The following is a 54,209-nucleotide window of genomic DNA, read 5'->3' on the forward strand; positions in this document are numbered from 1 at the left end:
CCCACGGGTCAGGTGTTGAGCAAATCAAAGATTTGCGAAAGCCGAAAACGGACGTTTTCGGAAACCCGTGGTACTCTGCCTCGAAACCGTATAGATCCGCCGGGAACAAAATAGTATATAACCGTTTCCACCCGGCCAACCGCAGAGATCGCCCGATAGCTATACGATCGGAATGGGCCTGGTGCCACAACGCCTATATATGATGAGCCGCTTACCTTCGGATATGTCTCGGTCCGCTCTCGTCGGAAACATCGCCGCCATGCTCGACGACGCAGGCTTTCTCGTGAGCGATCGGTGTGCGCTCCGGCCGAAGAGCTTCGACCTCGCGGCTCGCCGCGGCGAGGACCTGGTGTTGCTGAAGATCCTCGGTAACATCGACGCGCTGGACGCCGAAACCGGTGCTGAGCTGCGCCGGCTCGGAGAGTATCTTTCGGCGACGCCGATGGTGATCGGTCTGCGCACTCGTGACGAGGACCTCAATCCCGGTGTCGTCTACTTCCGCCACGGCGTCCCGGTGTTTCACCCCGACACCGCGTTCGACCTGTTCGTCGAAGCGGTTCCGCCGCTCATCTACGCGGCCCCTGGCGGACTGTACGTGAGCATTGACGGCGACCTGCTGGCTGATGAACGCGAAGAACGCGGGTGGAGTCTCGGCCGGCTCGCAAGCGAGCTTGGCGTCTCCCGTCGGACGGTTTCGAAGTACGAAGACGGTATGAACGCCTCGATCGACGTGGCGATTCAGCTCGAAGAACTCTTCAACAAGCCGTTTTCGAACCCGGTGTCAGTGCTCGATGGCACCGACGAGATCCGCGAGGCCGATCCGACCCCTGAGGATCCAGCAGTCGACCCTGACGACGAACATGTCCTCACCGTCCTCACACGGGCGGGATTCGAGGTTCACCCGACCGTTCGATCGCCGTTCAAAGCCGTCAGCGAGGACAGCGACAGCCGCGAGCGAAACGTCCTCACCGGTCACTCGACGTTCACAAAGACGGCCGAAAAGCGCGCGAAGCTCATGTCGTCGATCGGCTCGGTCACGCAGACGCGGTCGGTGTACTTCACCAAAGAGCAATCGAAGCACGAGTCCGTCGATGGGACTGCGATCGTCTCCTGTGAGGAGTTGGCAGCGATCGACGATCCCGACCGAATCCGTGAGTTGATTCGCGAGCGAGCAGCCGAGCCCGATCGCTGAGGTCGGCCCGTCTCAACGCGGGTAAAAAAGATTACGCGGCGCTGCCATACGTCTCTTCGAGATACTCGACGATATCGCCGCTTTCGGGCATGCCGTCGATTCCGTTGGCCTCGTCGATGAGCACCGGTACACCGGTTTGGCCGCTGACATCCTTGACTTCGGTTCGTTCGCCGTGCGATCGGGGCACCATCCGTGATTCGTAGTCAAGTCCAAGCGCTTCGAGTTTGCTTACGACTTTCGCACAGTACGGACAGCCTTCGAGTTCGTACAGAATGAGGTCTGACATCAACAGCAAGTACGCGCCGGACCAACCTTAATGTCGTGGGGACGTGTTCGTCGAGTGCACACCCCCAGCGCCATTTATCACGCAGCCCGTAAACGGATTGGGTGTGCTTCCTGTCGGATCGACGATGGCGATCGCCGTCGTCCTCTTGGGGGTTGCAGGGCTCGTCACCGGGATCGCGGGATTCGGCTTCGCGCTCGTCGGCACGATGGGGCTCGCAACGGTCATCGGCCCGCGAGCGGCGGTCCCGTTCATGTTGCTGCCGATCGTCGCGGCAAACGCGTCGCTGCTTCGCGAACTCGATGCCGGCGAGCTACCCACCTGTGCTCGACGATTTGGGCCGTACGTTCTCGCGACGCTCGTGGGGACGATCGCCGGCATGGTCCTTCTCGATCGACTGCCGGCGCGGCCGCTCACGATCGGGCTTGGAGTGTTGACCCTCGGGTACGTCCTCGCGAGTCAGGACGCGATCGAGGTACCCGGCCTCGAAGCGCTCACCGAGCGGTGTTTCGTGTCGAGCCGGCGAGGAACGATCGCGCTCGGAGCCGTCTCAGGGATCGTCTTCGGGGCGACGAACGTCGGCGTCCAGATCATCGCGTACCTGCAGAGCCGCGATCTCTCACACTCGGTGTTTGTCGGCGTCATCGGCATGACGTTTCTCGGCATCAACGGCGTTCGCGCCTTTGCGGCCGGCGTACTCGGGCTGTACCCCTCACTCGAATTTGTGGGGCTCTCGCTTGCGGCGATCGTGCCGGGGCTCGCTGGCGTCGCAGTTGGCAAACGGATCCGAGTGGCGATTCCCGCCGAACGCCGAGAACTGCTCGTCTTGGGACTGTTGACCGTAATCGGAATCAGGCTCCTTGTCGGCTAAGAGTCCGCGCGTCCCGCAGCTACCAGTGTTTGCTCACGCGAGCGTGCCGAACCGGATCGCGAAGTACGCGACACACGCAAGCGCCATGACCCACTGGAACGGGTGGACCTGATCGGTTCGACCCGCAGCCACGGAGACGATCGGATAGCTGAGCAGTCCAGCCGCGATCCCGTAGGCGATGCTCGAGGTCAGCGGCATAATCATGATAGTCAGTCCTGCCGGAATTGCGTGGGTGATGTCGTCCCAGGCGATCTCGACAACATTTCGGAGCATCATCACGGCCACGACGACGAGCGCCACGTACGGTGCAAACGAGGGGATCGCCCCCAGAAGTGGCACGAACGGCAGCGCGAGGAGGAAGAGTCCGGCGACGACGAGCGCGGTCAGGCCGGTCCGGCCGCCCTCACCGATGCCTGCGGCCGATTCGATATACGTAGTCACCGTCGAGGTCCCCAAGATACCGCCGACGGTCGTCCCCACAGCATCGGCCATGAGCGGTTTGTCGATGTCCGGGAGGTCCCCAGAGTCGTCGGTCATTCCCGCGGCCTGGCCCAGCCCCGTCAGGGTACCAGCAGTGTCGAAGAAGTCGACAAAGAAGAACGTGAACACGACGAGCGCGAAGGTGAGCGCCTCAACGTTGGCAAAGCCTGTGATAAACGCACCCGCGAGCGGCGCGATATTGAACGCCTCCGCACCGTAGGTGATCGAATCGAATCCGGGCGCGAACGTCGCGGTCTCGACGAGGCCGAGATCGCCACCGCCGGACTGCGGGGTGACGCCGATCGTCGAGCCGAGATACGCGACGGCACTCGTCACGAGGATGCCGATCACGATTGCCCCACGAACACCGCGGGCCCACAGCGCAAACGTCAGCAAGATTCCGATAACCGCAAGCACCGCGACCGGATCGGTCGCAATAATCGGATTGATACTGACCTCCGCGGTGATGATCCGCATCTGTTCGAGCCCGATCAGCGCCAGAAACAGCCCGATCCCGGCGGCAACCGAGAGCTTCACCGGCTCTGGGAACAGCCGGATCACGTACTCGCGTGCACCGATCGCCGTCAGAACGATGAACAACACACCTTCGAGGAAGACGGCGGCCAGTGCCGTCTCCCACGGGATCCCCAGTTCGAGAACGACCACAACAAAGAATGCGTTCAGCCCCATCCCCGGCGCTAATCCAAAGGGCAGATCCGCGTAGAAGGCCATAACGAGCATCGCGGCGACCGACGCAAGGATCGTCACGACAGCTAAGAGTTGGAAAGTGTTCTCACCGGCGTCGATCGCCGCTGAGAGGATCGCCGGGTTCACCACGATGATATACGACATCGTGAGGAACGTTGTCAGGCCAGCGATTGCCTCGGTTGCAACGGTACTGTCTCGCTCGGTTACGTTGAAATATGCTGATAGGCTATCTGTGAGCCCCATGTTACACGTATGGGCATAACTTCGAAATTTTACTTAAGCGTTCCCATAAACGTGCGTAAAATTGTGCATCAAATAGCAATTTATACCGATTATATACACATATGTGCTTATTCTCGGTGGTGAAGCGGCGGGTTGGCGGCGAGGTGTCCAATCACTCGAATCGCGACAACGCGCCGACCGGCGCGTCGGTCATCTCTTTCGCCCGATCGATTCCTTCGTCGCCGACCGCAATGAGTGCGAACACGCCGGCGACCTCGGTGTCGGCCTGTTCGGCGATATCCAAAAGCAGCTCTTGGGTTTCGCCCGATCGAATCAGGTCGTCGACAACTAACACCGTGTCGTTCGCCGACAGTGCTCGTGCGGGGAGGTAGTACGTGAGCTCAATCCCCGAAGCGAGCCGCTGGCGGGCCTCAATAAAGTCCTCGACCGCCGTCTCTTTCGACTTTTTTCCGTACGCGAGATTGGCATCGAAGTAACTCGCCATCGCTGCGCCAAGTGTGATGCCGTCGGTCGCCGCGGTGAGAACCACGTCGGGGCGATCGAACGCGAAGCTATCGGCGGCGACCGGTGCAACCAGATCGAGAAACGACTGATCGAAGACGACGCCGGAGTTGTCGACGTACCCCTCGTCGTCGACGGTGATCCGCGATTCGAGCTCATCAGCAAGGGCGTCGCGACCGATTCCGTCAACCACTTCCCGGGCACGGTCAGCCCCTGGTAAGACATGGCCATTGACATAGCGGTTCAGATCACCCGCAGGGAGCCCTGTAACCGCCGAGAGCTCGTCGTACGTTCGCGTCTGTTTCAACATTCGCAGGACGGCGACCGCTTGCAGTTGGAGGGCGGCCTTCTCTGCTCTGTTCATACCATGGGTTGACGAATTACGCAAATATGAACACTTCGATATCTACTATGGGGTGAGATACGCATAAACGTGGTAACTCATGTACACCGCAGATGAGTGCTCAAGGGAGAGTCAGCGCTCACGGACGACGACAAACTCCGCAAGATCGCGGAGGTATCCGCGTGCTTCAGTGTCGGGAATGCCAGTTGATTCCAGCGCTTCGAGCGCGCGATCGGACTCCCTACGGGCCCGTTCGTTCGCTTCCTCGGGGGTCAGATTCGTGACCTGCACGAGTGAGGGGCGTTCCATCGCTTCGTCTTGGCCGGCGGGTTTGCCGAGTTCGACAGCGGTCGCGGTCGCATCAAGCACGTCGTCGCGGATCTGAAAGGCGATCCCGACTCGCTCAGCGTACTCACCGAACCCTTCAATGACGTACGGATCAGCGCTACCAGCGACCGCACCGAGCTCCGCGGCGGCTCGAAACAGCGCGCCAGTCTTCCGGCGGGCGAGTGTCATGTACTCCTCCTCGTTAGTCGGCCTCGCGACGAGTTCAGTGGCCTCGCCTTCGCCTAACTCGATCATCGACTCCGCAACGATCTGCATGGCCTGTTCGTTCTCCGAAAACAGCGAGAACGCCTCACCGAGAAGCCCGTCACTCGCGATGATTGCCGGGCCGTAGCCGTATTGGTTCCAGGCGCTTGGTGTGCCACGACGGACATCCGATCGATCGATGATATCGTCGATAACGAGTGAGGCGTTGTGGACGAGTTCGATACCGGCCGCAAAATCCACTGCGTCCGCCGACCGGCCGCCAACGGCCTCACACGCCAGAATTGTCACCGCTGGCCGGACTCGCTTGCCGCCCGCGAGCACGACGTGTTCGAGCTCCTCGGAGAGCTCGTCGGGGTCGACGGCGTCGATGACCGCTCGGAGGCGATCGTTCACCATCGCGACCCGCGACTCCAAATACTCCATTACCCCTTGATACGGCTGTGAGCCAGAAGTAGGTGACGAATCCCCGATCGACCACCGCGGGCCGACAGACGAGCGTTCCTACTCGTCGAACTCCGCAATCAGTGCCGGCACCACGTCGAAGAGGTCGCCGATGATCCCGTAGTCGGCGATATCGAAAATCGGTGCGTCGGGATCGGTGTTGATCGCCACGATCGTCTCGGAGCCTTTCATGCCAGCAACGTGCTGGACAGCCCCCGAGATGCCGATCGCAATGTAGACATCAGGGGTGACGACCTTCCCAGACTGGCCGACCTGACGGTTCTTCGGCAGCCAGCCGTTGTCGACAATCGGTCGTGAGGACGACAGCGTCGCCCCGAGCGCATCGGCCAGCCGCTCGACGAGCTCAATGTTCTCTTCCTCCTCAATCCCACGGCCCACCGACACAAGCACGTCTGCGTCAGTGATATCCACGTCGCCGCCGCCGACCTCCTCGAAGCCGGTGACAGTCGATCGCATCGCCGATTCGTCGACCGAGACCTCGAACGGCTCGATCGTTGCACCGCCGGTCCCCTCGGCTTTGGCCCATTCGCTGCCGCGGACAGTTACTGCGAACGGCTCTTCGGAGACGGTGACAGTCGTTTCGACCTTCGAGCCGTACATCTCACGGGTGACCGTGAGTGTCTCGTCGTAGGAGAGTTCGATCGCGTCAGTCACGAGCGGCATGCCGAGGCGTTCGGCGATCGCCGGCGCATAGTCGAGCCCGTTGACGCTGTTTGGCATGAGGAGCGCGGTCGGGGCCAGTTCGTCGTACAGTGCCTCGATCGACTGGACGTACACGTCGTGGTTGAACTCCTCACCGTGATCGACAGTGTAGATCGTGTCGATCCCGTCGCGATCGAGCGTCTCGGCGAACTGATCGACATCCCCAGAGATGACCGCGAGTGCAAGCGTGCCACCCATCGCATCGGCCAGGTCGGCGCCGGCAGTGATGAGCTCGTAGCTGACGTCCCGTAGTTGACCGCGTCGATGGTCGATGACCGCGAGCACGTCGCTCATTCTGCGCCCACCCCCTTCTCGCGGAGAAGCGTCGCAAGGTTTCCAGCAGCCGCATCGGCGTCGCCGTCGAACAACTCGACATTGGATTCGCTTTCTGGCTCGTACATAGCGGTGAGTTCGATCGGGCTGTCAACGATAGCTGCGTCAAGTCCGAGATCTTCGAGCGTCTGTACGTCGATCTCTTTTCGCTGAGCCATGCGAATCCCCCTGAGGCTCGCGTATCGTGGCTCGTTGATCCCCGTCTGGATCGTCAACACAGCCGGCAGCTCCACGTCAGTGAGTTCCTCGACGCCGCCTTCGAGTTCTCGGCGAACGTGTGCAGTCCCCGCGTCAGCGTCGAGATCCAGCGCGTTAACCACCGCTGCGTGGCCGAAGCCGGCGGCCTCGGCGACCGCAACACCGGTTGCGCCAAAGGAGTCATCGTGGGCCTGCACGCCGGTCAACACCATATCGGGCGCTTCAGCCTCGATGACGGCTTCGAATAGCTCGGCTTTCGTTCGGACATCGAGTAGTTCGGCCTCAGCCAGGGTGTCGTCCCACACCCGGATCGCCCGATCGACGCCCTTCGCTAGCGCCATCCGAATCGTCTCTTCTGCGCGTTCGGGCCCGATCGAGACAGACACGACCTCAATGTCGTCGTCGGCCTCCGCGAGTTGAACGCCGGTCTCGATCGCGTAGTCGTCCCACTCGTTAAGGTCGTACTCGAGATATCGATCGTCAATCGTCGTGCCGTCGAGTTCGAAGCCCTCCTCGACCGTCGCGACCTCTTTGACCGCTACGAGAACTTTCATTATTATCTGGGTACCTCTCCGCCGATGTAAACAGTTTCGAAAACCGCACCCCCGTGGTCGGCGGTTTCTGTCGACGAAGTGGCGATCATCGTGTACCGTGCTGGCGGCAATCCAAAGAGCGCCTCCTATCGGCTCCCAGGCCCGTTTTCATCGCCCTCGGTTCCGTTCGCAGCGTCTGCATCGGGTTCGTCGCCGGGGTCCGCCGGCGAGGTCTCCGGCAAGGAAATCAAGTTCTCTCGGCCCAGCCGAAGCTTCTCAACCCGATCGTCGGCCGCCATTGCCGACAGCAACTGAGAGACTTTTGCATCGGACCACTCGGTTTCGGCGACGATCGCTGCCTGTTTCATCCGCCCGCCGTTCCGTTCGAGCAGCCGCTCGACGCGCTCCTCGTCGGAGAGCAACGAGAGGTCTTCTGCAGTGTCAGCTTCGGATTCTGCATCTATGTTCTGTGCCGGAGTGGACTCATTCCCTGGCTGGCTTCCCTCACGATCGGCAGTGGTTGTTGCCGTACCGCCAGCAGCAGTGGTGGCCGAGTCGGTTCGTCGCCGCCACAAAAACACCCCGATCGCTAGTGCACCGACGACCACCGCAGCACCAGCAATAACAGCGAGTAACCTACCCAAGTCCCCGTTGGTATCACCGGGAATGCCTGAATCCACGTCATCCGGTGTTGACGGTTGGGATTCCTCGAATGTCATCGAGATGTGTTCTTCGGTGTCAAATCGATGGGGTCCGCGCTGGACGACAGTGTTCTCTTCAAACGAGACAGTAGAGCTTTCGATCGAGTATCCATCAGGGGCGCGGATTCGAAGCACCTGTGACTCTGACAACGATCGGAGCCATCGCTCGTCTTCACCGACGACGAACACGTCACCGAGTGAGAGTCGCCCCTCCTCCCGAGAGAGAAATTGCGACCACGTAAACGACAAGCGCAACTCACCGGCTGTCTCGTTAACTGTTGCCTCCCGAGAGACACCGGTGAGCTCCATTTCGCGATCTGTCGTTTCACTCGCCTGCACTGCGATGTTTTCGAACGGCTCAATCCGTGGACCAGCCGCGCTATCTCCGGCTTCATACTCCTGGGCGGTTGTTTCAAACGCCTCGCGCTGTTCGGCGTCTGCAAACTCATACGACGTTGTGACCGTCCATTCAGCGCTTTGGTCCGGCTGGAGTTCGATGATCATTTCAGTCTGATACGCCTGCTCGGGCGCTTGGATCTGCCCAACCGGTCCAGCGGGTTGGTCTGTCCCCATATGGATGGCAGTTTGATCGGTAACCGATGCAGTCGCAACACCCCCGATGAGACCGAGGGTTACCGCGGCCGCGAGGAGGCACAAACCGATAGAGAGGGCAACGAAACCGGAGACATACCGCATGTTTCCACCGTCTCATCCGCTTGGCAAAACGCTTTCCATCTCCCTTTTCTTGTTGGTTCGTTGAAGCCCGATACAATCGAGTCGATGCGTTTTTTGTGGCTGCTCTGTGAGCAGACGGATAGATGAAATCCCTCCCGCTTGTCGTTGCTGTCTTCCTCCTCACAGCATCCGTCGGGATCGGTGCGATCTCGCCGGCAGACATGTCGACTGAGACACCGACCGAACGGCCTCCCGACACGTTGACCGAGACCACCGACCCCAACACCGAGTTCATATCGCCTGATTGGGACGTGTTTAGCGCTGCGGGGTCCGAGCGACCGCCTCACCAGTTACAAACGGACGGTCCAGAACTCCGGCCGCCATCAGAGACACAAACACGGACGCTGGCGAACAACGCGAACGCCGTTGAGCGTTACGACCTCGATCGTGAACACGTCGATCTCGGCCCAGCAGTCTCAGTTGATACGGAGCGAACCGCTGGGACCCTAGAGACCGGTGCGGTCGAACGCCGGATCGAAAAAGCCGGCTCGGATGGGGAAACCCAACGACAGGTATTGGACGAACTCAATACGATTGAACAGGCGATCGTCACACTTGAAGAACGGCAACAGCAAGCCATCGAGCAGTACAATGCAGAAGAGATCGACAGTCACGAGTTAGTCATCACGCTCGTCACAATCCAAGAAGACGCGTTGCTGCTCGAAACACGCCTCGACACGATTACCTCGGGTGCTGAGGAGGGTGGATACACGGTAAATGCAAACCGACAACAGGAGATTCGATCAAGTCTTCAGCTGTTCTCGGGGCCCGTTCGAGGCTACGCCGCGTCGCTTCTCTACGGTGACAGCGACCCCGATCGGATCTACGTCGAAACGACCGAACGGGGGATCGTCCTAAGTGCGATCGACGGGACGACGTATCAACGCGAGGTTCTTCGCCCAGATCGACGAGAGCCAAGCGGCGGGACGGTCTCGCTTGAGGACGCCGAGTCGATCGTCGAAGCGAACTATCCCGAGATATTCAATCAGAGCACGACAGTCCGAGTCAGCGGATCTGAGTCAATCGTCCGCGTCACAATTGTTTACGACGGGGGCGAGCTGATCGCGTTCGTCGACGGCGGCTCCGAACAGGTTTTCAAAGAGCACCGCTCGGCCAGACTCAGTGGAGTAGTCGCATCGAATGAACGCTCGCGCACGCAAAGCGGCCTCGATGTCCGCGTCAGACAGACGTACGGGGGTGGACCGTTCGAGGTAGCGGTCGTCGATTCAGACGATGGTTCGCCCGTGTCGAACGCGACCGTCACTGTCGGACAGGGAAGCGAAGAGAGCGATGTCATTGGAACAACCAACGAGAACGGCATCGTCCACGGAATCGAGCCGCGTGGCTCGTACACGGTTTCGGTGCTACGCGGGACGAATACCGCGTTCCTTGAACTCGAGGCTACTGAACCGTCCCCACTTGCGGAGCCTGCGGAGTGACTTCTCCCACGACTAGCGTCGTGGGCTTTCTCATCGAATCTCTGTAATCGATACCGCGTACCGCCAGAGTTTTTATCCAATAACGCGGCCACAGCCTCGCATGTTGGATCGCGGAGCGGTTCCGATCGTCGCACACGTCCTCCTCGTGGGCCTTGTCGTCATTACCGCCGCGTCGGTCGGGGGGATGATGTTCATAACGGCAGATACTGTTCCGTCCGCACCGACGTTCGAACCGGATCGTCCCGCAGAGTCGGCACAGATCGACCTCGAAGCCGATCGGGCTGAATTCACTCTCACACACCAGGGGTCCGAACCGATCGACCTCGACGCAACGGCGGTGGAGATTACCGTCGAGGACGAGCCGTTGCGATTTCAGCCGACCGTGCCGTACTTTTCGATCGTCGGCTTTCGGCCGGGGCCGAAAGGTGCGTTCAATGTCGCCGGAGACGACCAGTGGAAGCCGAACGAGACGACGACGATCGAGGTCGTGCCGCCGAACGCTCCGATTCCACAGGCCGGTGCGGAGGTTACTGTGACTGTACACGTCAACGGCGATCGGTACGCAACAGCTAGCGATACCGCCTGATCGATCGGACTGTCCTGCGTGTAGCCAGTAAGCTACTCTGGGGCACGCGCGATCGTCGTAATCGCCTTCGGACTTCCGGGATACGCCTGCTGAATGTGGTGTTCGATGTCAACGAAGCCGGCCTCCTCGAACATCCGATCGGCCTCCTCGGCGTCATAAAACAGCATGATCGAATCCGCGACGGCCTGCATCGCCGACGATCGCGGATAATCGGGACCAACAACGAGCACCTTGTTGCCCGGTTTGACGACCCGTCGGAACTCCTCGAGGGCGTCGACGGGGTTCGGCCAGTATTCGATCGATCCCGAAGACCACACCACGTCGAAGCTGTTGTCTTGGAACGGGAGCCGCTCGGCGTCGCCGCGATAAAACCGGACGCGATCGTGTTTGCCGAACTTCTCGAACGCCTTCTGCATCTGGTGGATGCTCTGGTCGAGTCCGTGGACATCGTCGGTGTAGCGAAGCAACCCTTCGGTCGCAAAGCCAGTGCCACATCCCACGTCGAGAACCCGAGCACCCTCTGGGATATCGAGCAGCGATAGCGCCTCATCGCGCATCTCGTCGTTCCAGATGAACGGGTTGATCGTGTCGTACACCTTCGAGAGATATTTGTAAAAGAGCCGGGCCCGGGCTTTGTTCTCTAACACACCCATTGGTACTGATAGTAACGGGTCCGCGGACATAATCCTGCGGTTTCGTTCCGGTCGAAGGCAGACCAGACCGAAAGATCTCCAGTCGATCGGTGCGTTCCGCAAACACCTTATACAGCGGTCGTACAATGTTGGAATGATCAACGAGTATGGCGAGACCAGAGGTTCTCGAACGGATACAATCGGCCGAGTCGGAGGCCGAAGAGGTAATCGCGGCGGCAGAGGCCGACCGCGAGGAACGCATCGCCGAGGCCCGCCAGGAGGCCGACGAGATACGCGAATCGGCCCAACAGGAGGCCGATGAGCTCGAGGCCGATCGGCTTGAAATCGCCCGCGAAGAGATCGACGCCCGGCGCGAGGAGATCCTCGAGGAAGGAGAAGCCAAACGAGAGGCCTTGGAGGCCGAAGCCGAGGATCGAATCGACGACGCCGTCGACGTCGCGATCGAGCGGTTCAAAGCCGAAATCACAGGCAACTGAGAAATGAGCGTGCTTAGACCAGAGCGGATGAGTAAGGTCTCTGTGACCGGCTCGAAGCGGGTGCTCGACACCGTAATCGAGACCGTCCACGGGCTGAATCTCGTCCATCTAAACGACTATGACGAGTCCTGGGAAGGGTTCGAAGCCGGTAACTCGCTGGAGGGCGCCGACGAGACGGCCGAGCAGCTCGTTACCGTCCGATCGATCGAGAGCATCCTTGGCCTCGATGAGGCCGACGCGGCTGGCGGGAGTCGCCTCGCAGATGCCAACATCGCCGATCGGATTGACGATATCAGATCACGCGTCAACGAACTCGACGACGAACGCAATGAGCTCGACGGGCAGATCCGCGAACTAGATGAAGAGATTGAGGCGGTCAAGCCCTTCGCCGAGCTCGGAATCGATCTCGACCTGCTTTCAGGCTACGACAGCCTCGACGTTGTCGTCGGCCGCGGAAAGGCCGAAGCGGTCGACGCGAAGCTCGCCGGCGCTGAGGAGATCGACACCTACGAGCTCTTTGTCGAAGGCCGCACTATCGCTATCTTCGCTGCACCCGTTGCGGGTGTCGATAACCCCCTTGCAGATGCGCTCGTCGGCGTCGACTTCACGACATATGAGGTCCCGGACTCAGAGAAGAGTCCTGACGCGTACATCCAAGAGCTCGAACAGGAGAAGCGCACGCTGCAATCGAAGCTAACCACTGTCGAGAGCCGCCTCGAGGAGACCAAAATTGAGGAGGCCAACTTCATCCTCGCCGCCGAGGAGGCACTAACGATCGAGGCCCAAAAGAAAGAAGCGCCGCTTTCGTTCGCGACGACAAAGAACGCGTTCGTCGCCGAGGGATGGATCCCGACAAAGCGCTTCGATGAACTCGAATCCGCACTCGACGCCGCAGTTGGCGACAGTGTGCTGGTCGAAGAGCTCGAAATCGCGAGCTTCGGGGCAGACGGAAGCCACGCACACACCGAACACGTCACCGACAGCGGCGAGTCGGTTGCGACTGACGGCGGTCATGCGACTGAGGCGGACACGCCGCCGGTTGTGCAGAAATCCCCAACGGGCGTAAGATCGTTTGAGCTGTTGACCGAGGCCGTCAGCCGGCCAAAGTACAAAGAGTTCGATCCGACAATCCTCGTCTTCCTGACGTTCCCGCTCATGTTCGGCTTCATGATCGGCGACGTTGGTTACGGGGCGTTGTACCTCGCGATCGGCTACTTCATGTACAGCAACTACGAGTCTGCGGGAATCAAAAGCCTCGGCGGCGTAGCGATGTGGGCCGGCGCGTTCACGGTGTTGTTCGGTTTCCTCTACGACGAGGTCTTCGGACTGCACTTACACGACTACACATCGCTCGTCTCACAGCCCCTCCCGGAGTATGTCGGCATCCATTACATACACAAAGGAATCTACCCCGGAGACATCGACTGGGCGATCGGTTGGCTCGTCGTGAGTGTGCTTTTCGGAGTCTTGCACCTGAATATCGGCTATGTCCTGCAGTTCTTCGAGGATCTCGAGTTCCACGGCGTGAAGGATGCGGTACTCGAGTCCGGCTCCTGGATCCTAATGCTCAATGGGCTATGGGTGTGGATTTTCAGCGATCACGTCCGTGGTTCGAAACCAGACTTCCTCTTTGAGACGTTCGCTGCCGACAGCGTGGGGCCACTTGCGATCGGCTTTAGCGGATTCACAGAAACGATTGGGCTCATCGGGCTCGGGCTCTTTGGACTGGGTGTGGTTTTGTTGGCGCTTGCCTCGCTGGCGGAGGCGATCGAGTTCTTGAATGTCCTCGTTAACGGCCTCTCGTACACCCGGATCGCTGCGGTCCTGCTCGCAAAAGCAGGCATGGCATTGGCGGTGAATCTGTTGGCCTTTGGCGCATACCTCGAAGACGGAAGCTATTACTTCCTGATGACCGGAAGCGAACTCGAAGCCGCTCAAGCTGCGGGCCGAGAGGTTGTCTTCCCAGGGCTCATTACCTCCGGAAGTGCAGCCGGACTCATTGGCGGCCTGCTTGTACTCATTTTCGGACACATCATTGTCCTTGCGCTTGGCATCACAAGCGCCGGGCTACAGGCGATCCGCCTCGAGTACGTCGAGTTCTTCGGGAAGTTCTTCGACGGGGGCGGCGACGAGTACGATCCGTTCGGCTACGAGCGCCAATACTCGTCAGAGTAGCCCTGTTCGATCGCTGCGTTCGTCGATAGTATGATGGTGTATAGGAGTCTCACGAGCAGCCGCGATAGAGAGCGGTTGGCTCGACCGGGCGCTCGAACGTTTTGGGAAGTTTTATGATGACTCTGGGGCCAAATACGAACTGTTCGGAACCAACCACCCGAAAACGGACTGACTACCTATAATGATTGAAACCACGACGGAATTCGCGAACGTTGTACTGCAGGAAGGCACACTCACAGACCCATCAGCCGCCGCCGCCCTTGGCGTCGGCCTTGCGGCACTCGGTGCAGGCTATGCGGAACGGGGAATCGGTTCCGCGGCGGTCGGCGCGATGGCCGAGAACGAGGACCTGTTCGTTAACGGACTGATTCTCACTGTCCTACCGGAAACCATCGTCATCCTCGCACTGGTCGTCGTATTCTTGGTCTAACGACCGACGAGTATCAACCAATGAGTTTGGAAACAGTTGTTACGGACATCAAAACGGAGGCCGAAGCGCGCGCAGAGGAGATCCGCGAAGCGGCTGAATCGGAGGCTGAATCGATCGTCGAAGCCGCCGAATCAGATGCCGAGGAGCTCCTTGAGGAGCGTGAAGCTGCAGTTGAGCGGCAGATCGCCCAAGAGCGCGAACAGACACTCTCAAGTGCGAAGCTCGAAGCCAAACAGGCACGCCTTGAGGCGCGACGGAACGTCCTTGAGGAGGTCCGCGAGACAGTTGAATCGCGGCTTATGAGCCTCGATAGTGACGATCGCGAGGAGCTCACGCGTGAGCTCCTCGACGAAGCCGCCGAAGAGTTTGAAGACGTAAACAGTGTCTCAGTGTACTGTCGGGCCGACGATACGGAGCTGCTCGAGGAAATCCTCGCCGATTACGACGGCTTCAGTATTGCAGGCACTCGTGAGTGTCTCGGCGGTGTCGTCGTCGAGAGCGACGAATCTCGCGTTCGCGTCAACAACACCTTCGACTCCGTACTAGAGGATGTCTGGGACGATAATCTAAAAACGCTCAGCGACATCCTGTTCGACCAATGAACACGAGCGGCACATCGAACCCGGAGTACGTCAACGCCCGCGTTCGTGCACGTCGCGCAGCGCTTTTTACCGACGACGAGTACCGAAAACTGGTTCGGATGAGCCCTGCTGAGATCGCCCGCCGGATGGAAGAGACCGAGTACGAAGCCGAGATCAACGCGCTCGGCACGCGACACTCCGGCGTCGACCTCATCGAGTACGCTCTCAACCGAAACCTCGCAAAGCATTTTGATGATCTGCTCGACTTCTCGGAGGGGAAGGTCTATGACCTGATTGCACGATATCTCCGGAAGTTTGACGCGTGGAATGCCAAGACGATAATTCGAGGATTGTATGTCGGTGCGGACCGCGACTCGATCGAGACGGACCTCATTCGGGCTGGCGAGTTCAGTGATCGCATGATTTCGCGGCTGCTGGATGCCGGCACGATCGAGGACGTGGTAACGATTCTCGAGGGGACGATTTTCGGCGAGGGTCTCACAGAAGCGTACACAGACTACGAAGAAACCGATCTGTTGGTCCCGCTCGAGAACGCGATCGATCGCGGCTTCTATGGGCACCTACTCGACGACCTCCCGAATACGGAGCCGGTGCAGCTGTACCGGGAGTTCCTGGTTGCCGAGATAGACTTCCGGAACGCACGGAATGCGCTCCGGTTGGCCCGAAGTGGCGCAGACATCGATCCGGCCGCGTACTACATCGACGGCGGGAAGCTCTTTAGCCCGAGCGAACTCAACACGCTCGTTCAGGATCAAGAAGAACTCGTATCCCACATCCGCGAGAGCAGCTACGGACGAGAGCTCACAGACGTCCTCGACGAGCTAGAGGATGTCGATAGTATGATCTCGTTCGAGCGCGGGATCGAGAAGGTACTTTTAGCCTACTCGAAGCGGCTCGGCAACGTCTACCCAATGTCGATCGCACCAGTGATCTCGTACATCCTCGCAAAAGAGCGCGAGGTCGAGAACATTCGGGCGATCGCTCGTGGGCGGGAGGCCGGATTGAGTCAATCAGAGATTGAATCGGAGTTGGTGATCCTATGAGCCAGGAGATCGCAGTTATCGGCAGCCCAGATTTTACGACCGGCTTTCGGCTCGCCGGTGTGCGTAAATGCGAAAACGTCCCAGACCACGAGAAGGACGAACGGCTCGACGATGCCGTCGAACGCGTACTCGAAGACGATGATGTCGGGATCATCATCATGTACAACGACGATCTCGATCACCTCTCGCGATCGGCCCGAAACGCAGTCGAAACGAGCATCGAGCCGACGCTCGTCACCCTTGGCGGTGGCGCGGGCAGCGGCGGGCTCCGCGACCAAATTAAGCGAGCCATCGGAATCGACCTGATGGACGAAGAAGACTAACTATGAGCAAAGCAACAGACACACAATCCGACACCGACACAAGCGGTGTCATCGAAAGCGTCAGCGGTCCGGTCGTGACCGCTCGCGATCTCGACGCCCGAATGAACGACGTCGTCTACGTGGGCGAGGAAGGACTGATGGGCGAAGCGATCGAGATCGAGGGCAATATCACGACCATTCAGGTGTACGAAGAGACCTCAGGCGTCGCCCCTGGTGAACCCGTCGTAAACACGGGTGAACCGCTGTCGGTCGACCTCGGTCCAGGGATTCTCGACGCCATCTACGATGGTGTCCAGCGACCTCTGGACGTGCTTGAGACGAAAATGGGCAGTCCGTTCCTCGATCGGGGTGTCGACGCCCCGGGGATCGACCTCGACACGAAATGGGAATTCGAACCCGAAGTGTCTGAGGGCGACATCGTTGAACCCGGCGACGTGATCGGGGTCGTCGAAGAGACGGTCACGATCGACCACAAGGTCATGGTTCCGCCGGACTTTGAGGGCGGCGAGGTCGTCTCGATCGAGGCCGGCAGCTTCGACGTGACAGAGGCCGTCGCCGAACTCGACAACGGCGAGGAGGTCACAATGCGACAGGAATGGCCGGTCAGAAAACCCCGTCCTTCCGTTGAAAAGAAGACGCCCCGGACGCCGTTGATTTCTGGACAGCGGATTCTGGATGGGTTGTTCCCGATCGCAAAGGGCGGGACCGCAGCGATTCCTGGCCCGTTCGGCTCGGGGAAGACGGTTACCCAACACCAGCTCGCAAAGTACGCCGATGCGGACATTATCGTCTACGTCGGCTGTGGCGAGCGCGGCAACGAGATGACCGAAGTGATCGAGGACTTCCCAGAGCTTGAGGACCCGAAAACCGGGAACCCGCTCATGGCGCGGACCTCGCTCATCGCGAACACCTCGAACATGCCGGTCGCAGCCCGTGAGTCCTGTATCTACACAGGCATCACGATCGCGGAGTTCTACCGCGACATGGGCTACGACGTGGCGCTCATGGCCGACTCCACCTCACGGTGGGCAGAGGCGATGCGGGAGATCTCTTCGCGGCTTGAGGAGATGCCCGGTGAGGAGGGGTACCCTGCGTACCTGGCTGCACGGCTCAGTCAGTTCTACGAGCGTGCTGGCTACTTCGAGAACATCAACGGCACCGAGGGTTCGGTGTCGGCGATCGGGGCAGTCAGCCCGCCGGGCGGGGACTTCTCCGAGCCGGTTACCCAGAACACCCTGCGGATCGTGAAAACGTTCTGGGCGCTCGATGCAGATCTGGCCGAACGGCGGCACTTCCCGTCGATCAACTGGAACGAGTCGTACTCGCTGTACCGCGAGCAGCTCGACCCGTGGTTCAAAGAGAACGTCACCGACGACTGGGATGAGATTCGTCAGTGGGCGATCGACATCCTCGACGAGGAGACAGAGCTCCAGGAGATCGTTCAGCTCGTCGGCAAAGACGCGCTGCCGGAGGACCAGCAGCTGACCTTAGAGGTCGCACGCTACCTGCGTGAGGGGTATCTCCAGCAGAACGCGTTCCACCCCGTGGACACGTTCTGTCCGCCAAAGAAGACCTACCTCATTCTGACGGCGACGAAGACGTTCCACGACGAGGCGTTCGACGCCCTCGACGCGGGCGTGCCCGTCGAAGAGGTCCAGTCGGTCGAGTCGGTGCCACAGATTAACCGGATCGGCGTCCAAGAGGACTACGAAGCCTACGTCGAAACGCTAAAAGAGGACATTACCGAGGAAATTCGGGGGCTCTACTGATGAAAGAATACCAAACCATCACCGAGATCAGCGGACCGCTCGTGTACGCCGAGGTCGACGAACCGATCGGCTACGACGAGATGGTCGAGATCGAAACGCCAGCCGGCGAGACGCTCCGTGGGCAGGTGCTCGAATCCTCCGACGGCGTCGTCGCTATTCAGGTGTTCGAAGGGACCAGCGGGATCGACCGGAATGCGTCGGTTCGGTTCCTTGGAGAGACCCTGAAGCTCCCCGTGACCGAGGATCTGCTCGGCCGCGTCATGGACGGGTCGGGCCAGCCGATCGACGACGGGCCCGAAATCGTTCCCGACGAGCGCCGTGACATCATCGGCGCGGCGATCAACCCGTACTCGCGAGAGTACCCCGAGGAGTTCATCCAGACCGGCGTTTCCGCGATTGACGGGATGAACACCCTTGTCCGCGGCCAGAAGCTGCCGATCTTCTCGGCGTCTGGGCTGCCGCACAACAACCTGGCGCTGCAGATCGCCCGGCAGGCGACGGTGCCAGAAGACGACGAAGAAGGCGGCTCGGAGTTCGCAGTGGTCTTCGGCGCGATGGGGATTACTCAAGAAGAGGCAAACGAGTTCATGCAGGACTTCGAGCGCACCGGCGCGCTGGAGCGCTCTGTGGTCTTCATGAACCTCGCGGACGACCCTGCTGTCGAGCGGACGGTCACCCCGCGGCTTGCACTCACCACTGCAGAGTACCTCGCCTTCGACAAGGACTACCACGTCCTTGTTATTCTGACGGACATGACCAACTACTGTGAGGCGCTGCGTGAGATCGGGGCGGCTCGCGAGGAGGTCCCCGGACGGCGTGGGTACCCCGGGTACATGTACACCGACCTGGCGCAGCTGTACGAGCGTGCGGGTCGAATCCAGGGCCGTGCAGGGTCGGTGACGCAGATTCCGATTCTCACGATGCCCGGCGATGATGACACGCACCCGATTCCGGACCTGACCGGCTACATCACGGAGGGGCAGATCTACATCGATCGCGCCCTCAACAGCCAGGGTATCCAGCCGCCGATCAACCCGTTGCCGAGCCTCTCGCGGCTCATGGACGACGGGATCGGCGAGGGACTCACTCGCGAGGATCACAGTGACGTCGCAAACCAGATGTACGCGGCGTACGCCGAGGGTGAGAACCTGCGAGACCTCGTGAACATTGTCGGCCGTGAGGCCCTCTCAGAACGGGACAACAAGTATCTCGACTTCGCGGATCTCTTCGAAGCGAATTTCATCCAGCAGGGCTACGACACCAACCGATCGATCGAGGAGACGCTTTCGATCGGCTGGGAGCTTCTGAGCACCCTGCCAAAATCTGAACTCAACCGCGTCGACGAGGAGTTCATCGAGAAGTACTACGTCGAGGAGGACGCCGAAACTGCGGAAGTCACAGCCGACTAATCGGTAGTAGTCGATCGAACGGGAGGTCCTTAGCCGAAATCGTATCACGTGCTGTTTTTGCGATCGCTGGCGCGCCGAACCATGTATCCAATAGTAGCGCTGCCATCGTTGGTAGGAAGTCGTCACCTACCCGCCTGCCACCGCCGCTAAGGAGTGGGCACCTTTGTACGATAGCACAGTATTTTTGAACGCTGACAGGTGCCGCAAACGCTAATACGTAATTAACGAATATTACATACGTATGGTAACAATTGACATCGAAACAGACGATGGCCAGCGTGAGATATTGCGCCGGATGATGCTGATACGAGCCTTTGACAACGAGGCAGGAGATCGGTTCGCCGACGGCGAGATCCCAGGGTTCGTTCACCTGTATATCGGCGAGGAGGCGGTTGGTGTTGGGGCGTGTTCGGCTCTAGAGCCCGATGACTACATCACGAGCACACACCGTGGGCACGGTCACTGTATCGCGAAGGGGCTCGAGACCGACAAGATGATGGCCGAATTGTACGGCAAACGCGAGGGGTACTGTAACGGCAAGGGCGGCTCTATGCACATCGCGGACGTCGACGCCGGGATGCTTGGGGCAAACGGCATCGTCGGGGCCGGCCCGCCACTGGCAACGGGTGCGGCACTGTCGGCGGCACAGAAAGGTGAAGACCGGGTCGCGCTCGCGTTCTTCGGCGACGGTGCGGTCGCACAGGGACAGGTTCACGAGGCGATCAACCTCGCGTCCACGTGGGGGCTTCCAGCGATCTTCCTCGTGGAAAACAACAAGTTTGGCGAAGGAACTCCGGTCGAGAAGCAACACAACCTCGAAAACCTGAGTGAGACCGCCGAGGCGTACGACATCCCCGGGTTTACCGTCAACGGAATGGATGTCACCGCGGTATACGAAGCGGTCGAGGCCGCCCGGGAACGAGCTGTCAACGGCGACGGACCCACCTTTATTGAGGCTGACACCTACCGCTACCGCGGCCACTTCGAGGGTGACCACCAGCCATATCGTGACGATGACGACATCGAAGCCTGGCAGCGCCGGTGTCCGATCGACGCGTTCGCCAATCGGCTCGTCGACGCGGGTGTGTTGACCGAGGATGAGGTCGACGAACTCCGCGCGGCCGCCGAGGCAGAGATCGAAGACGCCGCGGCGTTTGCTGAAAACGCCACCGATCCCGATCCGAGCGAGGCCTACGAAGACATGTACGACGTATCGGTACCCGAACTCTCCACGTACGCCGGCGGCAGCCTGCGCGCTGACGGCGGCAGCACCACAGACCAATGAGCACAGATACATCCACCAGCAACGTCTCTGGCACCGAATCGATGACCGTTCGCGAAGCGATCCGCGAGGCCATGCGCGAGGAACTTGCCCGCGACGAAGACGTCTTCCTCATGGGCGAGGACGTCGGACTGTTCGGCGGGGTCTTCGACGTGAGCGACGGACTGCTTGCGGACTTCAGCGAGGACCGAATCCGCGACACGCCGATCAGCGAGGCGGGGTTCCTTGGCGCGGGCGTTGGAGCCGCCGCGACCGGATCGCGGCCGATTGTCGAAATAATGTTCTCGGACTTCCTCGGCGTATCGATGGAACAGACGATGAATCAGATGGCAAAGATGCGCTACATGTTCGGCGGGAAGACCGAAATGCCCATTACGATCCGAACAACCGAGGGCGGCGGGATGGGCGCGGCGAGCCAACACTCAGGGACCGTCCATACGTGGTTCGCACACTTCCCGGGGCTCATCGCGGTCGCACCCGGCACCCCAGCAGCAGCCAAGGGGCTGTTGAAATCGGCGATTCGGTCGAACGATCCAGTGTTCTTCTTCGAGAACAAGATGATCTACGAACAGACCGGCGAGGTGCCGACCGACCCGGACTTCACCCTGCCGATCGGCGAGGCAAGCGTAGAGCGTACCGGCGAAGACGTGACCGTCATCGCCACACAGCGGCTTGTCGGCGAATCGCTCGACGCGGCCGAGGAGCTCTCTGATCAAGTGAGCGTCGAGGTGATCGATCTCCGATCGCTGTACCCACTTGACACCGAAACGATCGTCGCAAGTCTTGAAAAGACCGGCCGCGTCGTCGTCGCTGACGAGAGCCCGCTCTCGTACGGCGTACACGCCGAGGTCGTTACACGGCTCGTTGAGAATGGGTTCTATTCGCTGGATGCCCCGCCAGAGCGGGTTGGGGTTCCAGATACCCACATTCCGTTCAGTCCATCGCTCGAGCAGGAGGTCCTCCCAGACGCTGCTGACGTGACCGCTGCGATCGAGCGGCTGGCCTGAATGGCTGATTCCGGCCGATCCGACCCGGTCGTCGGGGTGATCGTAAACCCCGCCGCCGGACGCGACATCCGTCGGCTCACCGGCGGTGCGAGTGTGAGCGATAACTACGCGAAGCGCCGGACAGCCGCCTGCGTGCTGGCGGGACTTTCGTTGGCCCGCGAGCCGGTCCGGGCGATCGTGATGCCGGACGCTTCGAATCTCGGTCAACGGATCGTCGACGACGCCGAGGATGAGGCGGTCTCGCTGCTCGATATGCCCGTCAGCGGCAGTGCCGAAGACACCCGCCGTGCTGCCGAAGCCTTCTCGTCGATCGCCGACTGCGTGGTCGTCTTAGGTGGCGACGGGACGAACCGAGACGTGGCGACTGGGATCGGCGAAACACCCGTCGTGAGCGTCTCGACGGGCACAAACAACGTAGTTCCCACGCCGATGGACGGGACTGTCGCCGGGGGAGCTGCTGGGCTGGTCGCCGCCGGTGCGGTCGATCGGTCGGCAGTCACCTACCAGCACGGAACAATCACCGCCGAGATCCACGGCTCTGCCGGATCGGAAACCGTCTCGGGGCTTGCGACGATGGGCCTGCTTGATCGGCCGTTCGTGGGTACCCGTGCGGTGCTCGATGTCTCGTCGTTCGTCTGTGGTGTTGTCTCTCGGGCATCTCCGGCAGAGATCGGGATCTCAGGGGTTGCCGGTGGGCTCGAAACACATGCACCCGACTCGGCCGGCGGTATTGCAATGGAGTTCGGCGACGGCGGACAGACGATTCGAGCAATGACGGTCCCAGGGATTGTCGAGTCAGTCTCGATCGCCCGCTGGTCGAGGCTTGCGCCCGGCGATCCGTACACCGTGGAGATCGATCGTGGGGTCGTCACCGCCGACGGCGAGCGCGAATATGAGGTCGCCGACGCCTCAGTCAGCTTTATTATCGCCGACGATGGGCCGCGTCTCGTTGATGTGGACGCGGCGTTCGGCGCAGCCGCCGAGCGTGGGCTGTTCATCGACAGCTCCTGATCGGAATTCTTTCTCACGTCGTTTTCCAGGACAGAGATACCTCGACCTCCTCGGCAAGCAGCTCTGCGACGTGACAGGTCCGCTCGCCGGCTTCGACGATTCGTTCGAGGACGCTAGTTTCGACCGCATCAATACCACCCAGTTCGACCTCAATTTCGATCGATTCCACGGAGCCTTCCTCGGGAGCACTCGTCACCGACACGTCGATCGACTCGAAGGTGATGTCCCGCATGTCTGCCTGTATCCCGATGCTCGCGGAGAGGCACGCTGCGAGGGCACCGGTGAAGTAATCCACTGGCGTTGGGTCTGCGCCGCCGCCGAATGACGGGCTCACATCGTATGGCCACTCGTATCCTCCCGCAGTGATCGTCCCAGAGAGATCCCTCGATAGCTGTGCGGTCACGTGGCGGTTCGGAAGCGGTTGGGCCGCGCTATCGCCCGTCTTGTTTGGGATGTCCCGCGGGGTGACGCCTGCAAGGAGCGGCCATGGATTTTGTATGTTGTCGACGAGTGATCCAAGGAAGCGTGCAGCGTCCGCACCGTCGACGATTCGGTGATCGAACGAGAGATCGAGCGGTAGCACCCGCTTGACGACCACGTCCCCGTCGACCGCCACTGGCCGCTCGGTCATAGCATTGACGCCCAAGATCGCGATCTGCGGTGGATTGATTATCGGATCGAACGACTCGACACCGAGCAGCCCGAGGTTTGACACGGTAAACGTCCCGCCGGTAAGATCGTCCATCGTGTACTCCCCTGAGAGTGTCTTCTCGGTGACCCGTTGCCGCTTGGCGGCGAGTTCTGCGATCGACATCGAGTCGACTCCCCGGATCACAGGCGCAACGAGGCCATCATCGACATCGATCGCAATCGCGATGTTTCGCTCGCCGTAGATGCGGTGCACGTCGTTTTCGAACGTGCCATTGAATTCTGGGTGTTCACCCAGTGCAGCAGATATCGTCGTAAGGAGCACGTCAACCACTGAAATATCCTCGCCAGTGACAGCGCTCGATGCGGCTGCCGCGTCGACGAGCGGATCGGCAATCGCGGTCATGTGTTCGGTGACGTGGACCGCGTTTCGGTAGCTCTCGCCCAGTCGCGAGCTGATTGTCCGGCGCATCCCATCGAGCGGTCGCTCGGCTAGTATGTCCCGTCGATCGGTGTCGTCGAGTTCGCTCGCCTCGTCGCCGCCTGTTTGGCTGTCAGCCGCCGCATACGCCTCAATGTCTGCCTCCGTGATCGCCCCGTCAGGTCCTGAACCAGAGATTCCGGCGGGATCGACGCCAAGTTCATCCGCGCGTTTTTTCGCCCGCGGAGAGATTCGGACTGGTTCCTGGCTAGCAGTCGTCTCTGTAGCCGCCTCAACGTCGGCTTCAGTGATTGCACCACCCGGCCCAGTGCCCTCGACCGATTCGAGAGATACACCCAGCTCGTCGGCTCGCCGCTTCGCCCGCGGAGACGCCCGCACAGTGGCAGAATCAGTGGTTGATGCGTCCGCCTGGGATTCAGGGTCGTTCTGACTCACGTCACCGGTTTGGCCCGCTGGCTCATCTTCAACCTGATCGCCAGAGGATCCGTCAGTATCGATCGACGCGAGTAGTTCCGTAATATCCGCCTCAGGATCGGCCACGATCCCCATCGGATCGCCCGGTGGGGCGTCCTCGCCGACATCAAGAAATACCTCCCTGAGTACCCCGTCTTCCCGAGCGTCAACCGAAGCGGAAGTCTTCTCAGATTCGATCTCGGCGATCGGTTCGCCCTCGGAGACGGCTTCGTCTTCATCGACGTACCACTCGACCACGGTCCCGCTATCCATCTCCAAGCCGAGTTTCGGAATCTTGACGATGTATGCCATGTGGTACCATCACAGTTAATCAATATAGATTTGTATGTTCGTACTTGGGTTACTCAGCGACTAATGGTACTGTATTGCATCAACCGCGTGACGGAGCCACCAAGTCAATCGCCACCGGAGCTCTGCCCTGATTTCTGATGAGATACACTCACGGTTCAGATAACTTGTGGGACACTGTCTTGACGCTGATAGACGCCAGCCGAATTTGGACCGCTGATAGACGCCAGCCGAATCGAGACAACTGGAAACCTTTAGGCACCTCCCAGCACAATCAGCCGCTAAGAGATGGCCGAGGACGTCAAACCGACCCGAAAGAACCTGATGGCGATCGAGGACCGCATCGAGCTGTCCGAGCGGGGTCACGATACCCTCGAACAGAAGCGAGATGGGCTGATCATGGAGTTCATGGACATCCTCGATCAGGCCCAGGACGTGCGATCGGAGCTGAGCGACGACTACAAAACCGCTCAACGGAAGCTCAACATGGCCCGGGCAATGGAAGGCGACGTCGCTGTTCGCGGGGCGGCCGCCGCGCTGCAGGAACACCCCGAAATCACGACCCAGTCGAAGAACATCATGGGCGTGGTCGTTCCGCAGATCGAGTCCACAAAAGTCAAAAAGAACCTCGGCGAGCGCGGGTACGGACTGCTCGGCTCGTCCGCACGGATCGACGAGGCCGCAGACGCCTACGAGGAGCTCTTAGAGACGCTCATTCTCGCCGCAGAAGTCGAGACGGCGATGAAAAAGATGCTCGAAGAGATCGAGACCACCAAACGCCGTGTCAACGCCCTGGAGTTCAAGCTCTTGCCCGAGCTGTACGACAATCAAGACTATATCGAACAGAAACTCGAAGAACAAGAGCGCGAGGAGATCTTCCGGCTGAAAAAGATCAAGGGCAAAAAAGAAGAAGAAGAGCGCGAGGAGCGTGAGGCCGAACAAGAAGCCGAAGAAGCCGCAGAGACCGTCCCGGCCGACGACTGACCCGTTTTTATTCTGGTCGCTATGGCATGTCCGAACTGTGGAGCCGACCAAATTTTGTTTGTGATTCCCGCAGATCTTCGGTCGATCGCCGACAGTGACGCCGCGGCGATCTGTCCGCACTGTCTGGCGGTCGATCCGCTCGAAGATTCAGCAGAAATCGGTGCGGACGCGGACTTTTCGGCGATCGAGGCGTCGTTTCCGGACGGAGAGCCGGGCGTTGCGATCGCGTTGATCCTCGTGCGGCTCGATAGCCTCGCGCTTCACCGCCAGTCGGTCGTCGAACTGTTCGACTATGCGGAAGCAAATGGCGCAGACGTATTTTTGACGCTCGATCGGCTCATCGAATCAGACTCGGTTGAGCCGTGGTTCGATCTCGCGCGTCGGCGATCGCAGCTGGACGCGTGGGTGCAGTAGTGCTTGCAGTCAAAAAACAAAATAGCGTTATCGTTCTATCGTGCGTCGATCACGACGCTCTTGTATTGCATCGCGAAGTGCATCTGCCTCGTCGTCACTCAAAATCCCTGCCAGTTCGAGTAGCGATCGCTCGGCAGTCAATCGGAGAATAACCGCAGAAAAGGTTTCATCAGGAGATCGACGAGCATCAAGACGTTCGTATGCTTCCTCAGATATCTCGATTCGTTTCGACATGAGAGGCTCTGTTGAAGTCCTTCAGCGTTGACATTGAACAGAGCCAAAATTATATGTATTGACAGAATTCAACTTTCCATATGAATAAGAGAATCCCCGTGTCGGTATTTTTGGCTACTCTATTATATCAGTTTATTGATGCTGGTGCTGAACTGTTTTTACCGTTCTATGATCGGGGCGGAATAGTTGCACTACTTTTGTTCTGGTTGATCCCGGGAGGAACCGCGTTCATTCTTGGATATAGGGAGACTTGGCAACAGGCGATGGATAGTCAAAGACGCAAACAAGTGTATGTCTCAACCGTATTTGGCGCAGTTGCCGGTCAATTCTTGGGTCTCGTGGTGCTGCTTCCGACACCAGCCTTACCGGATATGACGCTTATCGGGGCCATAATCTTGGCGGGGATTACTGGTATGTTTGTATTGATCGCAGTAGGTGCAGGGGTTATGCTCGTCTATGCTGCTAATGGGAATGATGAATTCGTGACCTATCGTCAATCACTGATCTGTAGCGTACCATTCCTATTAATCGGATTCATATATCTGTTTATTACATTGAGTGATTTGTCCAGTCCCTATATCTCTGGAAATGATACGGTTATCTTCACTCTCGCAGGCATCTGGCTCCTGATATATGCACGAACCCTCAAACAAAACAATGATGATGGCAATGAAGGAAAACCTTCCACGGCCTAATTACTCCATCTATACTGGTTTTTAGAGAGTGCGGTCAAGATTGTGGACGATGCAGGCAAGAGCGAGTTCACGAAACTGCTTCCACCAGTGTCGTGAACGGACGAATGCACCGGATTTTCGCTTGATACGTGAGTTCACTGTCTCGCTCTGGCTCCGTTGACCGTAGAGTTCAGTATCCAACCGGGCGTTCCACGCTTTCTGCAGTGATGAGAACTCACGGTGTTTGATCAAAGGACGAATCAAATTTTCACGGGCCATCTCCCGAATTTGCTGATCGTCATATCCCTTGTCTCCAAGCAGAACTTCGACTTCAGATGCGTTGCGGTTGATGAGCGAAGGTGCGATCTGCGTATCGTGTTTACGGGTCGTTGTAATGTGGAGATCGAGGATAGCGTTTGCTCTGGTATCGACTAAGAGAGTGACCTTCAGCTGCTGAATCGTCAACTTCGCCCGTTTTGTGTAGTGCTTCGAGGCGTGGCTACGGTCAAAGCCCGAGGCGTCGATCCCCGCAACACCGTTAGTCGGGAGCAGTGAAACAGAGAGATTGAGAAGCACTCGCCAGACGGCCATATCAAGTCTGTCGAACGCCTTGCAGAGTGTAGACGGCGCAGGGAGTTCAGTAAGGTTGATTGCACTCCGTATGCGGGGCATCTCGATGAGTTCGTCGAGAAGTGTTCGATAGGTCGTGTTCTTCCGAACTTTGAGACACAGGAGTACGATGTGCTGATGAAGCGTGTAGCGTTGTTTCGAGAATTTTGAGGAGTATCGTGAGACTGCTCGCTGGGCTAAATGAAATGCTTGCTCGACAAAGCGGAGTAACTGCGATTTCGGGAGGGTCTGCATCCACTCACACTATCGACTGAATCTGTAACTCTCCAAGGATTTCAACAGAGCCACATGAGATTATTTACACACCTGTCGAGTACCGCAAAATCCCGGCAATCCCGCCAAAGGCGTCGTAGAGCTGTTCGCCCTTCTCGAAGTCCGTCGAGATGAACTTCGTCTCCGTCCCGCGCTGTTCGGCGATGTTGATCAGATGATCGATCACGTCTTCGCGTTCTTTGACCGTGGCCTCCGAGCCGTCCGCACAGTCGTGGGCGGGGGTCGAGTGACGGCGATCGATCACTTCGAACTCCTCGGTGCCGTTGCAGTCGTAGATGACGACGTCTTTCCGGAGGTCTTCGGAGATGAGCAGCCGATCGACCGAACCCATGATGAGGTTCTCACGGGTGGCCTCGAAGCCGTAGGTTGCCTCCTCGCCGGTATGGAGGTTCTCGAAGAACTCCTCCATCTCGTGTTTGTCTTTGACGATCTCCTGGTCGGCGAGCACGTCGCTTGCGCGATCGACGAGATCCTTGAGCCCGGACTCGTCGGTGTAGGAGACGTCGAACTTGCCGAGCACCTTGTCCTGGAGTTCGTGGTGGAGGTAGCCGCCGTCGAGGAACTCGTCTTTCGTTGGAGACGGGCCGCCAACGAGGATCCCGTCGAGTTCGTGTCGCTTCGACACAAAGAGATCGTTGGCCATCCCGGCGACCTCCTGATAGAAATTGTCGATCGCCTCGAGTCGCAGCCGGGCGAACCGCTGGGCTGACTGGCCGCCTTTGCGCTGCTTGCCAGGGACGAGCGAGGAGGCTGATTTAACGGCTTCGACGCGCTTGCCCTTGAGCCAGCCGACGTTCGCTTCCCGGCGATCGAGGACAATGAGCCCGAAGAGCCCCTTGTCCGAGAGCATGTGTTCGAGGGGCTCTGTGAGGAAGTCCGAGTCGCAGTGATAGCGGAAGGACTCGATCGGCTCTGGCGGCCGTTCGAGCACGCGGGTGACCATGTCGGTCTGGCCGCCGCCGCTGTCGACTGCGCCGGAGAACAGGACGATTCCGTTCTCCGGTGGGTACGTGTCGTAGTATCGCAGTCGGTCTTTGATGCTCGTCAGCGCGTCTTGGACGTTCGTCCGAGTCTGTTTGGACTTGATGTTCGCCGCCTCAGAGTGTTCTTGGGTAACGTGGGCAACGACGTCAGAGACTTGTTTGTCGTCGGGGATGTAGATTGTGACGAGTTGTGTGCCGGAGCCCTCGTACTCTTGGAGCTCTTCGATCACCTTCTTAAATTCGTATTTGCGGCGATCGGCGCTCGCCTCGTCGGCCTCGGTACTCATTACCCCCATATGGCCGTGCAGCGGGTAAGTAAGCTTTGACCTGTGACGACGCCCGGTTGTGCGTTGGGTGGCAATCGCGGTCCCGTCGAGAGCGTAGTTTTATACTTCAGTCAGGGTTTGTGAGATGTATGGCACAGGTGTACGCGATCGCCAGCGCGAAAGGCGGCGTTGGCAAAACGACGACGACGGCGAACCTCGGGGCGGTGATCGCCGACGCCGGCGCGTCGGTCGTCGTCATCGACGGTGATATCGGGATGGCGAACCTCGGCGGTGCCCTTGGGGTCACCGACGTCTCGCCGACACTGCACAACGTGTTGGCGGGCGAAGCCGATCCAACCGACGCGGCCTACGAGGTGCCGAACGGGAGTGGACTTCGGGTCGTACCGGGCGATACTGCGCTTGATTCGTTCGCATCGGCAGATCCCGGACGGCTGGAGGACGTGGTCGACGCCTTCGCAGGTGCAGATTTCGTCTTTATCGACGTTGGGGCGGGCGTGAGCCACGAGACGAGCATCCCGCTGTCGATCGCCGACGGGGTCGTACTCGTTTCAACCGCCGAACGAGATTCACTCATCGACACCGAAAAGACCCGCCAGCTGGCCGATCGGCTCGGCGGTACCGTGGTCGGGGCGATCATCACCCGTGTTGATCCGGGCGTGCCGGTCGCAGACATGGTGTCGACACACCTCAATGCAGAGATTCTTGGGACAGTCCCTGATGACACCGTCGTGCGTGAGTCGGTTGCCGCCGCAGAGCCGCTGTCGACGTATGCGCCCTACAGCGCGGCCGCCGGTGCGTACCGAACAATCGCCGGCGCGCTGACCGGATTAGAGATTCCCGAACCGCCCGAACCGCCGGCTGCGTTCACGAAAGGGTCAGCCGACGCAGGTACAGACGATCCAGAAGGCGATCTCGAGGCGGCGACGACAGCCGAATCAGTCGCAGCCCGATCGATCGACGCCGGCGACAGTAGCGATCGGCCCGACAATCCCCAGAGGGCAACAGATGGTGAGGCCGGCGAGGGGGCGTGGGCAGATGCCGCGGAGAACCGCCCGATCGGCGACGAAGACCCAGATTCTGAGGGGCCGGTCGAACATACCAATACCCATACCGAGACCGATACCACTGCGGATCAAGACGAGGACGACGTGCCCGAAGACGCGATACCGTTCCAGGGCGGATCGGACGAAGAAGACGAAGAGCCGCCAGAGATACCCGACGCCGAGGGTGGATCTGCGACCGAGACAGCCGAAGACGAGTCAGCCGAGGAAGACAACGGAAAAAAGAAGAAACGCGGTCTGTTCAGCCGGCTGTTTCGGTGATCGCGTAGGTTCATCGACAGAACGGCCACGGACGATCGCGTGGCGGCGCTTACATCGAGTCAGGCGCGGCGACCCCGATGATCGACAGCGCGTTTGCGACTGTGTGTTTCGATGCCGATACGAGCGCGAGCCGTGCATCTCGTACCGCCGGATCGTCCGCAGAAAGTACAGGACACTCGCGATAGAAGCCGTTGAACGCCTCGGCAAACTCGCGGGTGTACGTTGCGACAATGTGTGGTTTGTGCTCGTCGGCGGCCGCCTCGACAACTGCTGGGAACCGAGCAATCGTCCGAAGTAGGTCGATCGCGGCCGGATCAGATAGCGCAGCCGGATCGATCGCCCCCAACTCCGGCATCGTGTCTGCCTCGTCGAGAATTCCACAACAGCGCGCGTGGACGTACTGGACGTACGGCGCGGACTGTGCCTCGAAGTCGAGCGCCCGATCCCATTCGAAGGTGATCGCCTTTGTCGGCTGTTTCGAGACGATGTCATAGCGGACCGCGCCGATGCCGACCTGGTGGGCGATTCGATCGATGTCGTCCGCGTCAAGATCGTCGTTGCGAATCCGATCGTCGAGACGAGATTCGACCTCCTCGCGGGCCCGGTCGATCGACTCATCCAGCAGATCGTCGAGCATGACGCCGGTCCCCCGGCGGGTCGACATCTTCCCCTCCGGGAGGTTCACGTACGAGTAGATCACGTCGTCAAGGCGATCGGTGTCGTTGCCGAGGATCTCGAGTGCGGCCTGTAGCTGGCCGGCCTGGAGTTTGTGGTCCTCGCCGAGGACAGTCACCGCGCGATCGTAGTTGTCGAACTTCCACTCGTGGTGGGCGAGATCGCGGGTGGTGTAGAGGCTCGTCTCGTCCGAGCGAAGGAATACGAGGTTCTTCTCGAAGCCGTGCGCTGAGAGATCGAGCTGCCAGGCATCCTCCTCGTAGACAGCGTACTCGCTCTCTTTGAGCCGATCGGCAACCGCGGTGGTCGAGCCGTCCCGCATAAACCGGGTCTCTTTGACGAATTCGTCGAACGCCGCGGGAAGCCGCGCCAGACAGTCTTTCATGCCGCCGAGGACCTGATCGACAACGGTTCCGACCCGCTCGTAGGCTGCCTCGTCACCCGCTTCGAGCCCCTGGAGGATCGACGTGATCTCGGCTTCTGCAGCCTCAACCTCGGCTGGCTCGGCGTTTTCGAGGAAGTGGTTACCCTTGCGGTAGTACCGCACGAGATCGTACTCGACCCGATCACGGGCGGGTTCATCCTCGAGCGCAGTCTCGTCGAAGGTTTCGTACGCCCAGGTGAACACGGCCATCTGCCGGCCCGCATCGTTGACGTAATAGTGTCTGTCCACGTCGTAGCCGGCAAAATCGAGCAGGTTCGCGACCGCGTCACCGACAATCGGGTTGCGTGCCCGCCCGACGTGGACCGGACCCGTCGGGTTCGCGCTCGTGTGCTCGACGACGACACTCGTCTTTTGATCCTCCAACCGGCCGTACGAGTCGGCCTGTGCTGTCTCGAGCGTGTCTGCGAGGTAGGCGTCGTTGGTGTGGAAGTTGACATACGGTCCCTGGGTATCGACGGCCGAGAGATAGTCGACGCCATCGGGATCGATCGCATCTGCGACCGTTTGGGCCACCTGAGGTGGTGCTGCGCCCATCTCACCGGCGAGCCGGAAGGCAACGCTCGAAGCGAGCGTCGCCGGGAGGTCCTCGGGCGGTTCCTCAATGCCGAGATCGGCGCTCGGCAATTCGAGCGATTCGAGCGCCTCGGTCAGCGCCACGGCGACCGAATCGCGAAACTGTCGAAACATGTGGGTTCGTTGCGGTGGGCTCCTAAAGGTCCTTCCGAAGCGGGCCGATTCGATCGCGGGCGGTGCTCGATCGACGGCTCTTTGTTCGATGGGTGCTGAGTGCTAATACGGAAATTCGAATTCTGCGAACACCCATTCCACTTCTGATATGCATTCCATATCCGGCATGCTTATTCAGCCGGAGTGTCAACCAATACATATGCAAAACGCAGCGACTGCCGTCGGACACGACGAGCTCGCGACGCTAAAGCTCGTCGCGCTCGAGGGGGGGCTTACCCAACCGGCGAAGGTCTCGTGTTCGGGGTTGGCCGATCGGCTCTCGGCGTCGAACCAGACCGCATCGCGACGACTTCAGCGGCTCGAAGCGGCCGGATATGTCGATCGCGAGGTTGTCAGTGACGGGCAGTGGGTGACGATCACCAATGCGGGCGAGGCCGCCCTCAGGCGAGAGTACAGTGACTACCAACAGATCTTCGAGCCGGACAGTTCGCTGTCGCTGTTGGGGACAGTGACAAGCGGCATGGGCGAGGGCAAACACTACATTTCGCTGCCCGGATACATGGAGCAGTTCACCGCAAAGCTCGGCTACGAGCCGTTCGCCGGCACGCTGAATATTGAGTTGGACGATCAAAGCGTTCGGGCGCGAGCGAGGTTGCCCTCGATCGACGCGGTACCGATCGACAGCTGGGAGAGCGACGATCGAACCTTCGGTGCAGCAACGTGTTATCCTGCCCGAATTGAGACAGTCGACGGTGACGCCTATGAGCCGACCCACATCATCGTCCCCGATCGGACCCACCACGATGAGGAGAACATCGAGCTGATCGCGCCGGTCAAGCTCCGAGACAAGCTGTCGTTGAACGACAAAGAGCAGTTGACCGTCCACGTGGAGGAGGCCAACTGATGTACGACACCAACTCTACGACCAGCAGCGTCCCGACTTCCGCCGCAGCCGATGATGCAATCGACGCCGCGATCGCGGCGTTGCGAGACGGCGAGGCGGTGCTTGTCCACGACTTCGCCGACCGAGAGGGCGAAACAGATATTATCTACCCTGCGGGCGCAGTCGAACCCAAAGACGTCGTCCGGCTCAGAGAAGACGCTGGTGGGCTCATCTGTGTTGCCGTCTCCGATACGGTTGCAGATGCGTTCGGGCTGCCGTTTCTCGAAGACGAGATCGACCACCCGAGCGCTACAAGCCACGATCTCGCCTACGACAGCCGATCGTCGTTCTCGCTGCCGGTGAACCACCGCGAGACGTTCACAGGAATCACTGACGTCGATCGCGCGCTTACGATCACCGAACTCGCTGCAGCGGCCGATCGGGCGGCGGACGACCCAGAGACGTATACACCGGAGACGTTCGCCGAATCGTTCCGCTCGCCGGGGCACGTCCACGTGCTCCGTGGCGCACCCAGCCTGTTAGCGGATCGAACCGGGCACACAGAACTGGGGCTCGCGCTCGCATCAGCAGCCGGGCTCCCGCCCGCTGTCGTCGTCTGTGAGATGCTCGACGGCGCAAGTGGCGTCGCGAGGACGCCGGCAGACGCCGCGGCGTACGCTGACGCCCACGATCTGATCTACCTCGAAGGCGAAACGATCGTCGATCGGCTGGGATAACTGCTCGCACGTAGTCGACTTGTGGTGTACAGTGATCGGTTGCGATCGCATGTCACCGCTTGGCATCAATCTCGTAAATTTATACCACCCAGCGACGAACGTGTGCGTATGGGATTCGACGAGATGGATGTCGACACGATCTGGCAGAACGGTGAGTTCGTCGACTGGGCGGACGCGACCACACACGTCCTCACACATGGGCTGCACTACGGAACCGGGATTTTCGAAGGTGCGCGGGCGTACGACACCGAACAGGGATCCGCAATCTTCCGCTGGGAGGAACACCTCGATCGCCTGTTTGCGTCCGCAAAGCCATACGAGATGGACATCCCCTACACTCGCGAGGAACTCACCGACGCAACCCTCGAACTCCTGCGTCGACAGGACCTCGAAAGCGCGTACATCCGGCCGATCGCCTACTACGGCTACGACAGCCTCGGGGTGAGCCCACGCGATTGCCCGACGGACGTGGCGATCGCCTGTTGGCCGTGGGGTGCGTACCTCGGCGAGGACGCGCTCGAAAACGGTATTGAGGTGATGGTTTCCTCCTGGCGCAAACACGCGTCCAGTCAAATCCCAACGAATGCGAAAACCACCGGCCTGTACGTCAACAGTCTCCTTGCCGGCGAGGAGGCCCGTCGAAACGGTTACGCGGAGGCGATCGTGCTCAACAAAGAAGGCCAGGTTGCGGAAGGCCCCGGCGAGAACATTTTCCTCGTCCGCGACGGCGAAATCTTCACTCCCGGACTCTCACAGAGTATCCTCGACGGCATCACCCGCGACACCGTGATCACGCTCGCCGAGGAGCACGGCTACACAGTGCACGATCAGGCGGTTATCAGTCGCGGTGAACTCAACACCGCCGACGAACTGTTCTTTACCGGCTCGGCCGCAGAGGTCACCCCGATTCGGAAGGTCGACAACGTCGTGATCGGTGAGGGCACACGCGGACCAGTCACCGAAGAGCTTCAGTCAGCCTTTTTCGATCTGGTCGAACGTCGCACGGACGCCCACGACGAGTGGTTCACGTACGTCTAGTCGGGTTCGACCGGCAACCCGCGGCAAGAGACAAGAGGCCGTTCAGTCGTTCGAAGAGGACTGCTCGCGATTGGTCTCTTTCCGCGTAACGCTCGGTCGGTTCTTTGAGTCGCCGTCGGTCTCGCTGATGTGTGTCTCTTCTTCGACTGGTATCTGATGGGCGGATTCAGCGAATCCAGCGCTGAGTACCCTGGTCAAGGCTTCTTCAACCCGCTCGCCGGTGTCCTCGACGCGTTCTGGTTCGACCTCGATGACGAAGCCGGTCGTGATGTTGGGCGCGGTTGGCATGAACAGCACGATCTTGCCGTCCTGCGTTCGTTTGCCGGTTTTGAACGCGGTCATTCGGATACCGGGCCACGTCTCCAGTCGAACAGGTTCCTGTAGGTCATCGGTCCCCGACAGTGCCGTCTCGACTGCGAGTTTCGACGCGTTGTAGATCACTCTGAGCACGGGTACCCGATTGATCGCGTTGTCGATCAGCGACTCCAAGACCTTCCCGCCGGTGGTCCGCATCAGATACCCTACCGCGAGGATGAGCGTCGAAACGACCGCAAGTGCGAGCAATGCACGGACGCCCGGAACGAGACTCGCAGGGACGTTGAAAATCGTAAGATCGAGCGTAGAGATGAGCGGCAGCGAGACGATTCTGACGTAGAGCCAATTGATGATAAAAAGCAACACTGCAAGCGGGACAATAACGACGAGGCCGCTCGCGAAATCACGCTTCCACGTAGACATTCGATCGTTGATACGACGGGCAGGCCCTTAGGTGATTCCAATGTCTGCCGGAGCAGATCCCTTCTGGCAGCTGAGTGCGACAGCCACTACCGGCCGAGGACGGCACGAACCGCAAAGAGTGCGTTCTCTTTTCGCTCGCGGACGCGCCGGTAAAAATACGAGAACCACTTCTCCCCGTAGGGCGCGTACTGCCATACCTCGACGCCTTCAGATGCGAGCGATCGCTGTGCGTCCTCGCGAACACCCATCAGCATCTGGATTTCGTAGTCTGCGCCGTGTTCGTCAGCCAGCGATCGCGCGTGATCGATCATTTCAGGATCGTGGCTGCCGATCGCGATCCCTCGATCGCGGTGCTCGAAGAGAAACGAGATATCCTCGCGATACTGCTCGTTCACCTGCGATTTGTTCTTGAACGCGATCGATCGATCCTCGTCGTAGGCACCCTTGACAACACGGATCGTGCCGGGCACGTCGACCAACCGTTCGAGATCGTCCGCGGTTCGCTTGAGGTTCGATTGGATACACTGGCCAACCTGCCAGGGGTATGTCTCAGCCATTGACTCGAATACATCGAGGGTGATGTCGGTGGTCTCGGCGTCTTCCATGTCACACCACACGAACACGTCCTTCTCGGCGGCGTGCGCCACTATACGCTCGTAGTTCTCCGCGAAGACCTCATCCCCGATGTCAAGGCCGATCTGTGAGGGTTTCACCGAAACAGCGCCCGCAAGTTCTGTGGCTGCAATCTCATCGATCAGCTGTCTGTAGGTCTCGGCGTCTGCGTCGGCTTCCTGGCGATTGTCGTAGTGTTCCCCAAGGAGGTTGAGGATAACTTTCACGTCCGATTCGTTCAGCTCTCGGGTGTGATCGAGCGCGGCCGCAATCGATTCACCCGCGACGAATCGGTCGGCGATCGGCGGAATCATACAACACAGTAGCGTGTATCCGTACAAGATTGTTCACCCGTCTTTGGTCGGGTTCGACAGCCACACCGTCACCGCATCGATCGAAACCGCGGGGAGTTAAGCCGATTCCCTGACGAGGGTTCTCGTATGGTATGGTCTGTTATTGCGGTTGCATTCTGGGCGATGTTGCCTGCCTACGTTCCGAACAACGCCGCAGTGCTCGCTGGTGGGGGTGCGCCGATCGACGGCGGTCGAATGATGGGCGACTCGCGGTTGCTCGGTGACGGTAAGACGTGGCGAGGAACCGCTGTTGGGACGGTGATCGGCTTTTCGCTGGCAATGGTGCTCAACGCGATCAACGATCCCGCAAGCGCGGCGATCGGCGTGCAGTTCCCAACATTTCCACTCTTGACTGCGCTGGGACTGGCATTCGGTGCGATGCTCGGCGACATCACGGCGTCGTTCATCAAACGGCGGAGCGGCCGCGAGCGCGGCGCGGCGTTCCCCGGACTCGACCAACTCGACTTCGTGATCGGTGCGCTCGCGCTGGCGTTTCTCACATCACCAATGTGGTTCCTCGAAACATTCACGCTCGAGGTGTTGCTCGTCGTCGCGATCATGACTCCCGCACTCCACGTCACGACGAATATCGTCGCCTACGCGATCGGCGTGAAGAACGAGCCCTGGTGATCGGCGTCAAAAACGAACCGTGGTACCCAACTGCTGAACCAGCCGCGAAGTGCTCGAATCCTGTGGACAGACAGGCTCAAACCGCAGGAACCCGTATATTGACCGTGAGCCGGCCATGATTGACACCGACACGCGATCGGCGACCCGCCTCGATCGCCCTGACCTCCCAGCCGGTGCGCTCGCCGGTCGACTCCGCAGAGCGTACCTCGAAGCGATGACCGTCCGACCGCTCGGTGCGGATCGCTACATCGTCGAAACCGAGGGCGGAACGTACGTCGTCGACACGGCCGAAGGAAGTTGTACGTGTCCCGATGCGGCGATCCGCGGGGTTCGCTGCAAACACCGCTGGCGGGTGACGATCGACGAGCGAACCGGCGCGATCGGCACCGATGAACGAGTCTGCGGCGTCTGTGGAGAGCCGCTGTCGGCGTCGAACCCGACACTGCTTTGTCCGCAACACCGCCCCGAACGCGGCGAGTTCGTTCGCGACCGCGAAACCGGGGGGATCGCGATCGTCATTGCCGTCACGCCGTTTCTGGCCGAGGAGTACACGACGCCAACCGGCGAGCCGATCGCGACGTATCCCTCGAACGCCAACTACGGCGATCACGAACCGGTCGTTCTGGCGTCGTACACGGGTTCGATTGGTCCGGATACGTCGATCGAAGACGCGCCACGGTACGCGTTTCCGGCCTCGCGGCTCGTCCGTTTTGCGGACGAACGCCAAGCCATGCGGTTTCCGGGATTCACGGAGTGATCGAGCAGACCTGTGCAGTCAGCGGCGTAGTCAGGACGTGTCGCCACCGAGCATCTCGGTCGCCTCCTCGACCGTCAACAGCCCTTCCGCAAGCGCAACGAGCACATCCCGAATCGACTCCGACTCGGCCGTGTCAGCGTCGCGAAGCGCCTCAAGCGGCGTTCCAGATTCGATCGCCGTTTCTTTTTTGACGCGATAGTTCCCGCCGTCGGTTTGGTACAGCGTGGCTGGGTGAAAACAGTACCACGCTTCGCGATCGAACCGAGCGGCCACGAGTGGCTTCGCTCCGAAGTTCTGTGCGAAGTAGATGAGCGCTTCGATCTCCTCGCCGGAGAGGTAGATCGGCCGCCCCGCAGAGGCTTTCGCCTCGATCGCGTAGAAGGCGGTCCCGTCGCCGGCGAGGACATCTGGCAGCTCTCGTTCGGTCGCGCTGCCGCTCGCTGGGGCGCGCATGACGGCAAACCCAAGCTCGTCGAGGCGGTTGACGAGTTCGCGCTCGCGGCGATCGCCTTTCGCGTTCGAGCTCACGTGCCGTGATCCCAGCTGTCGAGATACTCCGCCTGCGTGTCCGAGAGCGTGTCGTGGTCGACCCCCTCAGCGTCGAGTTTGATCGACGCGATATCGCGGTCGAGTTCGTCGGGCACGTCGTGGACGCCGGCGTCGTACGCGTCGCCGTTTTCGGCGAGTTCGCGGACGCAGGCGGCCTGGACACCGAACGATTGGTCCATGACTTCGACGGGGTGCCCCAGCGCGATCGGGCTCGCGAGGTTGACGAGGCGCCCCTCTGCGAGGACGTTCAACCGCCGGCCGTCTGCGAGTTCGTAGGCCTCGACGCCGTCTCTGGCCTCGTAGCGATCGACCGCCAACTCATCGAGTGCGTCGAGGTCGATCTCGATGTCGAAGTGACCGGCGTTCGCGAGCAATACGCCGTCGTTCATGACCTCGAAGTGCTCTTCGACGACGACATCGCGGTTGCCGGTGGTCGTGATGATCACGTCGGCCTTTGCGGCGGCCTCCCGCATTGGCAACACCTCGTAGCCCTCCATGTGGGCTTCGAGTGCCTTGCGTGGGTCGACTTCGGTGACAATCACGTTCGCGTTCTGGCCGGCTGCCTTCTTTGCGACGCCCCGGCCGCAGTAGCCGTAGCCGGCGACGACGACGTTCTTGCCGGCGTACGAGAGGTTCGTCGTCATCGCGATCGTTGCCAGCGAGGACTCGCCGGTGCCGTGGACGTTGTCGAATAGCGTCTTCATCGGCGTATCGTTGACCGCGAACACCGGATATTCGAGCGCCCCGTCGGCGTCCATCGCACGCAGGCGGTGGACGCCGGTGGTCGTCTCTTCACAGCCGCCGACGATCGACTCGAGCAGTTCGGGATGATCCTCGTGGATCGCCGCGACCATGTCCATCCCGTCGTCGACGGTGATCGTCGGGTTAATCTCGAGGGCCGCGTCGATCGCCGCGTAGTAGCCCTCCTCGTCAACGCCGCGAACCGCGTAGGAGGTGATGTTTTCGTGGGTGTCGAGCGCCGCGCTCACGTCGTCGTGGGTCGAAAGCGGGTTGCAGCCGGTGATCGTAACCTCCGCACCACCCAGCGCGAGTAGCTCGACGAGGTTTGCGGTCTTTGCCTCGACGTGCATTGCCATCGCGATCCGCTGGCCCGAAAGCGGCTTGTCGGCTTCGAACTCCTCACGAAGCGCCTCCAGAATTGGCATGTGTTGGGCCGCCCAGTCCATCTTGCGTCGTCCCTCTGTCCGGGCAGCCTCGACATCGTCGAGGTGCGCAGACACCGGCGGGTACGCCGTTTCGCTCATACGCTTCGTTCGGGAACGCGAGCAAAAACCCTACCGAAGGGGGGACGCGATCGGTGACGGATGATTTTTGTGTACATACAACGTGTGTACACACATGGGAACAAAACGGGTCAACTTTCGGATTCCAGATGAGTTGATCAAAAAAGCCGACGTCGCGGCGAAGGTAACACACAAGAATCGAACCGAACTCGTGACGGAGGCGCTCAGGACGTATCTACAGGAGGTCGAAGATAAAGCAGGCTTCAAAGAGGATGTGGTCGAGCTCTATTTAGACGATGAGATCGACTTCGAGACGCTTCGGGCAGTGATCGGCAGGCAGGACGCAGCGTCGGTCCGAGCCTCGAAAACGCTCTTGGATACCGGCGAGGAGTTGGCAGACGAGCTGGCGTCGCTTGCTCGAGAATGATCGTTGTCGACACGAGTGCATTCATTTCGATCGAAATCGGCGATGCCCTCGATCTCGTTCTCTCGACGTACGAGGTCCACACGACGACAGTCGTCGTCGACGAACTTCGCTCGACTGCTGCGTACGACGACAGTCACGGGCGCGCAGCCGACGAAGTGCTCGGCTCGATCGAACGGATTTCGGTTCACGATCAGTCGCCGTCAGGAGCGACGACCACCCGTATCGATGCAGGAGAGGCCAGCTGTGCACAGGTCGTCCAAGATATCGATGCTGAGTTCCTCATTACAGACGACCTCAGGGCACTGCCGGAACTCGAGGCGCTCGTCGATTGCCGGGTCGCCATCTCGCCAATCCTGCTTCGGGCGCTGGTCACGAACGGTCTGCTCTCGAACACGGAGGCAAAAAGGCGATTGGAGGCGATCGCACACACCCGTGACTGGCTGGGTGCACCAATATACCGCCACGCCACGGAGTTATTTGATACCTAGCCGTACTGTGCCCGATCGACGAGCGCCGCCGCGTGCTCGCGAGCAGCCGACAGGACCGCAGGTTCATCGAGCGTCTGGACGACCCCATCTCGCAGCAGGAACTGCCCGTCACAGATCGTGTGTCGAACATCCGATCCGCGGGCGGCGTACGCGAGGTGGCTCACGGGATCGTGCGCCGGCGTGAGGTGGGCAGCGTCGAGGTCGATCACCGCCAGATCAGCGACTGCACCCGGTTCGATCGCCCCGCCTGGCAGGCCGATCGCCGCCGAACCGCCCTGCGTCGCCATCTCGACGACCGCGGCAGCGGGGACCGCAGACGCATCACCGTCGGCGAGTTTACCGATCATCGCGGCGTCGCGCATCTCATCGAAGATGTCGAGGTCGTTGTTCGAGGCCGCGCCGTCGGTTCCCAGTCCGACCGTGACGTCAGCCTCGCGGAGCCGCTGGATCGGCGCGATCCCGCTCGCGAGCTTCATGTTCGAGGCTGGACAGTGGATCACACTCGTCTTCGTTTCGGCGAGCAACTCGATCTCGTTGTCGTCGAGATGGACGCCGTGTGCGAGAAACGTCTCTGGGCCGAGTAGTCCGAGCTCGTCGGCGTACTCGATCGGACGCATCCCACGCTCGTCGACGATCGGCTCAACCTCGTCGACCGTCTCGTTGGCGTGCAGATGCAGTCCGACTCCGGCGTCGCCTGCGGCCTCGGCCGCCTCGCGGAGGTACGCCTCCCCGACGGTCGTGAGGCTGTGTGGCATGATCGCCGTCTCGATCCGGCCGTCAGCCGCGCCGTCGAGTCGCTTCGCGACCGCGATGCTCTCTTCGAGATCCGCCCACGCGTCGTCATCGCTCTTGGCAACCGTGACGACACCGTGGCCAAGTCGGGCACGGAGCCCGCTTTCATCGACGACATCAGCGACTCTGTCCTCGGCAAAATACATGTCGGCAAAGGCGGTAACACCCGATCGGATCATCTCGACGGCGGCCAGTTCGGTCCCGACGCGGATGTCTTCGGGCGTGAGTTCGGCCTCGATCGGCCAGATGTCCTCCTGCAGCCACGCCTCGAGCGGCTTGTCGTCGGCGTACCCACGAAGCAGCGTCATCGCCGCGTGGCCGTGGCCGTTGACGAGCCCTGGGGTGATGAGACACCCAGAGACGTCGACAATCTCGTCAGCGCCTCCGTCGTCTCCGTCGTCTCCGTCAGTCCCTATCGACTCGATCGTCCCCGTGTCCCGGTCGATCACGACATCCGCGTCGACGACTGTTCCGTCAGGACGGAGAACCGAGCCGCCGACAAGCGAAAACGTACTCATGCGGTCTGATTTCGGGCATTCGGACTTAAGCGGACGGTGTTCGATCGCGATCGATCACTGTCGGGGTGGTGAGCGACGATCGCTCCCAGCGCTTTCACCGTTCCCTGAGCCGATCGATCCGCTGGCCGAGTGGCGGCTGAATCTCGACCCACGTTCCGAGACTCGCCTCCCCGGGAGTGACGCCGCGGATGTCGGCGACAGCCTCGAATGCGTCGGCCAACGTCGCAGCACCGACCCGATCGCCGGCCCGACGATCCGCAAGGAACTGCAACCGTCGCCCAAACCAAAACAGCACCAGCGCGGCCACAGCGATCGCGAATAGGCCGTCACCGAAGTCGAGCCAGCCGGCGAACATCGCCGTCGCAATCCCGAGAACGGCCGCTGCCGCGGCGATTCGGTACTCGAGGTACAACAGTCGGGCCCGTTCGACCTCGGCGGCCACCAGTGGGGTCGCAATCTCCGGATCGAGCGTCTCCAGCACGTAATCGCTGACGAGCAGGTAGCGGTAGCCGGGCGGCCCGCGGATCGTGACCGAAATCGACGCCTCGCCAACGGTGTCGAGCACCCGAACCGCTGCAGGAGAAAACTCTGCTGGGCCAAGGAGGTTCGAAACGATCGCTGCCTCGTCTTCAGTCGTCTCTCGGGCATCCCGGACACGGAGCAACGCCAGCGGGCCGACGGTCGTCGCAACAAACAACAGCGCCACCGCGGCGAGCACGAAGACGATCGGATCGAGCTGGACCTGCAGGAGCATTCGAGCGTGGTTTCGGGGCGATCGGCGAAAGGATTTCGCTCGCGATCGTTCGGTTCGATGGGAGCCAGCGAACCACGCAGGCGTGCGGCCCCTGGCAGTCAGCGAACCACATAGGTGGCTCCGTCTCGTTTGCACATGTATGCACGCCGACAGCCTGGACCCGCAGGCGAAACGAGCCGTCGATCGGCAGGATCGAATCCCGTTCCCACACAGCCGCCGCGCGTTGCCAGTCTTTCGCCTCCTCGAGCGCATCTTTACTCGTCTCGAAAACAGATCCCTCCCGAGCGTTGGCCGGACAGTCGATCGAACGATCCCCGGTCCTGCTGGCGACATCGACGCACGGTTGTTCCTGCCCGAGGGCTCTGGTCGGTTTCCAACCGTCGTCTTCTTTCACGGCGGCGGGTACGTCTTCGGGAGCATCGACAGCCACGCGTGGCTCTGTCGGCACCTCGTCCGCGAGAGCGGTTGTGCAGTGCTGTCGGTTGACTACCGGCTTGCTCCCGAACATCCGTTTCCGGCCGCGGTCGAGGACGCGTTCGCCGCCGTCGAGTGGGCCGCCGCAAACGCTGATTCGATCGCCGGGACCGGAACGATCGCCGTCGCGGGCGACTCCGCGGGCGGGACGCTCGCTGCTGTGACCGCGCTCATGGCCGCCGAACAGGACGGCCCAGACATCGCGTATCAAGCACTTTTGTACCCGGCGATCGGGGCCAAACCAGACCATCCCTCGATGGAACACGCGGGGATCATCCTCAGCGAGGCCGACTTGCGGTGGTTCCGCGAGTGCTACTACGATAGCGAGATACACGAGCGAAATCCCTACGGAGATCCGTCAAACGCAGTTGATCTCTCCGGGCTCGCTCCTGCGACGGTGTTGACCGCAGGGTTCGATCCGCTGCGAGACGGCGCGCGAGCCTACGCCGAACGGCTTGTCCGCGACGGTGTCCAGACGCGCTACGTGAACTATGAGGCGATGCCGCACGGCTTTTTGACGTTTCGGGAGGTCGATCGCACGCGAGAGGCGATCGCCGACATCGGCGACGATCTAGCCGATGCGATCGTCGACAAGCCGCGACACTAGTTCTTATACGTCGGTGCGGCGAACTGCCGGGTATGCGCATCGCAGTGCCCAACAAGGGCCGCCTGCACGAGCCGACGATCGAACTGCTAGAGCGGGCGGGCTTACACATCGAAAACGGCGCAGACCGCAAGCTCTACGCGGAGACCGTCGATCCCGACGTCACGGTACTGTTCGCCCGCGCCGCTGACATTCCCGAATACGTCCACGATGGGGCCGCAGAGATGGGGATCACCGGGCTCGATCAGGTCCGCGAATCGGGCCGCGAGCTGGCAGAGCTGCTGGATCTCGCGTTCGGCCGCTGTCGGCTCGTCCTCGCCGCGCCTGAGGACGGCGACATCGCCTCGCCGGACGATCTGGCCGGCAAGACCGTCGCGACGGAGTTCCCACGGATTACGCGGACGTACTTCGACGATCGAGGGATCAAGCCGTCGATCGTTGAGGTCACCGGCGCGACCGAACTTACCCCGCACGTCGAGATGGCCGACGCGATCGTCGACATCACCTCCACCGGAACGACACTTGCGGTCAACCGACTGGCGATCATCGATGAGGTGCTGTCGAGTTCCGTTCGGCTGTTCGCTCGTCCAGACGTGGTCGACGACGGGAAGGTCCAACAGGTGACGACCGCGCTGTCGTCTGTGCTGGCTGCCAGCGGCAAACGATACCTGATGATGAACGTCGCCAGCGAGGACCTCGATGCTGTTAGAGACGTAATCCCAGGAATGGGCGGCCCAACTGTCATGGACATTGCCGGCACCGATGACGTCGCCGTCCACGTGGTCGTCGACGAACGAGAGGTGTTCGAGGTTATTACGGATCTCAAGTCGGTCGGCGCGAGCGACATCCTCGTGACGGAGATCGAGCGGTTGGTCGAGTGAGTCCAGTTCGAGCGATCGGTCGAGTGAGTCCAGTTCGAGCGATCGGTCGAGTGAGTCCGGTTCGAGCGACTGGTCGAGGGAGTCCAGAACGAAACAGTATTCCGATCTCGATCACAGCGGGGCAGACGCAATAAGCGCGACAACACCCACCAAGATCGCCCCAAGGAGGATCGTCACGACGACGTGGATGGCCGTAATGTACGCCGAGAGCCGACGATCTTCGCCGTAGAGATACGAAATTGCAGCAAAGTCAATGGCGAGTGCAACTGGCAGCGCGATCGCCGCAGAGATCTCAAACACCTGTGACGTTGTGGAGATGACCGCAGGAAGCGGGCCAACGCCGAGTGCTGAAATGAACTTGACGTCCCCGAGAACGTTTCTCGCGGCGATGTGGGCAGTAATCGAAAGAAACAGCGCGAGTAACCCCACCGTGCCAAGAACGGCAGTCGTCGACGCGTCAGTCTGCAGTGCGATCGACGCAAACAGCTCCATAGTGTGGGTTCGTTCTAGGCGACACTATCGGTTTCGATCCGAGAATACCCAGACGTGCGTCCTCACAACAGGCCGAGATCGCCGAGTTTCTCCTCAATAACGGCGATCGCTGCGGCAGCGTCGCCGGTGTCCTTACCGCCGGTGATGACGACTTTGCCGGAGCCGAACAACAACGAGACGACCTCCGGGTCGTCGAGCCGGTAGACGAGGCCGGGGAACTGTTCGGGTTCGTACTCGATGTGTTCGAGCCCGAGACCGATCGCGATCGCGTTGAGGTTCAACTGCACGCCAAGATCTGCGCTTGCGACGATGTTTTGGACCGTGATCTCTGGAGTACCTTCGATTGGGATGTCGAGCGCGCGGAGCTTTCCGAAGACGATATCCAGACTCTCGTGGACTGCGTCGGGTGAGCTTGCACCAGTACAGACGATCTTTCCGGAGCGAAAAATAAGCGCTGCGGACTTCGGATCGGTCGTCCGGTACACCAACCCGGGAAACTGTTCTGGATCGTAGTTCGCACCGTCGAGGTCCATCGCGACGTTCTGGAGGTCAAGCTCAATGCCGATATCCGTCGAAGCGACGACGTTCTCGATCGAGATCGACTCCGCTGAATCGCTCATACTCACTGGTTGGGGAGGCCGCCGTATAAAACCGACTTATATACTAGCTGCTCAGCACGCCCCGTCTCGACGGCGGAGCGTACGGACGTTTGCGATGGTGACACCCGCGCCGAGGACGGCGAGAACGATCGGAATCCCGACCGCGATCGAACTCTCGCGAATGAGCAGGTAGCCGCCCGCACACACCCCGAGTGCGCTGAGCTTGAGGACTGCAAAGCCGATCGGCGTGGGACGATCTGAGAGAAGATACCGGACGGCCGGGTTAGCCTCGACGACACCGGTACGGCGGACCGCGAGCACCGTCGTCAGATAATCGCCGACACCGTAGCAGCCGATCGCCGCGATCCAAGCCAACAGATCGAGGGACACGGTCGATACGAGCACGGATGCAGCGATGGTGGGAAGACACTCGTCGGTTTCGATACGCTCATACCCGTTCTGGCCGACCCACCGGTGTGTACTGTCTCGAACTCGTCGGCGAGGAGGATCGCTTTGCCGCCCGCGAAGCCGAGGCCGCAGCGACGGCGATCGAGCGAGTCGCACCGGGAGTCGCGACTGCCAGAGGAATCGATCGTGAGCGAGCACAGGGGCTTGCGTACACCCGGTTCATCTCCGAACTGGTTGGGAAATCAACCGCCGATATCGAGGCCGCTCGATTGATACTCGAGGCAGCATCGTTCGATCGAACCGGCTCGATCGCCGTCAGAGCTCGCGACGTACGCGCCAGCACCGAAATCGATACCCAGACAGTCGAACGGGTGCTCGGGAGCGTGCTGGTCGATCGCGGCTTCACCGTCGATCTCGACGATCCTGATCACGTGCTTCGAGCAGTTTTTTCGCAGGGAGCCCTCGACGGTGGGGAGCGATCGACCTGTCTGCTCGGCTGGCTATCCGTCGAAACCGATCGGGATTTCACCACCCGCAAGCCGACTGACCGACCCTTCTTTCAGCCCGGCAGCATGGCCCCGATGGACGCACGAGCGTTCGTCAACCTCGCCGGTGGCGGCCCAGATACAACGGTGTTGGATCCGATGTGTGGCACGGGTGGTGTGTTACTCGAAGCGGGGTTGCTCGGCGCGCGGCCGATCGGCGTCGACGCCCAGGCGAAGATGGTTCGCGGCGCACAGACGAACCTCGCGGCGTACGTCCCCGACTGCGAGGCGGCCGTGATCCGCGGCGACGCAACTGACCTGCCGCTTCGCGACGGATCGATCGACGCGGTCGTCTTCGATGCGCCGTACGGCCGACAGTCGAAGATCGCCCGCCACGGCCTCGCTGAGTTGGTCAGCGGTGCGCTCACCGAAGCCCGTCGGGTCGCGCCTCGGGCGGTGATGATCGCGGACCGCTCGTGGGCAGACGCAGCCGAGGCTGCCGGCTGGACGCTCGAGGATCGGTTCGTCCGGCGGGTTCACCGATCGCTCGATCGGCACGTCCACATCCTTCGGTAAGAGTGGCCGACGTGTGTACTGTTGTTTGGTAACCAAACAGCAAATATACTACTCTACCGAGTTAGTTGGTGGATTCAGATTCTAGGGGTATGCGATCGAGGCCAACAGTATCGTAGTCTTGTTCCGTCGAAAGAACGCGCGTTTTTGTTGTCGTGACGAATCCAGCGTGAAGCGCATCAAACGGGGTCAGATCGTATTCATCAATGAACGCTGCAGCGGCCAGCACTACATCCTCATGTGTGTTCGGTCGGATCGGAACCAGTTCGAGAAGGTTAGTAATCGCCCGCGGCACATCAATGTCGTACGCAGCAGCCTCGCGGTCGTAAAACAATACCAAGACCTCGGCGTATGCGAGTATTGAGGTATGGATATCCTCGTGCTCTTCGAGCGCGTGGATAGCAGCATCCTGAAGCCAATCGTCGTCTTTCACCAGCGCAGTGAGAAAGTCAGTTTCGACATACACGGTTCACTCCTCGCTATCTTTCGACCGATCTTGTGCTTCCGCTCGAGCCTCTTGGGCGATCGATTCGCGTACGCCTGTTTTCAGTTCATCGACATCTGTCTCTGCGAACGCATCGCCAACGGCTGCTCGGAGGCCTTCCACTGGGTCTGCGTCGACTGGAAAGAGCGCAACGTGGCTTGGGAGTTCGACAATTCGATACTGGTCACCGAATCGGTCACGAATCTCCTTTGGGAGGTAGATCCGCCCCCGTTCATCTGTCGACTTCGACATAGCGTGTATATGTGTCATACGGGAAAATATATGAATATTCCCGTGTCCCTGATCGATCGCAGCAGCGATCCGTTCGTTTAACCGCCTGGACTGCGCTGTGATTCCTAATGGTCGACAGCGAACTGATCGCAGCACTTCGGGACGCAGAGGCGGTGCAGTACGGCGAATTCGAACTCTCTCACGGCGGAACGAGCAGCTACTACGTCGACAAGTACCTCTTCGAGACTGACCCGGTCTGTCTGGACCTGATCGCAGCGGCGTTCGCCGATCGCATCGGCGAGGAGACGCTTGCGGGCGTCGCCCTCGGGGCCGTCCCACTCGTTTCCGTCACCGCTGTTGAGACGGGAAAGCCGTACGTGATCGTCCGCAAGAAAACAAAGGAGTACGGGACCGCAAACCGGATCGAAGGCCGCCTCTCGGCGGGCGATCAGGTCGTTGTCCTCGAAGATATTGCAACGACCGGCCAGAGCGCCCTCGACGCGGTTGAAGCGCTCCGTGCGGCCGGGGCGGTCGTCGATCGCGTGCTCGTCGTCGTCGATCGTGATGAGGGTGCCGCCGAACTGCTCGCAGACCACGACGTGCAACTCGAAGCACTCGTGACAGCCGAGGATCTCTTGGACGCTGATGCGTAGGCAATCTGAACTATCATATTCTCGGCTGATCGGCCGATACTGAAGCGTTTAAGCGACCACCGGATGTGGGTGTACGTATGAGCAAAGCAACCAAGATCACAGTCGGAACGATTGCGGTTTCGGCGATTCTCGTGATCGCGATCGTCCTCTCGTTCGCACTGGCATAGATGTTCACTGAGCGATCGTTATCGCCCCGCGTTGGAGCGGTCCGAGACGAGTACGCGCCCGACGCACTCACGTTTACGATGGAGTCGGACGCCGAAACGCTGCCGCCGGCCGCCGCCGAAGAACTCGGGCTGGTTGTCGACGCGCTCGATCCGACGACCTATCCCGAGGAGTGGCTGCCCGACGACGCCCCAGCACTACTGCGGCGCTACGCCGGCGGCGACTTCACAATTGGCATGCCCGGCGACGGGACCGTGATCTGGACCCGTCAGACTGAACCCCCCTGCGTCTTTGTCAAACACCGTGGGACAGGAACGCCCGAGGCCTTCCTCGAATTCCTGCTCGCGGAGGCGTACGTACAACTGAACCGCGGGGTCCCAGAGCACTTTTTGCCGTTCTTCGGAGAACGGTATCAATCGCTCGCCACGGCCGCGAAGCTCGGTCCAGGCGACACCTACCAGCTTGCGGCTGCGCTGTTCGACGCGTGGGTGGGCCTCCAGACCCGCGAGGTCTTTGCCGACTGGGACGATACCCACCCCGAGATCTACGACGCGTGGCTCGACGCCGGCTCGCGGCTCGACGGACGACTCGGCGACCTCTCCGGAGAGGTTGCCCGCGGGTCGACCAGCTTTGCGGAGGCGACTGAATACGCCTGCTCGGCGGTGAAACACGATCTGGATCTTCCCGCCCCGTTCGCCGCGCTCGACACACAGGTGTACCACGAGCATGGAGCGAGCTATGCGGTTCGGTGGACCGAAAAGACGTTCGATCAGCTCAGAGATACTTGACGGTTGCTGAACGGACGCTTGAGGCCGCTACTCGTTCATTTCGACGCGCACACCGCCGTCACCGTCGAGGGTGACGACGCCGTCGAACAGCGATTTGAACCGATCGATCGTCGCCTCGTCGTGGACCTCGACCGAGAGGTGGAACAACCCGACTGCGTCATGTTCGTCCAACAGGTCGAGGAATGATTTCGTTGCCTCGTAGACGCCGTCTTCGTCGGCGTAGTACGCCATCTCGGTGAGCGAGTCGACGCTGATCCGGCGTTTACCCTCGTGGCTTTCGAGAAATCGGCGGGTCTGTTCAACAATTCCGTCGAGGTCGTCCGGCGAGGAGACGTAGTGGACGTTCTCCGAGGATCGCCGCGAGTAGCCGCGCTCAACCGAGAGGGTATCGAGGATAACCGCACGAGACTCGTCGACATCGTAGTGTTCAAGCTTTTGTTCGACCTCGCGAGCGGTCGTTCGTGTCGAGACGACGAGGAAGCGATCGGTGTCTGTTTTCAGAAAGTCAGTGTCGATCCGATCGGTTTCACCGATGCTCGGGTGAATCAACAACAAGCCCGTCCCGCCCGGAAACGAGTCGGGGGCGTTCTCGATTGCCAACGAATACTCCATATCAGAGGCAACCGCCCTGTACCCTTAATCCTTGATGCCACGGCAGAACAGCGGATGCCCGACGCCGACTGTCCTCGCAGCCGTCGATCAGTATACGCTGTCAGCAGTCGCTGCGCCGACAACACTGAACACCGCGCCGACGCTCACCGCTTTGAACGTCACAGCCGTCATCTCCACGGTCGTGAGACCGTTCTCACCGAGGAACGTTTCGGGCGCGTTGAACGCCAACGCGAGAACGGTAACCGAGCCGAACGAAACGATCATTAACGAGAGGAAGCGAACGGGAATCCCGGCGACCTCAACCTCGTGATCGGCGTCACGCTTCGTGTCGGCCTTGTAGAGGGCCGCGTAGCCGATCGCGGCGACGATCCCGACAGTGGCAAGTGTCTGCCAGATGTTCATTGCCCCTGCAAGAACCCACACCTCCTCGGTGACGACGAACGGCCCAGCCAACAGGAAGCCGCCGACGATCTGTTGGGCCGAATCGGCGAGTCGGAACTCCGGCTTGAGCCGCCTCGCCGTGTCCAGTCGAAGCCGTGGTCGTGATCTCATACCGGTGGCGTGGTTCCCGGCGGTGTTAGGCGCACCGATCGCGGCCCAAAGCAGTGCTCGCGTCCCCAGACCGAACTCGTTTACTCGATGCCGAACCACTGACGTGTATGAGCGTTCGCGAGGAGTTCGACGAGTGGGCTCGGACGGGCCGCGATCGGGGGATGGAAGCGCGCCACTGGCACACCGCAAAGCACGCGCTCGCACGGATGCCTGTGGAGCCAGGTGAAACAGTCCTCGACCTTGGCACCGGCAGCGGCTACGCGCTGCGGGCGTTAGCGGAGACGAACGAAATCGGCCGGGGCTACGGTCTCGATGGGGCCCCCGAGATGGCACACAACGCGGCGGGATACACCAACGATTCGAACGTCGCGTATCTCGTCGGTGATTTCGACGCGCTGCCGTTCGACGATAACAGCGTTGACCACGCGTTTTCGATGGAAGCGTTCTACTACGCGGCCGACCCCGAGCACACCCTCTCGGAGTTAGCCCGTGTGCTTCGCTCGGGTGGCGCGTTCTACTGTGCAGTCAACTACTTCGAGGAGAACGAGGCCTCCCACGCGTGGCAGGACAACATTAGCGTCGACATGACGCTGTGGAACCGCCGTCAGTACCGCGACGCCTTTCGATCGGCAGGGTTTCACGTCGCTGAACAGGACACAATTCCCGACCAAGAGATCGAAATTCCACCGGAATCGGCGTTCCCGATCGACGGCTGGGAAACCCGCGAGGCGATGGTCGATCGCTACCGCACTTGGGGGACGCTGCTCACCGTCGGGGTGGTGCCATAGCAGATGATCGACGAGGAACCTCCCGCAGAGCCGCCACACGAAGTCGACGACGTGCCGACCATCAGCTGTTCGATCTGCGATCGCGAGTGGCAGCTGACGTACGAACTCGACGAGCTTCGGGTCGGCAACCGCGCGGTCGAGCAGTTCGCGCTCGATCACAAGCGCCATACCGGGCACTTCCCCGATGAGGTCATGCCGTGGGTCGTCACCTGTACGGAGTGTCCAGACGGCGAGGCGTATCTCGAGGAGCGACCCGCCGATCGGTGGGCACACGCTCATGCCAGACACGCCCGCCACGCGGTCATCGTCGAACACGAGTCGATCGACGGCGAGCGGACGATCGAGCCGCCCGAATCAGACAGCCTGGGGTAATCTCTAAGAGCGCTCCGGCAACGTCAGAACCGCGACGATCGCGGGCGGGACGTGCAGTGCCATCAAACCAATAGCTTCGCTCGTTGTCACACTCTCACTAGCAAACAAAAGTGCGATATCTGGAATGAATGACAGTACTAAAACAGCTGCGGCAACGCGGACAAATGTCCGGTCTGGAGTTGCAACACGCTGGCTAAGTAACCCGTAGACGACCGTTGCACCACCGATTCCGAGGGACGTCCAGACCGCAATAGCCGGATATCGGAAGAACGCTGTCGACCCGATGAGATCTTGACTTAGCGCGATCCAACCGAGCACGAAGTTGATCAAAAGCGCAATGACAAGCGCACCAAGTCCTCGGGTTACAAGTGTTCCGATGGGGACTGGGGTGTGATTACTTATAGACATCTACGATCCAGACGGGCCAGAGTCACGTGGGCAGGAAGTAACACCCAACAGTGAGTACAGCGGGCAGTTTCCAGTCGCTGCTGTGGCGAGCATCATGACTGCAATGAGACCGAGTAAGGGCGAAAGTACTGCTGGGAGTGAGATAGCTCCAAGAAGGATCGCTAGTGAGGCAGTTCCGGCAACTGCACCGACGGCTATTCTGACGTTCTGGTCTACTGACCCGACGTTTTGTTTCACAGTACCGTTATGTCCGCCAGCCGTATAAAGTCAGTGTTGTGTTTGACTAGCACAATCTAACCCCAGATACCACACTATTCGCCGTAATTTGAGAATTTTAGATTTTGATATAGTTTAAATATCACAATATTAATACTCTTCCGGGCCATAAATTTAGTTGTAATGGATTGTCAGAAAGGTCGGCTGTTTGGTTCGGTGTTCGTGCTCTTGCAGGGATTAGTGACTGCGTTGTTCCCTCAGTTGAGCGTAAGGCTCACGAAAAAAATGATCGGCAGGAACTTTACCAACGCTTCTGATCTTGAGGCAACGCCAGCATATCTCCACCAGTTACGCGCGATCGGCGTCGGCATGGTCGCCGCGAGTGGTACGCACTTACTCTTAGAAAGTATTGAGGAGAAAGATACAGAGCCGTCTGCGATCGGCAACTCCGATGACCTCTCTACCAATGATGACTAAACGGTAGTCTCCGACCAAATTCTCGCGTTATGTTCGACGCAAACAAAAGCAGAAATAGAGACTCGTCGGATTCAAAGACGTGAATCCGAGGCGTCAAACCGCTTACTGACGATCGGCCGACACAATCCGGACAACTTCAGGGTCGAACGCGAGTGTCACTTGCCCGTCGATCGGATCGGTTGTCCGCACGAGGAGTTCGGTTTCGCCCCACGAGACGTGAACTCGAGTCGTCTCACCGAGAAACTCGGAACTGACGACCGACCCAGTCAGTCGGTTCAGCGCTCTGCCCGACTTTTGACCGCGGCCATCTTCACCGGATGTCACCGACACGTATTCCGGACGGACACAGATCGTTACGGCATCGCCGCGTTCGATCGATCGATCCGCCGGAATCGCCGCGCGAATGGAAGCGCCTTCGATGTCGATCGTCGCCGTCTCACTATCCTGCTCAATCGCCGTCACGCGGCCGGAAAATACGTTGTTGTCACCGACGAACCGTGCGACGAACGGCGTGTCTGGTCGCCGATAGATCGCCTGTGGGGTCCCGATCTGTTCGATCGCACCCCCCGAAAGTACGGCGACGCGATCGGAGACAGACAGCGCCTCTTCTTGATCGTGCGTGACGTAGACAGTCGTGATTCCCAGTTCAGACTGAATGCGCTTGAGCTGGAGTCGAAGCGACTCCCGAAGCTGGGCGTCGAGCGCGCTCATCGGCTCGTCAAGCAACAGCACTCGCGGTCCCGGGGCGAGTGCTCGCGCGAGCGCAACTCGCTGTTGTTGCCCGCCGGATAGCGAGTCGGGCTCGCGATCGTCCATTCCCGCCAGATCAACGAGCGCCAACAGCTCCTGAACTCGTTCGTCCGGCGACAGATCGCCCGGAGGATCTGTGAACTGGAGGCCGTAGCCGACGTTTTCGGCAACAGTC

Annotated in this window: 64 protein-coding genes (1 of these 64 running past the window's edge); 35 read left to right on the forward strand and 29 right to left on the reverse strand. The window is 60.3% G+C overall.

Annotated elements, in window-relative coordinates; genetic code table 11:
* The first annotated feature begins 223 nt into the window (after positions 1-223).
* Positions 224-1,192, forward strand: coding sequence for a transcriptional regulator (locus E5K03_RS15340; protein WP_138007675.1), 969 nt, complete (start codon positions 224-226; stop codon positions 1,190-1,192).
* A gap of 31 nt (positions 1,193-1,223) precedes the next feature.
* Here the strand turns inward: E5K03_RS15340 and E5K03_RS15345 are convergent, their stop codons facing one another.
* The gene (locus E5K03_RS15345; protein WP_138007676.1) at positions 1,224-1,478 is read right to left on the reverse strand and encodes a glutathione S-transferase N-terminal domain-containing protein; all 255 of its coding nucleotides are present in this window, start codon (positions 1,476-1,478) and stop codon (positions 1,224-1,226) included.
* A 124-nt stretch (positions 1,479-1,602) separates the two neighbouring features.
* Between E5K03_RS15345 and E5K03_RS15350 the strand changes: the two genes are divergently transcribed.
* Positions 1,603-2,346: a sulfite exporter TauE/SafE family protein gene (locus E5K03_RS15350; protein ID WP_138007973.1), complete on the forward strand. Its 744-nt coding sequence runs from the start codon at positions 1,603-1,605 to the stop codon at positions 2,344-2,346.
* 33 nt (positions 2,347-2,379) lie between these two features.
* On the opposite strand, the gene E5K03_RS15355 is transcribed toward E5K03_RS15350, so the two are convergent.
* From E5K03_RS15355 to E5K03_RS15380, 6 genes are all read right to left on the reverse strand, one after another.
* A complete protein-coding gene (locus E5K03_RS15355; RefSeq protein ID WP_138007677.1) occupies positions 2,380-3,777 on the reverse strand; it encodes an NCS2 family permease in 1,398 nt (465 codons plus the stop codon).
* Between the two features lie 151 nt (positions 3,778-3,928).
* Positions 3,929-4,642, reverse strand: a complete 714-nt coding sequence (locus E5K03_RS15360; protein WP_138007678.1) for a phosphoribosyltransferase family protein — start codon at positions 4,640-4,642, stop codon at positions 3,929-3,931.
* 111 nt (positions 4,643-4,753) lie between these two features.
* Positions 4,754-5,596, reverse strand: coding sequence for a polyprenyl synthetase family protein (locus E5K03_RS15365; protein ID WP_138007679.1), 843 nt, complete (start codon positions 5,594-5,596; stop codon positions 4,754-4,756).
* 78 nt (positions 5,597-5,674) lie between these two features.
* Positions 5,675-6,631 carry an electron transfer flavoprotein subunit alpha/FixB family protein gene (locus E5K03_RS15370; protein WP_138007680.1) on the reverse strand — a complete coding sequence of 319 codons (957 nt, stop codon included), beginning with the start codon at positions 6,629-6,631 and terminating at the stop codon, positions 5,675-5,677.
* The gene (locus E5K03_RS15375; RefSeq protein ID WP_138007681.1) at positions 6,628-7,422 is read right to left on the reverse strand and encodes an electron transfer flavoprotein subunit beta/FixA family protein; all 795 of its coding nucleotides are present in this window, start codon (positions 7,420-7,422) and stop codon (positions 6,628-6,630) included. Before E5K03_RS15375 ends, E5K03_RS15370 begins: the two co-directional genes overlap by 4 nt.
* Positions 7,423-7,547: 125 nt before the next feature.
* Positions 7,548-8,798, reverse strand: coding sequence for a helix-turn-helix transcriptional regulator (locus E5K03_RS15380; protein WP_138007682.1), 1,251 nt, complete (start codon positions 8,796-8,798; stop codon positions 7,548-7,550).
* A gap of 122 nt (positions 8,799-8,920) precedes the next feature.
* Between E5K03_RS15380 and E5K03_RS15385 the strand changes: the two genes are divergently transcribed.
* The gene (locus E5K03_RS15385) at positions 8,921-10,276 is read left to right on the forward strand and encodes a DUF7094 domain-containing protein (protein WP_138007683.1); all 1,356 of its coding nucleotides are present in this window, start codon (positions 8,921-8,923) and stop codon (positions 10,274-10,276) included.
* Between the two features lie 100 nt (positions 10,277-10,376).
* A complete protein-coding gene (locus E5K03_RS15390) occupies positions 10,377-10,862 on the forward strand; it encodes a type IV pilin (RefSeq protein ID WP_138007684.1) in 486 nt (161 codons plus the stop codon).
* A gap of 32 nt (positions 10,863-10,894) precedes the next feature.
* On the opposite strand, the gene E5K03_RS15395 is transcribed toward E5K03_RS15390, so the two are convergent.
* Positions 10,895-11,515: a methyltransferase domain-containing protein gene (locus tag E5K03_RS15395; protein ID WP_138007685.1), complete on the reverse strand. Its 621-nt coding sequence runs from the start codon at positions 11,513-11,515 to the stop codon at positions 10,895-10,897.
* Between the two features lie 146 nt (positions 11,516-11,661).
* Here E5K03_RS15395 and ahaH point away from each other — a divergent pair, with 146 nt between their 5' ends.
* The 11 genes from ahaH to E5K03_RS15450 all read left to right on the forward strand — a co-directional run bounded on the left by ahaH (position 11,662) and on the right by E5K03_RS15450 (position 23,042).
* Positions 11,662-11,991 carry an ATP synthase archaeal subunit H gene (gene ahaH / locus E5K03_RS15400; protein WP_138007686.1) on the forward strand — a complete coding sequence of 110 codons (330 nt, stop codon included), beginning with the start codon at positions 11,662-11,664 and terminating at the stop codon, positions 11,989-11,991.
* Between the two features lie 3 nt (positions 11,992-11,994).
* Positions 11,995-14,166 (forward strand): V-type ATP synthase subunit I, encoded by a 2,172-nt coding sequence (locus E5K03_RS15405; protein WP_240730052.1) that lies wholly within the window; start codon positions 11,995-11,997, stop codon positions 14,164-14,166.
* 181 nt (positions 14,167-14,347) lie between these two features.
* On the forward strand, positions 14,348-14,596 hold the full coding sequence (locus E5K03_RS15410) for a hypothetical protein (RefSeq protein ID WP_138007687.1): 249 nt from the start codon (positions 14,348-14,350) through the stop codon (positions 14,594-14,596).
* Positions 14,597-14,616: 20 nt separating this feature from the next.
* Entirely contained in the window at positions 14,617-15,198 is a 582-nt protein-coding gene (locus E5K03_RS15415; protein WP_138007688.1) for a V-type ATP synthase subunit E, read from the forward strand.
* Complete coding sequence (locus tag E5K03_RS15420; RefSeq protein WP_138007689.1) at positions 15,195-16,241, forward strand: V-type ATP synthase subunit C; 1,047 nt, start codon at positions 15,195-15,197, stop codon at positions 16,239-16,241. Before E5K03_RS15415 ends, E5K03_RS15420 begins: the two co-directional genes overlap by 4 nt.
* The gene (locus E5K03_RS15425) at positions 16,238-16,564 is read left to right on the forward strand and encodes a V-type ATP synthase subunit F (RefSeq protein WP_138007690.1); all 327 of its coding nucleotides are present in this window, start codon (positions 16,238-16,240) and stop codon (positions 16,562-16,564) included. Before E5K03_RS15420 ends, E5K03_RS15425 begins: the two co-directional genes overlap by 4 nt.
* A gap of 2 nt (positions 16,565-16,566) precedes the next feature.
* Positions 16,567-18,333 carry an ATP synthase subunit A gene (locus tag E5K03_RS15430; RefSeq protein ID WP_138007691.1) on the forward strand — a complete coding sequence of 589 codons (1,767 nt, stop codon included), beginning with the start codon at positions 16,567-16,569 and terminating at the stop codon, positions 18,331-18,333.
* Entirely contained in the window at positions 18,333-19,742 is a 1,410-nt protein-coding gene (locus tag E5K03_RS15435) for an ATP synthase subunit B (RefSeq protein WP_138007692.1), read from the forward strand. Before E5K03_RS15430 ends, E5K03_RS15435 begins: the two co-directional genes overlap by 1 nt.
* Positions 19,743-19,983: 241 nt before the next feature.
* A complete protein-coding gene (locus E5K03_RS15440) occupies positions 19,984-21,027 on the forward strand; it encodes a thiamine pyrophosphate-dependent dehydrogenase E1 component subunit alpha (RefSeq protein WP_138007693.1) in 1,044 nt (347 codons plus the stop codon).
* Entirely contained in the window at positions 21,024-22,031 is a 1,008-nt protein-coding gene (locus E5K03_RS15445) for an alpha-ketoacid dehydrogenase subunit beta (RefSeq protein ID WP_138007694.1), read from the forward strand. The genes E5K03_RS15440 and E5K03_RS15445 overlap by 4 nt, the downstream gene beginning before the upstream one ends.
* Complete coding sequence (locus E5K03_RS15450; RefSeq protein WP_138007695.1) at positions 22,032-23,042, forward strand: NAD(+)/NADH kinase; 1,011 nt, start codon at positions 22,032-22,034, stop codon at positions 23,040-23,042.
* A gap of 13 nt (positions 23,043-23,055) precedes the next feature.
* On the opposite strand, the gene E5K03_RS15455 is transcribed toward E5K03_RS15450, so the two are convergent.
* Positions 23,056-24,897 (reverse strand): 2-oxo acid dehydrogenase subunit E2, encoded by a 1,842-nt coding sequence (locus E5K03_RS15455; RefSeq protein WP_138007696.1) that lies wholly within the window; start codon positions 24,895-24,897, stop codon positions 23,056-23,058.
* A gap of 285 nt (positions 24,898-25,182) precedes the next feature.
* Here E5K03_RS15455 and E5K03_RS15460 point away from each other — a divergent pair, with 285 nt between their 5' ends.
* Entirely contained in the window at positions 25,183-25,878 is a 696-nt protein-coding gene (locus E5K03_RS15460) for a V-type ATP synthase subunit D (protein ID WP_138007697.1), read from the forward strand.
* Between the two features lie 21 nt (positions 25,879-25,899).
* Entirely contained in the window at positions 25,900-26,292 is a 393-nt protein-coding gene (locus E5K03_RS15465; RefSeq protein WP_205743018.1) for a DUF6276 family protein, read from the forward strand.
* Positions 26,293-26,319: 27 nt separating this feature from the next.
* On the opposite strand, the gene E5K03_RS15470 is transcribed toward E5K03_RS15465, so the two are convergent.
* The gene (locus E5K03_RS15470) at positions 26,320-26,526 is read right to left on the reverse strand and encodes an antitoxin VapB family protein (RefSeq protein WP_137197636.1); all 207 of its coding nucleotides are present in this window, start codon (positions 26,524-26,526) and stop codon (positions 26,320-26,322) included.
* Positions 26,527-26,606: 80 nt separating this feature from the next.
* Here E5K03_RS15470 and E5K03_RS15475 point away from each other — a divergent pair, with 80 nt between their 5' ends.
* Entirely contained in the window at positions 26,607-27,221 is a 615-nt protein-coding gene (locus tag E5K03_RS15475; protein WP_138007699.1) for a hypothetical protein, read from the forward strand.
* A gap of 21 nt (positions 27,222-27,242) precedes the next feature.
* Here E5K03_RS15475 and E5K03_RS15480 read toward each other — a convergent pair whose 3' ends face one another.
* Positions 27,243-28,064, reverse strand: a complete 822-nt coding sequence (locus E5K03_RS15480; protein WP_138007700.1) for an IS5 family transposase — start codon at positions 28,062-28,064, stop codon at positions 27,243-27,245.
* Between the two features lie 64 nt (positions 28,065-28,128).
* Positions 28,129-29,373, reverse strand: a complete 1,245-nt coding sequence (prf1, locus tag E5K03_RS15485; RefSeq protein WP_138007701.1) for a peptide chain release factor aRF-1 — start codon at positions 29,371-29,373, stop codon at positions 28,129-28,131.
* A 128-nt stretch (positions 29,374-29,501) separates the two neighbouring features.
* Here prf1 and E5K03_RS15490 point away from each other — a divergent pair, with 128 nt between their 5' ends.
* Complete coding sequence (locus tag E5K03_RS15490) at positions 29,502-30,695, forward strand: nucleotide-binding protein (protein WP_138007702.1); 1,194 nt, start codon at positions 29,502-29,504, stop codon at positions 30,693-30,695.
* Positions 30,696-30,744: 49 nt separating this feature from the next.
* Here the strand turns inward: E5K03_RS15490 and argS are convergent, their stop codons facing one another.
* Positions 30,745-32,502, reverse strand: coding sequence for an arginine--tRNA ligase (gene argS, locus E5K03_RS15495; RefSeq protein ID WP_138007703.1), 1,758 nt, complete (start codon positions 32,500-32,502; stop codon positions 30,745-30,747).
* A gap of 199 nt (positions 32,503-32,701) precedes the next feature.
* Between argS and E5K03_RS15500 the strand changes: the two genes are divergently transcribed.
* From E5K03_RS15500 to E5K03_RS15510, 3 genes are all read left to right on the forward strand, one after another.
* The gene (locus E5K03_RS15500) at positions 32,702-33,406 is read left to right on the forward strand and encodes a DUF120 domain-containing protein (protein WP_138007704.1); all 705 of its coding nucleotides are present in this window, start codon (positions 32,702-32,704) and stop codon (positions 33,404-33,406) included.
* Positions 33,406-34,122 carry a 3,4-dihydroxy-2-butanone-4-phosphate synthase gene (gene ribB / locus E5K03_RS15505; protein WP_138007705.1) on the forward strand — a complete coding sequence of 239 codons (717 nt, stop codon included), beginning with the start codon at positions 33,406-33,408 and terminating at the stop codon, positions 34,120-34,122. Before E5K03_RS15500 ends, ribB begins: the two co-directional genes overlap by 1 nt.
* 108 nt (positions 34,123-34,230) lie before the next feature.
* Entirely contained in the window at positions 34,231-35,160 is a 930-nt protein-coding gene (locus tag E5K03_RS15510; RefSeq protein ID WP_138007706.1) for a branched-chain amino acid transaminase, read from the forward strand.
* A 42-nt stretch (positions 35,161-35,202) separates the two neighbouring features.
* Here the strand turns inward: E5K03_RS15510 and E5K03_RS15515 are convergent, their stop codons facing one another.
* Both E5K03_RS15515 and E5K03_RS15520 read right to left on the reverse strand, forming a co-directional pair.
* Entirely contained in the window at positions 35,203-35,898 is a 696-nt protein-coding gene (locus E5K03_RS15515; protein ID WP_138007707.1) for a DUF502 domain-containing protein, read from the reverse strand.
* 86 nt (positions 35,899-35,984) lie between these two features.
* Positions 35,985-36,824 carry a proline dehydrogenase family protein gene (locus E5K03_RS15520; protein ID WP_138007708.1) on the reverse strand — a complete coding sequence of 280 codons (840 nt, stop codon included), beginning with the start codon at positions 36,822-36,824 and terminating at the stop codon, positions 35,985-35,987.
* A 126-nt stretch (positions 36,825-36,950) separates the two neighbouring features.
* On the opposite strand from E5K03_RS15520, the gene E5K03_RS15525 reads away from it, so the two are divergent.
* Positions 36,951-37,493, forward strand: coding sequence for a CDP-2,3-bis-(O-geranylgeranyl)-sn-glycerol synthase (locus tag E5K03_RS15525; RefSeq protein ID WP_138007709.1), 543 nt, complete (start codon positions 36,951-36,953; stop codon positions 37,491-37,493).
* Positions 37,494-37,608: 115 nt separating this feature from the next.
* A complete protein-coding gene (locus E5K03_RS15530) occupies positions 37,609-38,250 on the forward strand; it encodes an SWIM zinc finger family protein (protein WP_240730053.1) in 642 nt (213 codons plus the stop codon).
* 30 nt (positions 38,251-38,280) lie between these two features.
* On the opposite strand, the gene hjc is transcribed toward E5K03_RS15530, so the two are convergent.
* A complete protein-coding gene (gene hjc / locus E5K03_RS15535) occupies positions 38,281-38,778 on the reverse strand; it encodes a Holliday junction resolvase Hjc (protein WP_138007710.1) in 498 nt (165 codons plus the stop codon).
* Positions 38,775-40,064 carry an adenosylhomocysteinase gene (locus E5K03_RS15540; protein ID WP_138007711.1) on the reverse strand — a complete coding sequence of 430 codons (1,290 nt, stop codon included), beginning with the start codon at positions 40,062-40,064 and terminating at the stop codon, positions 38,775-38,777. Before E5K03_RS15540 ends, hjc begins: the two co-directional genes overlap by 4 nt.
* Positions 40,065-40,158: 94 nt before the next feature.
* Here E5K03_RS15540 and E5K03_RS15545 point away from each other — a divergent pair, with 94 nt between their 5' ends.
* Together E5K03_RS15545 and E5K03_RS15550 are read left to right on the forward strand one after the other, a co-directional pair.
* Positions 40,159-40,470 (forward strand): ribbon-helix-helix domain-containing protein, encoded by a 312-nt coding sequence (locus E5K03_RS15545; protein WP_138007712.1) that lies wholly within the window; start codon positions 40,159-40,161, stop codon positions 40,468-40,470.
* Positions 40,467-40,958 (forward strand): hypothetical protein, encoded by a 492-nt coding sequence (locus E5K03_RS15550; RefSeq protein ID WP_138007713.1) that lies wholly within the window; start codon positions 40,467-40,469, stop codon positions 40,956-40,958. Before E5K03_RS15545 ends, E5K03_RS15550 begins: the two co-directional genes overlap by 4 nt.
* Here E5K03_RS15550 and E5K03_RS15555 read toward each other — a convergent pair.
* Entirely contained in the window at positions 40,955-42,268 is a 1,314-nt protein-coding gene (locus E5K03_RS15555) for an amidohydrolase (RefSeq protein ID WP_138007714.1), read from the reverse strand. The genes E5K03_RS15550 and E5K03_RS15555 overlap by 4 nt on opposite strands.
* 94 nt (positions 42,269-42,362) lie before the next feature.
* Positions 42,363-43,022 carry a peptidase gene (locus E5K03_RS15560; RefSeq protein WP_138007715.1) on the reverse strand — a complete coding sequence of 220 codons (660 nt, stop codon included), beginning with the start codon at positions 43,020-43,022 and terminating at the stop codon, positions 42,363-42,365.
* Positions 43,023-43,161: 139 nt separating this feature from the next.
* Here E5K03_RS15560 and E5K03_RS15565 point away from each other — a divergent pair, with 139 nt between their 5' ends.
* Entirely contained in the window at positions 43,162-44,103 is a 942-nt protein-coding gene (locus E5K03_RS15565; RefSeq protein WP_138007716.1) for an alpha/beta hydrolase, read from the forward strand.
* A 32-nt stretch (positions 44,104-44,135) separates the two neighbouring features.
* Positions 44,136-44,981: an ATP phosphoribosyltransferase gene (gene hisG, locus E5K03_RS15570; protein ID WP_138007717.1), complete on the forward strand. Its 846-nt coding sequence runs from the start codon at positions 44,136-44,138 to the stop codon at positions 44,979-44,981.
* 111 nt (positions 44,982-45,092) lie between these two features.
* Here the strand turns inward: hisG and E5K03_RS15575 are convergent, their stop codons facing one another.
* The 3 genes from E5K03_RS15575 to E5K03_RS15585 form a co-directional block, all read right to left on the reverse strand.
* Positions 45,093-45,473 (reverse strand): DUF7473 family protein, encoded by a 381-nt coding sequence (locus E5K03_RS15575; protein WP_138007718.1) that lies wholly within the window; start codon positions 45,471-45,473, stop codon positions 45,093-45,095.
* A 62-nt stretch (positions 45,474-45,535) separates the two neighbouring features.
* Positions 45,536-46,093, reverse strand: a complete 558-nt coding sequence (locus E5K03_RS15580) for a TATA-box-binding protein (RefSeq protein ID WP_138007719.1) — start codon at positions 46,091-46,093, stop codon at positions 45,536-45,538.
* Between the two features lie 51 nt (positions 46,094-46,144).
* A complete protein-coding gene (locus E5K03_RS15585; protein ID WP_138007720.1) occupies positions 46,145-46,477 on the reverse strand; it encodes a DUF5658 family protein in 333 nt (110 codons plus the stop codon).
* Positions 46,478-46,548: 71 nt separating this feature from the next.
* Here E5K03_RS15585 and E5K03_RS15590 point away from each other — a divergent pair, with 71 nt between their 5' ends.
* Positions 46,549-47,541 (forward strand): methyltransferase domain-containing protein, encoded by a 993-nt coding sequence (locus E5K03_RS15590; RefSeq protein ID WP_240730054.1) that lies wholly within the window; start codon positions 46,549-46,551, stop codon positions 47,539-47,541.
* 61 nt (positions 47,542-47,602) lie between these two features.
* Here the strand turns inward: E5K03_RS15590 and E5K03_RS15595 are convergent, their stop codons facing one another.
* The gene (locus tag E5K03_RS15595; protein WP_138007722.1) at positions 47,603-48,004 is read right to left on the reverse strand and encodes a PIN domain-containing protein; all 402 of its coding nucleotides are present in this window, start codon (positions 48,002-48,004) and stop codon (positions 47,603-47,605) included.
* Positions 48,005-48,007: 3 nt separating this feature from the next.
* Positions 48,008-48,274: an AbrB/MazE/SpoVT family DNA-binding domain-containing protein gene (locus E5K03_RS15600; RefSeq protein WP_138007723.1), complete on the reverse strand. Its 267-nt coding sequence runs from the start codon at positions 48,272-48,274 to the stop codon at positions 48,008-48,010.
* A gap of 107 nt (positions 48,275-48,381) precedes the next feature.
* On the opposite strand from E5K03_RS15600, the gene pyrE reads away from it, so the two are divergent.
* The 3 genes from pyrE to E5K03_RS15610 all read left to right on the forward strand — a co-directional run bounded on the left by pyrE (position 48,382) and on the right by E5K03_RS15610 (position 49,859).
* Positions 48,382-48,906 (forward strand): orotate phosphoribosyltransferase, encoded by a 525-nt coding sequence (pyrE, locus tag E5K03_RS15605; protein ID WP_138007724.1) that lies wholly within the window; start codon positions 48,382-48,384, stop codon positions 48,904-48,906.
* A gap of 77 nt (positions 48,907-48,983) precedes the next feature.
* Positions 48,984-49,073 (forward strand): hypothetical protein, encoded by a 90-nt coding sequence (locus E5K03_RS18035; protein ID WP_449267303.1) that lies wholly within the window; start codon positions 48,984-48,986, stop codon positions 49,071-49,073.
* Complete coding sequence (locus E5K03_RS15610) at positions 49,074-49,859, forward strand: DUF7089 family protein (RefSeq protein WP_138007726.1); 786 nt, start codon at positions 49,074-49,076, stop codon at positions 49,857-49,859.
* Positions 49,860-49,886: 27 nt separating this feature from the next.
* Here E5K03_RS15610 and E5K03_RS15615 read toward each other — a convergent pair whose 3' ends face one another.
* On the reverse strand, positions 49,887-50,471 hold the full coding sequence (locus E5K03_RS15615) for a DUF7090 family protein (protein WP_138007727.1): 585 nt from the start codon (positions 50,469-50,471) through the stop codon (positions 49,887-49,889).
* 87 nt (positions 50,472-50,558) lie between these two features.
* On the reverse strand, positions 50,559-51,023 hold the full coding sequence (locus E5K03_RS15620; RefSeq protein ID WP_138007729.1) for a DUF2391 family protein: 465 nt from the start codon (positions 51,021-51,023) through the stop codon (positions 50,559-50,561).
* A 107-nt stretch (positions 51,024-51,130) separates the two neighbouring features.
* Here E5K03_RS15620 and E5K03_RS15625 point away from each other — a divergent pair, with 107 nt between their 5' ends.
* Together E5K03_RS15625 and E5K03_RS15630 are read left to right on the forward strand one after the other, a co-directional pair.
* Complete coding sequence (locus E5K03_RS15625) at positions 51,131-51,811, forward strand: class I SAM-dependent methyltransferase (RefSeq protein ID WP_138007730.1); 681 nt, start codon at positions 51,131-51,133, stop codon at positions 51,809-51,811.
* A 3-nt stretch (positions 51,812-51,814) separates the two neighbouring features.
* Positions 51,815-52,183 carry a hypothetical protein gene (locus E5K03_RS15630; RefSeq protein ID WP_138007731.1) on the forward strand — a complete coding sequence of 123 codons (369 nt, stop codon included), beginning with the start codon at positions 51,815-51,817 and terminating at the stop codon, positions 52,181-52,183.
* Between the two features lie 3 nt (positions 52,184-52,186).
* On the opposite strand, the gene E5K03_RS15635 is transcribed toward E5K03_RS15630, so the two are convergent.
* Together E5K03_RS15635 and E5K03_RS15640 are read right to left on the reverse strand one after the other, a co-directional pair.
* Complete coding sequence (locus tag E5K03_RS15635) at positions 52,187-52,591, reverse strand: DUF6069 family protein (protein ID WP_138007733.1); 405 nt, start codon at positions 52,589-52,591, stop codon at positions 52,187-52,189.
* The gene (locus E5K03_RS15640; RefSeq protein ID WP_138007736.1) at positions 52,592-52,828 is read right to left on the reverse strand and encodes a YgaP family membrane protein; all 237 of its coding nucleotides are present in this window, start codon (positions 52,826-52,828) and stop codon (positions 52,592-52,594) included. It abuts the gene before it with no gap.
* Between the two features lie 162 nt (positions 52,829-52,990).
* On the opposite strand from E5K03_RS15640, the gene E5K03_RS15645 reads away from it, so the two are divergent.
* Complete coding sequence (locus tag E5K03_RS15645) at positions 52,991-53,284, forward strand: hypothetical protein (RefSeq protein ID WP_138007737.1); 294 nt, start codon at positions 52,991-52,993, stop codon at positions 53,282-53,284.
* Between the two features lie 102 nt (positions 53,285-53,386).
* On the opposite strand, the gene E5K03_RS15650 is transcribed toward E5K03_RS15645, so the two are convergent.
* Positions 53,387-54,209 carry the 3' portion of an ABC transporter ATP-binding protein gene (locus E5K03_RS15650; RefSeq protein ID WP_240730055.1) on the reverse strand. It continues 269 nt past the right edge of the window, so the window shows 823 of its 1,092 coding nt (coding positions 270-1,092); the start codon falls outside the window, past its right edge; the stop codon is at positions 53,387-53,389.

It is taken from the genome of Halalkalirubrum salinum (assembly GCF_005543295.1).
Classification (GTDB): Archaea; Halobacteriota; Halobacteria; order Halobacteriales; family Haloferacaceae; genus Halalkalirubrum; species Halalkalirubrum salinum.

What these genes read in the sequence shown, in the direction of transcription:
- E5K03_RS15355 (WP_138007677.1), bottom strand. Translation starts at nt 3,777, where the DNA reads ATGGGGCTCACAGATAGCCTATCAGCATATTTCAACGTAACCGAGCGA.
- E5K03_RS15375 (WP_138007681.1), bottom strand. Translation starts at nt 7,422, where the DNA reads ATGAAAGTTCTCGTAGCGGTCAAAGAGGTCGCGACGGTCGAGGAGGGC.
- E5K03_RS15500 (WP_138007704.1), top strand. Translation starts at nt 32,702, where the DNA reads ATGCAAAACGCAGCGACTGCCGTCGGACACGACGAGCTCGCGACGCTA.
- E5K03_RS15435 (WP_138007692.1), top strand. Translation starts at nt 18,333, where the DNA reads ATGAAAGAATACCAAACCATCACCGAGATCAGCGGACCGCTCGTGTAC.
- E5K03_RS15520 (WP_138007708.1), bottom strand. Translation starts at nt 36,824, where the DNA reads ATGATTCCGCCGATCGCCGACCGATTCGTCGCGGGTGAATCGATTGCG.
- E5K03_RS15645 (WP_138007737.1), top strand. Translation starts at nt 52,991, where the DNA reads ATGGATTGTCAGAAAGGTCGGCTGTTTGGTTCGGTGTTCGTGCTCTTG.
- E5K03_RS15555 (WP_138007714.1), bottom strand. Translation starts at nt 42,268, where the DNA reads ATGAGTACGTTTTCGCTTGTCGGCGGCTCGGTTCTCCGTCCTGACGGA.
- E5K03_RS15450 (WP_138007695.1), top strand. Translation starts at nt 22,032, where the DNA reads ATGGCTGATTCCGGCCGATCCGACCCGGTCGTCGGGGTGATCGTAAAC.
- E5K03_RS15380 (WP_138007682.1), bottom strand. Translation starts at nt 8,798, where the DNA reads ATGCGGTATGTCTCCGGTTTCGTTGCCCTCTCTATCGGTTTGTGCCTC.
- E5K03_RS15580 (WP_138007719.1), bottom strand. Translation starts at nt 46,093, where the DNA reads ATGAGCGATTCAGCGGAGTCGATCTCGATCGAGAACGTCGTCGCTTCG.
- E5K03_RS15625 (WP_138007730.1), top strand. Translation starts at nt 51,131, where the DNA reads ATGAGCGTTCGCGAGGAGTTCGACGAGTGGGCTCGGACGGGCCGCGAT.
- E5K03_RS15610 (WP_138007726.1), top strand. Translation starts at nt 49,074, where the DNA reads ATGTTCACTGAGCGATCGTTATCGCCCCGCGTTGGAGCGGTCCGAGAC.
- E5K03_RS15475 (WP_138007699.1), top strand. Translation starts at nt 26,607, where the DNA reads ATGAATAAGAGAATCCCCGTGTCGGTATTTTTGGCTACTCTATTATAT.
- E5K03_RS15550 (WP_138007713.1), top strand. Translation starts at nt 40,467, where the DNA reads ATGATCGTTGTCGACACGAGTGCATTCATTTCGATCGAAATCGGCGAT.
- E5K03_RS15560 (WP_138007715.1), bottom strand. Translation starts at nt 43,022, where the DNA reads ATGCTCCTGCAGGTCCAGCTCGATCCGATCGTCTTCGTGCTCGCCGCG.
- E5K03_RS15395 (WP_138007685.1), bottom strand. Translation starts at nt 11,515, where the DNA reads ATGGGTGTGTTAGAGAACAAAGCCCGGGCCCGGCTCTTTTACAAATAT.
- E5K03_RS15575 (WP_138007718.1), bottom strand. Translation starts at nt 45,473, where the DNA reads ATGGAGCTGTTTGCGTCGATCGCACTGCAGACTGACGCGTCGACGACT.
- E5K03_RS15360 (WP_138007678.1), bottom strand. Translation starts at nt 4,642, where the DNA reads ATGAACAGAGCAGAGAAGGCCGCCCTCCAACTGCAAGCGGTCGCCGTC.
- pyrE (WP_138007724.1), top strand. Translation starts at nt 48,382, where the DNA reads ATGGTCGACAGCGAACTGATCGCAGCACTTCGGGACGCAGAGGCGGTG.
- E5K03_RS15350 (WP_138007973.1), top strand. Translation starts at nt 1,603, where the DNA reads ATGGCGATCGCCGTCGTCCTCTTGGGGGTTGCAGGGCTCGTCACCGGG.
- E5K03_RS15515 (WP_138007707.1), bottom strand. Translation starts at nt 35,898, where the DNA reads ATGTCTACGTGGAAGCGTGATTTCGCGAGCGGCCTCGTCGTTATTGTC.
- E5K03_RS15600 (WP_138007723.1), bottom strand. Translation starts at nt 48,274, where the DNA reads ATGTCGAAGTCGACAGATGAACGGGGGCGGATCTACCTCCCAAAGGAG.
- E5K03_RS15440 (WP_138007693.1), top strand. Translation starts at nt 19,984, where the DNA reads ATGGTAACAATTGACATCGAAACAGACGATGGCCAGCGTGAGATATTG.
- E5K03_RS15460 (WP_138007697.1), top strand. Translation starts at nt 25,183, where the DNA reads ATGGCCGAGGACGTCAAACCGACCCGAAAGAACCTGATGGCGATCGAG.
- E5K03_RS15405 (WP_240730052.1), top strand. Translation starts at nt 11,995, where the DNA reads ATGAGCGTGCTTAGACCAGAGCGGATGAGTAAGGTCTCTGTGACCGGC.
- E5K03_RS15540 (WP_138007711.1), bottom strand. Translation starts at nt 40,064, where the DNA reads ATGAGCGAAACGGCGTACCCGCCGGTGTCTGCGCACCTCGACGATGTC.
- E5K03_RS15370 (WP_138007680.1), bottom strand. Translation starts at nt 6,631, where the DNA reads ATGAGCGACGTGCTCGCGGTCATCGACCATCGACGCGGTCAACTACGG.
- E5K03_RS15545 (WP_138007712.1), top strand. Translation starts at nt 40,159, where the DNA reads ATGGGAACAAAACGGGTCAACTTTCGGATTCCAGATGAGTTGATCAAA.
- E5K03_RS15620 (WP_138007729.1), bottom strand. Translation starts at nt 51,023, where the DNA reads ATGAGATCACGACCACGGCTTCGACTGGACACGGCGAGGCGGCTCAAG.
- prf1 (WP_138007701.1), bottom strand. Translation starts at nt 29,373, where the DNA reads ATGAGTACCGAGGCCGACGAGGCGAGCGCCGATCGCCGCAAATACGAA.
- E5K03_RS15565 (WP_138007716.1), top strand. Translation starts at nt 43,162, where the DNA reads ATGCACGCCGACAGCCTGGACCCGCAGGCGAAACGAGCCGTCGATCGG.
- E5K03_RS15420 (WP_138007689.1), top strand. Translation starts at nt 15,195, where the DNA reads ATGAACACGAGCGGCACATCGAACCCGGAGTACGTCAACGCCCGCGTT.
- E5K03_RS15480 (WP_138007700.1), bottom strand. Translation starts at nt 28,064, where the DNA reads ATGCAGACCCTCCCGAAATCGCAGTTACTCCGCTTTGTCGAGCAAGCA.
- E5K03_RS15470 (WP_137197636.1), bottom strand. Translation starts at nt 26,526, where the DNA reads ATGTCGAAACGAATCGAGATATCTGAGGAAGCATACGAACGTCTTGAT.
- E5K03_RS15425 (WP_138007690.1), top strand. Translation starts at nt 16,238, where the DNA reads ATGAGCCAGGAGATCGCAGTTATCGGCAGCCCAGATTTTACGACCGGC.
- E5K03_RS15385 (WP_138007683.1), top strand. Translation starts at nt 8,921, where the DNA reads ATGAAATCCCTCCCGCTTGTCGTTGCTGTCTTCCTCCTCACAGCATCC.
- ahaH (WP_138007686.1), top strand. Translation starts at nt 11,662, where the DNA reads ATGGCGAGACCAGAGGTTCTCGAACGGATACAATCGGCCGAGTCGGAG.
- E5K03_RS15390 (WP_138007684.1), top strand. Translation starts at nt 10,377, where the DNA reads ATGTTGGATCGCGGAGCGGTTCCGATCGTCGCACACGTCCTCCTCGTG.
- E5K03_RS15365 (WP_138007679.1), bottom strand. Translation starts at nt 5,596, where the DNA reads ATGGAGTATTTGGAGTCGCGGGTCGCGATGGTGAACGATCGCCTCCGA.
- E5K03_RS15525 (WP_138007709.1), top strand. Translation starts at nt 36,951, where the DNA reads ATGGTATGGTCTGTTATTGCGGTTGCATTCTGGGCGATGTTGCCTGCC.
- hisG (WP_138007717.1), top strand. Translation starts at nt 44,136, where the DNA reads ATGCGCATCGCAGTGCCCAACAAGGGCCGCCTGCACGAGCCGACGATC.
- E5K03_RS15510 (WP_138007706.1), top strand. Translation starts at nt 34,231, where the DNA reads ATGGGATTCGACGAGATGGATGTCGACACGATCTGGCAGAACGGTGAG.
- E5K03_RS15445 (WP_138007694.1), top strand. Translation starts at nt 21,024, where the DNA reads ATGAGCACAGATACATCCACCAGCAACGTCTCTGGCACCGAATCGATG.
- E5K03_RS18035 (WP_449267303.1), top strand. Translation starts at nt 48,984, where the DNA reads ATGAGCAAAGCAACCAAGATCACAGTCGGAACGATTGCGGTTTCGGCG.
- E5K03_RS15530 (WP_240730053.1), top strand. Translation starts at nt 37,609, where the DNA reads ATGATTGACACCGACACGCGATCGGCGACCCGCCTCGATCGCCCTGAC.
- argS (WP_138007703.1), bottom strand. Translation starts at nt 32,502, where the DNA reads ATGTTTCGACAGTTTCGCGATTCGGTCGCCGTGGCGCTGACCGAGGCG.
- E5K03_RS15635 (WP_138007733.1), bottom strand. Translation starts at nt 52,591, where the DNA reads ATGTCTATAAGTAATCACACCCCAGTCCCCATCGGAACACTTGTAACC.
- E5K03_RS15630 (WP_138007731.1), top strand. Translation starts at nt 51,815, where the DNA reads ATGATCGACGAGGAACCTCCCGCAGAGCCGCCACACGAAGTCGACGAC.
- E5K03_RS15615 (WP_138007727.1), bottom strand. Translation starts at nt 50,471, where the DNA reads ATGGAGTATTCGTTGGCAATCGAGAACGCCCCCGACTCGTTTCCGGGC.
- ribB (WP_138007705.1), top strand. Translation starts at nt 33,406, where the DNA reads ATGTACGACACCAACTCTACGACCAGCAGCGTCCCGACTTCCGCCGCA.
- E5K03_RS15410 (WP_138007687.1), top strand. Translation starts at nt 14,348, where the DNA reads ATGATTGAAACCACGACGGAATTCGCGAACGTTGTACTGCAGGAAGGC.
- E5K03_RS15340 (WP_138007675.1), top strand. Translation starts at nt 224, where the DNA reads ATGTCTCGGTCCGCTCTCGTCGGAAACATCGCCGCCATGCTCGACGAC.
- E5K03_RS15430 (WP_138007691.1), top strand. Translation starts at nt 16,567, where the DNA reads ATGAGCAAAGCAACAGACACACAATCCGACACCGACACAAGCGGTGTC.
- E5K03_RS15415 (WP_138007688.1), top strand. Translation starts at nt 14,617, where the DNA reads ATGAGTTTGGAAACAGTTGTTACGGACATCAAAACGGAGGCCGAAGCG.
- E5K03_RS15345 (WP_138007676.1), bottom strand. Translation starts at nt 1,478, where the DNA reads ATGTCAGACCTCATTCTGTACGAACTCGAAGGCTGTCCGTACTGTGCG.
- E5K03_RS15490 (WP_138007702.1), top strand. Translation starts at nt 29,502, where the DNA reads ATGGCACAGGTGTACGCGATCGCCAGCGCGAAAGGCGGCGTTGGCAAA.
- E5K03_RS15465 (WP_205743018.1), top strand. Translation starts at nt 25,900, where the DNA reads ATGGCATGTCCGAACTGTGGAGCCGACCAAATTTTGTTTGTGATTCCC.
- E5K03_RS15455 (WP_138007696.1), bottom strand. Translation starts at nt 24,897, where the DNA reads ATGGCATACATCGTCAAGATTCCGAAACTCGGCTTGGAGATGGATAGC.